Origin of the sequence: Pseudomonas sp. MIACH, from assembly GCF_001269925.1 — a bacterium.
GTDB lineage: Bacteria > Pseudomonadota > Gammaproteobacteria > Pseudomonadales > Pseudomonadaceae > Aquipseudomonas.
This window is the reverse complement of the sequence record NZ_LHVO01000029.1, coordinates 1-55,504: the sequence shown is the minus strand read 5'-3', so window position 1 is coordinate 55,504 and position 55,504 is coordinate 1. Positions and strand designations below refer to the sequence as shown.

Annotated in this window: 58 protein-coding genes and 1 pseudogene (1 of these 59 cut by a window edge); 25 read left to right on the top strand and 34 right to left on the bottom strand. The window is 61.1% G+C overall.

Annotation, left to right across the window (positions count from 1 at the left end):
- Positions 1 to 321, top strand: partial view of a helix-turn-helix domain-containing protein gene (locus AD670_RS11970; protein ID WP_053132065.1) — the end only. It extends 552 nt beyond the left edge of the window; the window shows 321 of its 873 coding nt (coding positions 553–873); its start codon lies beyond the left edge, outside the window; the stop codon is at positions 319 to 321.
- Here AD670_RS11970 and AD670_RS11965 read toward each other — a convergent pair.
- From AD670_RS11965 to AD670_RS11935, 7 genes are all read right to left on the bottom strand, one after another.
- Positions 318 to 2,819 carry a LuxR C-terminal-related transcriptional regulator gene (locus AD670_RS11965; RefSeq protein WP_053132063.1) on the bottom strand — a complete coding sequence of 834 codons (2,502 nt, stop codon included), beginning with the start codon at positions 2,817 to 2,819 and terminating at the stop codon, positions 318 to 320. The genes AD670_RS11970 and AD670_RS11965 overlap by 4 nt on opposite strands.
- Before the next feature lie 160 nt (positions 2,820 to 2,979).
- The gene (locus tag AD670_RS11960) at positions 2,980 to 4,338 is read right to left on the bottom strand and encodes a DUF1329 domain-containing protein (protein WP_053132061.1); all 1,359 of its coding nucleotides are present in this window, start codon (positions 4,336 to 4,338) and stop codon (positions 2,980 to 2,982) included.
- 26 nt (positions 4,339 to 4,364) lie between these two features.
- On the bottom strand, positions 4,365 to 6,146 hold the full coding sequence (locus tag AD670_RS11955) for a DUF1302 domain-containing protein (RefSeq protein ID WP_053132059.1): 1,782 nt from the start codon (positions 6,144 to 6,146) through the stop codon (positions 4,365 to 4,367).
- Positions 6,147 to 6,628: 482 nt separating this feature from the next.
- Entirely contained in the window at positions 6,629 to 7,540 is a 912-nt protein-coding gene (locus AD670_RS11950; RefSeq protein ID WP_053132057.1) for an SDR family oxidoreductase, read from the bottom strand.
- Positions 7,541 to 7,777: 237 nt separating this feature from the next.
- On the bottom strand, positions 7,778 to 8,680 hold the full coding sequence (locus tag AD670_RS11945; protein ID WP_053132055.1) for an alpha/beta fold hydrolase: 903 nt from the start codon (positions 8,678 to 8,680) through the stop codon (positions 7,778 to 7,780).
- A complete protein-coding gene (locus AD670_RS11940; protein ID WP_053132052.1) occupies positions 8,680 to 9,462 on the bottom strand; it encodes a class II aldolase/adducin family protein in 783 nt (260 codons plus the stop codon). Before AD670_RS11940 ends, AD670_RS11945 begins: the two co-directional genes overlap by 1 nt.
- A gap of 173 nt (positions 9,463 to 9,635) precedes the next feature.
- Positions 9,636 to 10,091, bottom strand: coding sequence for a flavodoxin (locus AD670_RS11935; protein WP_053132049.1), 456 nt, complete (start codon positions 10,089 to 10,091; stop codon positions 9,636 to 9,638).
- A gap of 129 nt (positions 10,092 to 10,220) precedes the next feature.
- Here AD670_RS11935 and AD670_RS11930 point away from each other — a divergent pair, with 129 nt between their 5' ends.
- Both AD670_RS11930 and AD670_RS11925 read left to right on the top strand, forming a co-directional pair.
- Positions 10,221 to 10,688, top strand: a complete 468-nt coding sequence (locus AD670_RS11930; protein WP_053132047.1) for a PAS domain-containing protein — start codon at positions 10,221 to 10,223, stop codon at positions 10,686 to 10,688.
- A 57-nt stretch (positions 10,689 to 10,745) separates the two neighbouring features.
- Positions 10,746 to 11,351 (top strand): hypothetical protein, encoded by a 606-nt coding sequence (locus tag AD670_RS11925; RefSeq protein ID WP_053132044.1) that lies wholly within the window; start codon positions 10,746 to 10,748, stop codon positions 11,349 to 11,351.
- A gap of 2 nt (positions 11,352 to 11,353) precedes the next feature.
- On the opposite strand, the gene AD670_RS11920 is transcribed toward AD670_RS11925, so the two are convergent.
- Positions 11,354 to 12,313 carry a MerR family transcriptional regulator gene (locus AD670_RS11920; RefSeq protein WP_053132142.1) on the bottom strand — a complete coding sequence of 320 codons (960 nt, stop codon included), beginning with the start codon at positions 12,311 to 12,313 and terminating at the stop codon, positions 11,354 to 11,356.
- A gap of 214 nt (positions 12,314 to 12,527) precedes the next feature.
- On the opposite strand from AD670_RS11920, the gene AD670_RS11915 reads away from it, so the two are divergent.
- From AD670_RS11915 to AD670_RS11890, 6 genes are read left to right on the top strand one after another with little or no spacing between them, the layout of a single operon-like run.
- On the top strand, positions 12,528 to 13,088 hold the full coding sequence (locus tag AD670_RS11915; RefSeq protein ID WP_053132041.1) for an antibiotic biosynthesis monooxygenase: 561 nt from the start codon (positions 12,528 to 12,530) through the stop codon (positions 13,086 to 13,088).
- Positions 13,089 to 13,145: 57 nt separating this feature from the next.
- Positions 13,146 to 13,856, top strand: a complete 711-nt coding sequence (gene folM, locus AD670_RS11910; RefSeq protein WP_053132039.1) for a dihydromonapterin reductase — start codon at positions 13,146 to 13,148, stop codon at positions 13,854 to 13,856.
- Between the two features lie 21 nt (positions 13,857 to 13,877).
- Complete coding sequence (gene folE / locus AD670_RS11905) at positions 13,878 to 14,438, top strand: GTP cyclohydrolase I FolE (RefSeq protein ID WP_010566239.1); 561 nt, start codon at positions 13,878 to 13,880, stop codon at positions 14,436 to 14,438.
- A 2-nt stretch (positions 14,439 to 14,440) separates the two neighbouring features.
- Complete coding sequence (gene folX / locus AD670_RS11900; protein ID WP_003194073.1) at positions 14,441 to 14,812, top strand: dihydroneopterin triphosphate 2'-epimerase; 372 nt, start codon at positions 14,441 to 14,443, stop codon at positions 14,810 to 14,812.
- Positions 14,813 to 14,835: 23 nt separating this feature from the next.
- Positions 14,836 to 15,132, top strand: coding sequence for a DUF1244 domain-containing protein (locus tag AD670_RS11895; RefSeq protein ID WP_027607644.1), 297 nt, complete (start codon positions 14,836 to 14,838; stop codon positions 15,130 to 15,132).
- Entirely contained in the window at positions 15,125 to 15,466 is a 342-nt protein-coding gene (locus AD670_RS11890; protein ID WP_053132037.1) for a HopJ type III effector protein, read from the top strand. Before AD670_RS11895 ends, AD670_RS11890 begins: the two co-directional genes overlap by 8 nt.
- Positions 15,467 to 15,567: 101 nt before the next feature.
- Here AD670_RS11890 and trxB read toward each other — a convergent pair whose 3' ends face one another.
- Positions 15,568 to 16,530, bottom strand: coding sequence for a thioredoxin-disulfide reductase (gene trxB, locus AD670_RS11885; RefSeq protein ID WP_053132035.1), 963 nt, complete (start codon positions 16,528 to 16,530; stop codon positions 15,568 to 15,570).
- Between the two features lie 295 nt (positions 16,531 to 16,825).
- Between trxB and cysZ the strand changes: the two genes are divergently transcribed.
- Both cysZ and AD670_RS11875 read left to right on the top strand, forming a co-directional pair.
- Positions 16,826 to 17,590, top strand: coding sequence for a sulfate transporter CysZ (gene cysZ / locus AD670_RS11880; RefSeq protein WP_053132033.1), 765 nt, complete (start codon positions 16,826 to 16,828; stop codon positions 17,588 to 17,590).
- A gap of 54 nt (positions 17,591 to 17,644) precedes the next feature.
- A complete protein-coding gene (locus tag AD670_RS11875; protein WP_053132031.1) occupies positions 17,645 to 18,847 on the top strand; it encodes a glycosyltransferase family 1 protein in 1,203 nt (400 codons plus the stop codon).
- On the opposite strand, the gene AD670_RS11870 is transcribed toward AD670_RS11875, so the two are convergent.
- The 7 genes from AD670_RS11870 to rplU all read right to left on the bottom strand — a co-directional run bounded on the left by AD670_RS11870 (position 18,816) and on the right by rplU (position 24,421).
- Positions 18,816 to 19,919 (bottom strand): NADH:flavin oxidoreductase, encoded by a 1,104-nt coding sequence (locus AD670_RS11870; protein ID WP_053132029.1) that lies wholly within the window; start codon positions 19,917 to 19,919, stop codon positions 18,816 to 18,818. The genes AD670_RS11875 and AD670_RS11870 overlap by 32 nt on opposite strands.
- A 184-nt stretch (positions 19,920 to 20,103) precedes the next feature.
- Complete coding sequence (locus AD670_RS11865) at positions 20,104 to 20,586, bottom strand: glutathione peroxidase (RefSeq protein ID WP_053132026.1); 483 nt, start codon at positions 20,584 to 20,586, stop codon at positions 20,104 to 20,106.
- 101 nt (positions 20,587 to 20,687) lie between these two features.
- Entirely contained in the window at positions 20,688 to 21,152 is a 465-nt protein-coding gene (locus AD670_RS11860; RefSeq protein ID WP_015885841.1) for a CreA family protein, read from the bottom strand.
- Positions 21,153 to 21,168: 16 nt separating this feature from the next.
- Positions 21,169 to 22,287: a glutamate 5-kinase gene (gene proB, locus AD670_RS11855; protein ID WP_053132023.1), complete on the bottom strand. Its 1,119-nt coding sequence runs from the start codon at positions 22,285 to 22,287 to the stop codon at positions 21,169 to 21,171.
- Between the two features lie 109 nt (positions 22,288 to 22,396).
- A complete protein-coding gene (cgtA, locus tag AD670_RS11850) occupies positions 22,397 to 23,620 on the bottom strand; it encodes an Obg family GTPase CgtA (protein ID WP_015885843.1) in 1,224 nt (407 codons plus the stop codon).
- A gap of 194 nt (positions 23,621 to 23,814) precedes the next feature.
- Complete coding sequence (gene rpmA / locus AD670_RS11845; protein WP_003176049.1) at positions 23,815 to 24,072, bottom strand: 50S ribosomal protein L27; 258 nt, start codon at positions 24,070 to 24,072, stop codon at positions 23,815 to 23,817.
- Between the two features lie 34 nt (positions 24,073 to 24,106).
- Complete coding sequence (rplU, locus tag AD670_RS11840) at positions 24,107 to 24,421, bottom strand: 50S ribosomal protein L21 (RefSeq protein ID WP_003176051.1); 315 nt, start codon at positions 24,419 to 24,421, stop codon at positions 24,107 to 24,109.
- Positions 24,422 to 24,660: 239 nt separating this feature from the next.
- On the opposite strand from rplU, the gene AD670_RS11835 reads away from it, so the two are divergent.
- The 3 genes from AD670_RS11835 to AD670_RS11825 all read left to right on the top strand — a co-directional run bounded on the left by AD670_RS11835 (position 24,661) and on the right by AD670_RS11825 (position 26,503).
- Positions 24,661 to 25,629 (top strand): polyprenyl synthetase family protein, encoded by a 969-nt coding sequence (locus tag AD670_RS11835; RefSeq protein ID WP_053132020.1) that lies wholly within the window; start codon positions 24,661 to 24,663, stop codon positions 25,627 to 25,629.
- A gap of 115 nt (positions 25,630 to 25,744) precedes the next feature.
- Positions 25,745 to 26,086, top strand: a complete 342-nt coding sequence (locus AD670_RS11830) for a zinc ribbon domain-containing protein YjdM (RefSeq protein WP_003230858.1) — start codon at positions 25,745 to 25,747, stop codon at positions 26,084 to 26,086.
- Positions 26,087 to 26,245: 159 nt separating this feature from the next.
- Entirely contained in the window at positions 26,246 to 26,503 is a 258-nt protein-coding gene (locus AD670_RS11825; protein WP_003194088.1) for a hypothetical protein, read from the top strand.
- A gap of 135 nt (positions 26,504 to 26,638) precedes the next feature.
- Here the strand turns inward: AD670_RS11825 and AD670_RS11820 are convergent, their stop codons facing one another.
- Positions 26,639 to 27,256: an FKBP-type peptidyl-prolyl cis-trans isomerase gene (locus AD670_RS11820; RefSeq protein WP_003176055.1), complete on the bottom strand. Its 618-nt coding sequence runs from the start codon at positions 27,254 to 27,256 to the stop codon at positions 26,639 to 26,641.
- Positions 27,257 to 27,518: 262 nt separating this feature from the next.
- Between AD670_RS11820 and AD670_RS32245 the strand changes: the two are divergent.
- Together AD670_RS32245 and AD670_RS32240 are read left to right on the top strand one after the other, a co-directional pair.
- Positions 27,519 to 28,583: pseudogene (locus AD670_RS32245) on the top strand (methyl-accepting chemotaxis protein); the annotation flags it as partial.
- Entirely contained in the window at positions 28,575 to 29,438 is an 864-nt protein-coding gene (locus tag AD670_RS32240) for a methyl-accepting chemotaxis protein (protein WP_370879637.1), read from the top strand. The pseudogene AD670_RS32245 and the gene AD670_RS32240, both read left to right, overlap by 9 nt.
- A gap of 637 nt (positions 29,439 to 30,075) precedes the next feature.
- Here AD670_RS32240 and AD670_RS11810 read toward each other — a convergent pair.
- From AD670_RS11810 to AD670_RS11795, 4 genes are read right to left on the bottom strand one after another with little or no spacing between them, the layout of a single operon-like run.
- Positions 30,076 to 30,444: a glyoxalase superfamily protein gene (locus tag AD670_RS11810; RefSeq protein WP_053132013.1), complete on the bottom strand. Its 369-nt coding sequence runs from the start codon at positions 30,442 to 30,444 to the stop codon at positions 30,076 to 30,078.
- Between the two features lie 29 nt (positions 30,445 to 30,473).
- Positions 30,474 to 31,937, bottom strand: a complete 1,464-nt coding sequence (locus tag AD670_RS11805; RefSeq protein ID WP_053132010.1) for an amidohydrolase family protein — start codon at positions 31,935 to 31,937, stop codon at positions 30,474 to 30,476.
- 1 nt (position 31,938) lies between these two features.
- Positions 31,939 to 32,799: a MurR/RpiR family transcriptional regulator gene (locus tag AD670_RS11800; protein WP_053132007.1), complete on the bottom strand. Its 861-nt coding sequence runs from the start codon at positions 32,797 to 32,799 to the stop codon at positions 31,939 to 31,941.
- A gap of 12 nt (positions 32,800 to 32,811) precedes the next feature.
- Entirely contained in the window at positions 32,812 to 34,161 is a 1,350-nt protein-coding gene (locus AD670_RS11795) for a gluconate:H+ symporter (protein WP_256243895.1), read from the bottom strand.
- A 248-nt stretch (positions 34,162 to 34,409) separates the two neighbouring features.
- Between AD670_RS11795 and AD670_RS11790 the strand changes: the two genes are divergently transcribed.
- A complete protein-coding gene (locus tag AD670_RS11790; RefSeq protein WP_053132140.1) occupies positions 34,410 to 34,790 on the top strand; it encodes a lysozyme inhibitor LprI family protein in 381 nt (126 codons plus the stop codon).
- 3 nt (positions 34,791 to 34,793) lie between these two features.
- Here the strand turns inward: AD670_RS11790 and AD670_RS11785 are convergent, their stop codons facing one another.
- The 5 genes from AD670_RS11785 to AD670_RS11765 form a co-directional block, all read right to left on the bottom strand.
- Entirely contained in the window at positions 34,794 to 36,239 is a 1,446-nt protein-coding gene (locus AD670_RS11785) for a SulP family inorganic anion transporter (protein WP_053132001.1), read from the bottom strand.
- 106 nt (positions 36,240 to 36,345) lie between these two features.
- Positions 36,346 to 37,239 (bottom strand): NAD-dependent epimerase/dehydratase family protein, encoded by an 894-nt coding sequence (locus AD670_RS11780; protein ID WP_053131998.1) that lies wholly within the window; start codon positions 37,237 to 37,239, stop codon positions 36,346 to 36,348.
- Between the two features lie 103 nt (positions 37,240 to 37,342).
- The gene (locus AD670_RS11775) at positions 37,343 to 38,239 is read right to left on the bottom strand and encodes a LysR family transcriptional regulator (protein ID WP_053131994.1); all 897 of its coding nucleotides are present in this window, start codon (positions 38,237 to 38,239) and stop codon (positions 37,343 to 37,345) included.
- A gap of 30 nt (positions 38,240 to 38,269) precedes the next feature.
- Positions 38,270 to 38,860: an NAD(P)H-dependent oxidoreductase gene (locus tag AD670_RS11770; protein WP_053131991.1), complete on the bottom strand. Its 591-nt coding sequence runs from the start codon at positions 38,858 to 38,860 to the stop codon at positions 38,270 to 38,272.
- 119 nt (positions 38,861 to 38,979) lie between these two features.
- Entirely contained in the window at positions 38,980 to 39,744 is a 765-nt protein-coding gene (locus tag AD670_RS11765; RefSeq protein WP_053131988.1) for a sulfite exporter TauE/SafE family protein, read from the bottom strand.
- A 120-nt stretch (positions 39,745 to 39,864) separates the two neighbouring features.
- On the opposite strand from AD670_RS11765, the gene AD670_RS11760 reads away from it, so the two are divergent.
- Positions 39,865 to 40,761 (top strand): LysR substrate-binding domain-containing protein, encoded by an 897-nt coding sequence (locus AD670_RS11760; RefSeq protein ID WP_053131984.1) that lies wholly within the window; start codon positions 39,865 to 39,867, stop codon positions 40,759 to 40,761.
- Here AD670_RS11760 and AD670_RS11755 read toward each other — a convergent pair.
- Complete coding sequence (locus AD670_RS11755) at positions 40,707 to 42,113, bottom strand: amino acid permease (protein WP_053131981.1); 1,407 nt, start codon at positions 42,111 to 42,113, stop codon at positions 40,707 to 40,709. The two genes, AD670_RS11760 and AD670_RS11755, sit on opposite strands and share 55 nt — an antisense overlap.
- A 43-nt stretch (positions 42,114 to 42,156) precedes the next feature.
- On the bottom strand, positions 42,157 to 43,407 hold the full coding sequence (gene kynU / locus AD670_RS11750; RefSeq protein WP_053131978.1) for a kynureninase: 1,251 nt from the start codon (positions 43,405 to 43,407) through the stop codon (positions 42,157 to 42,159).
- A 144-nt stretch (positions 43,408 to 43,551) separates the two neighbouring features.
- Between kynU and AD670_RS11745 the strand changes: the two genes are divergently transcribed.
- A complete protein-coding gene (locus tag AD670_RS11745; protein WP_003176072.1) occupies positions 43,552 to 44,025 on the top strand; it encodes an Lrp/AsnC family transcriptional regulator in 474 nt (157 codons plus the stop codon).
- A gap of 77 nt (positions 44,026 to 44,102) precedes the next feature.
- On the opposite strand, the gene catA is transcribed toward AD670_RS11745, so the two are convergent.
- Genes catA through AD670_RS11730 form a run of 3 tightly spaced genes read right to left on the bottom strand, consistent with a single transcriptional unit; the run spans position 44,103 to position 46,503 of the window.
- Positions 44,103 to 45,032, bottom strand: coding sequence for a catechol 1,2-dioxygenase (gene catA, locus AD670_RS11740; protein WP_053131975.1), 930 nt, complete (start codon positions 45,030 to 45,032; stop codon positions 44,103 to 44,105).
- Between the two features lie 41 nt (positions 45,033 to 45,073).
- A complete protein-coding gene (gene catC / locus AD670_RS11735; protein WP_053131972.1) occupies positions 45,074 to 45,364 on the bottom strand; it encodes a muconolactone Delta-isomerase in 291 nt (96 codons plus the stop codon).
- 11 nt (positions 45,365 to 45,375) lie between these two features.
- Complete coding sequence (locus AD670_RS11730) at positions 45,376 to 46,503, bottom strand: muconate cycloisomerase family protein (protein ID WP_053131969.1); 1,128 nt, start codon at positions 46,501 to 46,503, stop codon at positions 45,376 to 45,378.
- A 114-nt stretch (positions 46,504 to 46,617) separates the two neighbouring features.
- Between AD670_RS11730 and AD670_RS11725 the strand changes: the two genes are divergently transcribed.
- A complete protein-coding gene (locus tag AD670_RS11725; protein WP_053131966.1) occupies positions 46,618 to 47,493 on the top strand; it encodes a LysR family transcriptional regulator in 876 nt (291 codons plus the stop codon).
- A gap of 30 nt (positions 47,494 to 47,523) precedes the next feature.
- Here AD670_RS11725 and AD670_RS11720 read toward each other — a convergent pair whose 3' ends face one another.
- Positions 47,524 to 48,516, bottom strand: coding sequence for a helix-turn-helix domain-containing protein (locus tag AD670_RS11720; RefSeq protein WP_053131962.1), 993 nt, complete (start codon positions 48,514 to 48,516; stop codon positions 47,524 to 47,526).
- 312 nt (positions 48,517 to 48,828) lie between these two features.
- Between AD670_RS11720 and antA the strand changes: the two genes are divergently transcribed.
- The 4 genes from antA to AD670_RS11700 all read left to right on the top strand — a co-directional run bounded on the left by antA (position 48,829) and on the right by AD670_RS11700 (position 53,260).
- Entirely contained in the window at positions 48,829 to 50,220 is a 1,392-nt protein-coding gene (gene antA / locus AD670_RS11715; protein WP_053131960.1) for an anthranilate 1,2-dioxygenase large subunit, read from the top strand.
- Complete coding sequence (gene antB / locus AD670_RS11710; RefSeq protein WP_053131958.1) at positions 50,220 to 50,711, top strand: anthranilate 1,2-dioxygenase small subunit; 492 nt, start codon at positions 50,220 to 50,222, stop codon at positions 50,709 to 50,711. Before antA ends, antB begins: the two co-directional genes overlap by 1 nt.
- Before the next feature lie 62 nt (positions 50,712 to 50,773).
- Positions 50,774 to 51,781, top strand: coding sequence for an anthranilate 1,2-dioxygenase electron transfer component AntC (antC, locus tag AD670_RS11705; RefSeq protein ID WP_053131956.1), 1,008 nt, complete (start codon positions 50,774 to 50,776; stop codon positions 51,779 to 51,781).
- Positions 51,782 to 51,853: 72 nt separating this feature from the next.
- Positions 51,854 to 53,260, top strand: coding sequence for an amino acid permease (locus AD670_RS11700; RefSeq protein ID WP_053131954.1), 1,407 nt, complete (start codon positions 51,854 to 51,856; stop codon positions 53,258 to 53,260).
- 43 nt (positions 53,261 to 53,303) lie between these two features.
- On the opposite strand, the gene kynA is transcribed toward AD670_RS11700, so the two are convergent.
- Both kynA and kynB read right to left on the bottom strand, forming a co-directional pair.
- Positions 53,304 to 54,161 (bottom strand): tryptophan 2,3-dioxygenase, encoded by an 858-nt coding sequence (kynA, locus tag AD670_RS11695; RefSeq protein WP_053131950.1) that lies wholly within the window; start codon positions 54,159 to 54,161, stop codon positions 53,304 to 53,306.
- Complete coding sequence (gene kynB, locus AD670_RS11690) at positions 54,158 to 54,808, bottom strand: arylformamidase (protein WP_053131947.1); 651 nt, start codon at positions 54,806 to 54,808, stop codon at positions 54,158 to 54,160. The genes kynA and kynB overlap by 4 nt, the downstream gene beginning before the upstream one ends.
- Positions 54,809 to 55,094: 286 nt before the next feature.
- On the opposite strand from kynB, the gene AD670_RS11685 reads away from it, so the two are divergent.
- Positions 55,095 to 55,439 (top strand): cupin domain-containing protein, encoded by a 345-nt coding sequence (locus AD670_RS11685; RefSeq protein ID WP_003230905.1) that lies wholly within the window; start codon positions 55,095 to 55,097, stop codon positions 55,437 to 55,439.
- The last annotated feature ends 65 nt before the right edge of the window (positions 55,440 to 55,504 follow it).

Here is a 55,504-nt window from a genome sequence, read left to right as displayed (position 1 = left end):
GCCGCCTACCAACGACGGTTACTGGTGGACTACATCGACCAGCACTTGGAAGACCCCATCAGCCTTGGGCAACTGGCTGGGTTGTGCGCGCTGTCCGAATACCATTTCGCACGGATGTTTCGCCAGAGCTTCGGCCTGCCGCCCCATCAGTACCTGCTGGCGCGCCGGCTGACCCGCGCGCAAAACCTGCTGCGTGGCGGCGTCCTGCCGTTGGGTGAGATTGCCTTGCTGTGCGGTTTTTCCAGCGCCAGCCACTTCACCCATCGCTTCCGCCAGGCCATGGGCGCCACGCCCGGCGAATACCGTCAGGCCTTTATCTAAACCATCAAACCCAAGGTCTTGGCCTTGGCCACCGCCTGGGTGCGCCGCTCTACGCCGAGCTTGCTGTGAATGCGCCGCGCGTGGGTCTTGACGGTGTGCAGGGAGATAAACAGGCGATCGGCGATCTCCAGGTTGGAGCTGCCGAGGGCGATCAGTTGCAGCACTTCCAGTTCGCGCTGGCTCAAGGGGTTTTCCACCGTGCCGGGGGTTGATGCCTGAGGCTCCAGGCCCAGCTCACTCAGGAGTCCCGGCGCGCGCAGGCGCAGTTCGCGAATCGCCTGTTGCACCTGGCAACGCCCGGCCAGTTCCAGACCGGCTTGCAGCGAGCGGCGCGCCAACGCTGGATCACCCAACTGCCAGGCGACTTCGCCCAGTACCAGATGCAGTTCGGTTTCCAGGCAGAGCATGCCGCGCTGGTGGGTGGTTTCCAGCAGCGCAGTGAGCCGCGCCACGGGTTGCTCGGCGCAGCCCAGTTTCACCTCCGCCAACACCAACAGGTATTCAAGACGCGGGATCAGTTCCAGGGTCGCCGGCGGCGCCTGCTTGCCCTGGGGCCCACGAAAATGGCGCAGCACGCGACGCACTGCCTCCACGGTCAATTCGGCGCGCCCCTGCTGCAACCAGAAATGCCCGCTGACCAATAGCAGCACCGCACGGTACACCGTGTCCGGGACCTGGCGTTGCTGCATCAGCCGCTCGGCTTCGCGCAGTTGGAAAAACGCCTGGGCGTAATCGCCACGGTTGGCGGCCAGCAGGGCCAGGCCGAGAAAGCCGTAGAGCACGCGCTTGTCCTGGCTGTGCAGGCACATCTTCAGCCCGGTTTCGAAACATTCAGCCGCCACGTTGTCTTGACCCTGGCGCAACGCCAGATGCCCGCGCCGCAAGGCGATGCGCCCCACCAGCGGTCCGGCCTTGAGCCGCTGTCCAAGCAATATGGCCTGCACATTTTCCAGCAGACTCTGGGCCCGATACGGCGCGCCGCGCTGTTCCAGTAATTGCGCGTGATCCAGTTCAAGCAAGGCCTCCAGCAGCAACGAACCCTGGGCGCGCGCCAGACACAGCGCTTCGCGGTTCAGGCCTTGGGCCACGTCCAGTTCGCCGCGCAACAAGGCTTGCTGGGTCAGCCCAGACAGGCACATCAGCCGCGAGGTCCAGGCGCTGTCGGGCAACGCGTGCAGGGCCTCAAGAAAATGCAGGCGTGCGCCTTCGGCATCGCCGCCCAGGTGCAGCAACCAGCCCCATTGCGCCTGCCAGCGCGCCAATAAATACCGCTGTTGCGCCGCCGTCGGTTGCGGGGCAAACCGCGCAAGCTGATCGATGCACGCGGCCGCCTGTTCGAAGCGCCCGGCAAACAGCAACGCCGCCGTCACCAGCCCCACCAGTTGCGCCGAGCCGAGCATCAACTCATCGCCGTGCTGCTCATGCAGGCGCAATAGCAAAACGGCGTTCTGCTGTCGGAACAGATCCTCGAAGCTGAAGTGCTGCAACAGGCTCACCGCCATTTCATATTCTTCGGCCAGCAGTGCCTGTTCGAAGGCAGCCTGCCAGTCCTGTTCGGCGCAGAACCATTGGCAGGTGCGTCGATGCCAGGAGCGTTTGGCCGGCCAGGGTTCGTCCTGCATCAGGTGCGCCAGGGGCGGAAAAACCTGCAGCCAGTCGGTGTCTTCCCACGGTTGGATAAAAGCGCCGAGCACCTGCAAATCCCTCAGGTACTGAGCCCCCTCCCCCGCGCCGAACAAGTGCTCGCACAGGCCGGCGTTGAAGCGCGGCAGATGAGCCAGTACGCGCCAGGCCTCCGCCAGTTCCGGCGACAGTGTGCTGAACAGCTCGTGTTGCAAGTAGTCGAGCAAGGTCTTGTCGGGGTGCCCATCGCCCAGCAAGGCGATGCGCACGCCGGCACACCAGCCGGCGCTGAACTGCAGCACGCTGTCGACCGAATGCCCCGGCCCATGGCTGAGCAGTTGCTGGATTTCCGCAGGGTTGAAGGCCAGTTCGGCGCCACATTCAAGCAACTCATCGTCGAGCAGCAGCCGCGGCCAGTTGCAGGCCGGACGACGTCGCGCCCCCAGCCACCAGGTCAGGGCCGGGCTGCTGGCCGTGAGCAGGCGGTCGAGCAAGGCATCGGTGTCGGGTGCCGGCGAGCGGCAAAAATCATCGAGGAACAGCCACGCCGAGGCCTGCCAGCGGCTGAGGTCGAGCAACAAGGTGGTTTCGTCGGTAAACGTCAGGCCCAGGTTTTGCGCCAGCCGCAGGCACAGGTCGAGGGGGCTGAGGGCCGCGCCATTGAGCGGCAACCAGTACACCTGGCAACCGGCAGGCGCCTGCAACGCACACTCGGCGAGCAACGCGCTCTTGCCGCTGCCACCGGGCGCGCAGAGTAATTTGACCCTGGCCTGGGCCGCCAGCAATGGCTCGGCCAGGCGTGGGCGCAGCAGATGGTGAGCGGACAGCCGGGGCATGAATCCAGGACGGTCCAGGCAGCGTGTCATGGCAGTCATTGCTGCATCCTGCTTTTTTATTGTTATGCAACCTGATGCGTACACTAGTCCTATGGCGGGGGGTTGTTGAAGAAGTATTCAGCGGGGTGATTGAAGGCCATGCACAGAAGTGGGAGGGGGCAAGCCCCCTCCCACATTTTGACCCCGCTTCGATCCGGGATCAGCGTACGCCTTCAGCCCTCAAGGCTGCTGGGGTGTAGTCCGCTGCCTTGGCCGCGAAGCCGAACACGAAGCTGCTCTTCTCCTCGTTCTTCATGCCCAGTGCGATGTAGCGTCCGGCGATGATGTCGTACAGGGTCTCGACGGTGTAGGCCGGCACCTGGTGATCGTAGTAGAACTGCGCATGGCCTTCGGCGACGCGCCACAGTTGGCCACGGCCGTCGTAGTGATCCACCAGCGCGACTTGCCAGCTGTCTTCGTCGATGTACATGTGGCGCTTGGCGTAGATGTGCCGCTCGCTTGGCTTGACCGTGCCGACCACTTCCCACACGCGGTGCAGTTCGTAACGGGTCAGGTCCTGGTTGATGTGACCGGCCTTGATGATGTCGTCGTATTTGAGCGACGGCGAATCGAGCTTGTAGCTGTTGTAGGGGATGTACATCTCTTTCTTACCCACCAGCTTCCAGTCGTAGCGGTCGGGGGCGCCGGAGAACATGTCGAAGTTGTCGGTGGTGCGCAGGCCGTCGGACGCGGTGCCCGGGCCGTCATAAGACACTTGCGGCGCGCGGCGTACGCGGCGCTGGCCGGCGTTGTAGATCCAGGCCAGGCGCGGCTCCTTCACTTGGTCGAGGGTCTCGTGCACCAGCAGCACGTTGCCCGCCAGGCGCGCCGGGGCGGTGACCGATTGCTTGAAATAGCTCAACACGTTGGCCGCCTTGGCCTGGTCGATATCGGGAATCGCCTGGGGCACTGCCACTTCTTCCTCGAAGCGGATCGGCGTGTAGCTGCCATTGGTCTGCGGGGTGGCCTGGGTGATGATGCGGCGCAGGTTGCCGCCATGGTAACGGGTGATGTGGTTCCACAGCACTTCCACGCCATTCTTGGGAATCGGGAACGCGTAGTAACGGTTACCGGTGAAGTTTTCCAGGCCGTTACCGTCGTTGATCGCTTTGACGTTCAGCGCGCTGCGCTTGATCGACTCGTAGATATCCGGTGGCAGGTTGACCGTACGGTGGCTCGGGTAGACCGGGATCTTGTAGGTCTCGGGGTAGCGCTTGAACATCGCCACCTGGCCGTCGGAGAGTTTGTCTTTGTACTTGTCGACGGTGGCCGCGGTGATCACGAACAGCGGTTTTTCACTGGCGAACGGGTCGGCAAGGAAGCCCTTGCTGTCCACCGCGCCGGCGTTTTTCGGGATGCCACCGGTCCAGGCCGGGATCGAGCCATCGGCGTTGCCGGCCTTTTCGGCGCCGACCGGAGTCAGGGTCGTGCCCAGCTTGGCCGCCTCTTCCGGCGACACCGCCGCCATCACGTGGGAGGCCAACAGGCTGAGGGCCAACACTGCAATTGTCTTACGCATAGGTTCTTGTCCTTCTTTAAGCCAAATCAGAAGTTCACGCCGAAGCTGAGGGCGAGGAAGTCGCGGTCGGTCAGGGTGTTGTAGTCGCCGCCAAAGAAGTCGGTGTAGCTGAGGCTGGCGGTGTAGGTGCTGCGGTAGTCCGCATCCACGCCGACGCTGAGGGCCTTGGCGCCTTTGTTGAAGATCCCGTTGGGGCCGTAGCCGGCGACGTCATGGGACCAGGACAGGTTGGGCTTGAGGTTCACCCCGAAAATTGCGTTGTTGTAGTCAAGGATCGCCCGCGCGCGGTAGCCCCAGGAGGTGGAGGTAACGAAGCCGTCGGTGTCACCCTGGAAACCGTAGGCGCCATACACAGAGTCACGGCCATAACGCAGCTTGGATTTGTCTTCCAGGCCAGCCACGTGCACCACGGCTGCTTCGCCCACCAGCGTCAGGCGTTCGGCGCCGAGGACTTGGTCGAAGAACTGGGTCATGGTGCTTTGGATCTGGGTGATTTCCTTGCGGCGATAACCTTTGTTGTCGCTGCCGAAATTGCTGCGGATGGGCGAGGCCAATTGGCCGGCGATTGGGTTGAGCAAGGCCAATGTCAGGTCGGTGGTATTCAACTGCACCGGGGCATTGGGCCGGTAGCTGATTTCCCCGGTCCACGCCGTGCCGGTGGGCAAGGTAGTGGAGAAACTCGCGCCGAACAGGCGGATGTCTTCCGGGTAGTCGAGGTAGTACTGGCCACGGCCGAGCATGGTGCTCTGGGCGAGGGCCGAACCAAAGCCCGCCGGGGCCGCCGCCGCAATACCACCGATAGTCGCCAGATTGGTGTTGGCGGTAATAGTGCCTACGGTCGGCGTGCGGCTGTGGTAGTTCATGAAGTACAGGCCGTACTCCGTGTCATCACCCAGCCAGCGCAAGGCAGCGCCAAATTGGCCGGAATCCCGCGCATCACGATCACCGGCGCGTTGCACCACCACGCCTTCGCGGGTCACTACAAAGCCTTGGCCGCGTGCCGCTGCGATCGGTTGCAACGGCGCGATTGCCGGGTTACCCACTGTGTAGTTACCGGTGCAACCATCCGCCGCCACGTCACCGCCAAAGAACGTGCCGCAGTTGTCCAACACCGTCTGGTCCCACTCCAACTGGTAGAAGCCTTCCACGGTCAGTTGGTTGGTCAGGCTCTGGGAGGCAAACAGCATATTCACCGGGATCAGCCCTTCCTTGATCTCGGCGCCAGGACGCCGGAACGCCGACACGTCGATGGGGTTGATGCTGTTGATGGAGTTGCCGATGAAGGTACTTTCGCCCCAACTGACCACCTGCTTACCGGCGCGCACGGTGCCCGGCAGGTCGCCCAGGGAGTAGTTGTGATAGACGAACGCATCGAGGATCTGCGCGCCGCTGGATTTGGCGCCTTCCTTGCGGTTGTGGTCGCTGATCTGCTTGAACTCGCGGTCTTCATCCTTGAGTTCGAAGTCGTACCAATACTTGCCGCGCACGAACACACCGGTATCGCCGTACTTGAGTTCAAGGTCGTGCAGGCCCTTGAAGATTTTCGAGAAGGTCTCGCCCTTCTTGAAATTCAGCCGCCCGTCATCCCCCGTGGAAGCCTGCCCCGTGCCGCCATTGACGGTGCCCACGAGTTTTTTATCGGCATCACGCATACCCCAGCTGGAGCCGACCGACAGCGAAGAGTCGAATTGCCCTTCGATCTCGCCAATGTTGAAGGAAACAGCCTGTGCCTGGGCACAGCAACCCAACGCAACCGCAGCAGCCAGCGCCTGTGGCGTGAAGATGGCGCGCATTATTGTTTTTGTCATGCGTCTTCCCCGGTGAGTGACAGAAGGCCCCACCCTACTGCCGCGCAGGAGGAGCGATAAGCGCACCAAGGAGGGATTCGTGTTGTCGCTCGAAAGGATTACAGGCCGCTCTGGCCTGGGTCTGGGCGGGAGCATGGACCGGGTGGATGGTGGGTTATCAGGGGCATGGATGGTGCACGTCGAGACTGTTGCAGTTTTGACAACAGTCCTTGTCCTGAAGCGCTCTTACTCATCCAGTTACAAACGACTATTCTTGCCGGGCTTTCAGGGCAAACCGCCCGCTTCCCCAAACGGAAGAAAAGCCAGATTCAAATGGATTGATGTCTTTTTTCAGTCTGTTACCGGTGTTCACTGACGTTGATTTGTCGCTCCTTGATCCAACGTCTTACTTCAGCCGCTGCGTTTGCAGCGGCTTTTTTTTGCCTGAAAAAAAACGGGGCGCCATCAGCGCCCCGTAGGATTCAATCTTTTTCAAGCAACGATCACAGGCTGTATTTCTGCAGATTGGCCATCATCTCCTTCAACGCTTCGATGTTGTCCTTGGGATGGGCCGCGCCTTCGAAGTCGCAGATCTGCGCCCAATGTGCCGCCACATCGTCGGGCGAGAATCCGGCTTCAGGATCAAAGCCCACGCCCAGGCTGCGTTCCCAGCGGGTCTTGCCGATCCAGCCGCCACCCACTTCAAACAGGCCCGACGTTTCCTGGCACGCTTCGCTGCCCAGGTACACCACCAGCGGGCTGACCAATTCCGGCTTGAGGCGCTCGAACACTTGTGGCGGGATCAGGCCCTCGGTCATGCGCGTGGCGCCGGTAGGGGCGATGGCATTGACCAGGATGTTGTTCTTGCGTCCTTCCAGGGCCAGGGTGCGGGTGAGGCCGTACAGCCCGAGCTTGGCCATGCCGTAGTTGGACTGGCCGAAGTTGCCGTAGATGCCCGAGGTGGACGCGGTGAAGATCACACGGCCGTAACCCTGCTCACGCAAGTGCGGCCAGGCGGCGCGGGTGACTTTGTAGGCGCCTTCGACATGCACCCGGTAAACCAGGTCCCAGTCGGTGTCGTCCATTTTGTGGAAGGTTTTGTCGCGCAGGATCCCGGCGTTGTTGACCACCACGTCGATGCGCCCGAACACGTCGAGGGCGTTCTGGACGATCTTGTCACCGTCGGTGACAGAGTCATGGTTGGCTTCGGCGATACCGCCCGCCTCACGAATCTGCGCCACGACCCGATCGGCAGCGGACGCATTGGCGCCCTCGCCCTGGGTTGAACCACCGAGATCGTTGACCAGCACCTTGGCCCCGTGCCTGGCGAACAGCAGCGCATGGGCCCGGCCCAATCCGCCGCCAGCACCGGTGACGATCACGACCTTATCCTGGAACTGCACTGACTCACTCATACCGAACTCCGCTGGCGACAATGGGAATGGGTCGAGTGTCCGGCAAGGCGCCTGTGGTCACAATAAATACGGCTGAGGCTGAATGGTGCTCGATAAGGCTGGGGGATGATGACTCGTCTCTTTGTAGGAGCGAGCTTGCTCGCGAACAATCCCAGAGCGCCGCGTGATGTCAGGATTCCCACGTTATCGTTGACGATTTTCGCGAGCAAGCTCGCTCCTGCAGAAAAGGATTTGGGATCAGGAATAGGCCACTTGCGAGGCCGGCTGCCCGACCCGCTCCCGAAACGCCTGGTAGTGCTTGAGCACCTGTACCGGCGCCTCGATCTGTGGGTAGTGGCCGATATTTGCCAGCAACACCGTGTCGGCGTCGGGTACCAGTTGCTGGTAGCGCTCGACCATGTGCGCGCCGGAGATCGGGTCAACTTCGCCGTCGATCACCCGCAACGGCACTTCGCCGCGCTGCATTGCATCGACCCAGCGATCACGCAAGCGTCGGCGCTGGGGCACGTAGGCGATCAGTTTGTGCAGGATGCGTGTGCCGTCGTTGCAGTTGATCAGGCTCCAGAAATCATCCAGGGCACTTTCACTGGGACGGGTGTTGGGGCCGAAGATCTGGCTGAAGCTGTCGGCAAGGGCATTGCGCCCGAAAGCGCGGCCGATCATCCAGCCCAGCGGGCTGAGCAGGAGTTTTTGCACCAGCGCCGGGCGATGGGTTTCGGGAAATAATCCGCCGTTGAGGAACACGCAACTGGCCATCCGGAAGCGGCCTTCGTAGTGCCGGGCCAACAGTTCCTGGGCGACGCTGTCACCGTAGTCATGGGCCAGCACATGCACCGGCTGCTCCACGCGCAGATGCTCCAGCAGCGCCTGTTGCAGATCCGCCTGTTCAAGCAGGCAATAACCATGGTCCAGCGGCTTGGCCGAATCGCCGAAGCCGAGCATGTCGCAAGCAATGACCTGGTTGTGCTGGGCCAGCGGTTGCCACAGGTAATGCCAATCCCAACTGGCGGTGGGGAAACCATGGATCAACAACAAGGGTTCGCCCTGCCCCGCCACCCAGTAACGGATGGTGCGGCCACGAAATTCGAAACTCTGGCCGCGCTTGCGCCAGGCTCTTAGTGGGATCTCGGCGAGTGGCATCAGCGTCTATACCCAGTGTCTTGACGGTCCAATTTGCGCAGCAGCGCCGGCCAGGCCAGCGCGCCGCCCATACCCTGGGCACTCTTTGTGACAGCCGCCACCATCGCCCGTGCCCCGGCGAGAATCTGCGGTTCGATGGTGATCAATTCAGCCCCGCCGTTTTGCGCCAGCACCTGGATATCGCAGGCGCGCTGGAAGGTGAACATCATCAGGAAGGTGTCGGCGATGGTGCTGCCACAGGTCAGCAGACCGTGGTTGTGCAGCATCAGGAAATTGTTGTCGCCCAGGTCGGCCTGCAAGCGCGCCTTCTCTTCGTGGTTCAGCGCCACCCCTTCATAAGCGTGATAGGCGAGGCTCGACAGCACGAAGATCGATTGCTGGCTGATCGGCAGCACCCCCTGCTTCTGCGCAGCTACCGCCACACCGGAGGCGGTGTGGGTATGCAGCACGCAGGTGACATCGTGGCGAACTTCATGGATGGCACTGTGGATGGTGTAGCCCGCCGGGTTGATCTCGTAGGGGCTGTCCATCAACTTGTTGCCGGCCTGATCGACCTTGACCAGGCTTGACGCGGTGATCTCGTCGAACATCTGCCCATACGGGTTGATCAGGAAGTCATCCGTGCCGGGGACCTTGGCCGAGATGTGGGTGAAGATCAGGTCGTCCCAACCATGCAGCGCCACAAGGCGATAGCAGGCCGCCAGGTCGACACGGGTCTGCCACTCGGCAGCACTGACCTGATCTTTGACGTTCTGTGGCGGTTCAACGGGGGCTAGGCTCACGGCAATGACCTCCTTGGCGCACTTGTTATTATTTTTCTCAGTGATTGGCCAGTCTAGTCAGACACCCTGACGGAAGTAGTTGCCTTCGCAGCCAGCTTGATGACCGAGCGAGTCAGGTTTGAGAATAGTACAAGTCGCGTCAGAGAAGCGCCGCCAATAAAGGCGGCATGCGCTCAGGCGCGCAGCGCCGTGATCAAGTCAGCCAGCCACGGCTCGGCGTCAGATTCCGGGGTGACGCTTTCGCTGGCGTCCAGGCGCAGCATCGGCAGCACTTCGCGCACGCCCAGCTCGCCGAACAGCTCGCGCATTTGTTCGCCGCCGCCACAGAAGGTGTCACCGTAGCTGGCGTCGCCCAGGCCGATCACTGCGCCAGGCAGGCCGCGCCAGGCTGCGGGCAACTGGTCGCGGATGGTTGAATACAACGGCTGCAGGTTGTCGGGCAATTCACCCATGCCGGTGGTCGAGGTCACGGCCAGGAAGGCCTCGGGGGCAAAGGCCTGAACATCCGCCAGGGTGGCGCGTGGGTTGTGCCAGGCGTCGAAACCGGCCGCATTGAGGATGCCAACGGCGTGGCGGGCGACTTCTTCAGCCGTGCCGTAGACCGAGCCGGAAAGGATGGCGACTTTCATCAATCTGATCCTGTAGTTGAGCGAAAGCCTGGGATATTAGCAGCTGGCGCAAATATTTCGCTGCGCAGGGTGCAACATTCAGCACCTGTCATAAACTGCCAACGCCCACCACACGCTATGGACCGCTCAATGATTAACGCCCAACTGATGCAAATGGTGATCAACGCTTCCAACGAAGGCATCGTGGTTGCCGAACAGGAAGGCGAGGACAAGCCACTGATCTACGTGAACCCCGCATTCGAACGGATGACCGGCTACACCCTGGATGAAATCCTCTACCAGGATTGTCGCTTCCTGCAATCGGGTGACCGCGACCAGCCGGCCCTGATGACCATCCGAGCAACCCTGGAGAATGGCGGTTCGTGCCGTGAAATCCTGCGCAATTATCGCAAGGACGGTAGCCATTTCTGGAACGAGCTGTCGCTTTCAACGGTGTACAACCAGGCCGATAAGCAAACCTATTTCATCGGTGTGCAAAAGGACGTCACCGTCCAGATGAAGGCCCAGCAGCGTGTCGCCCAGCTGGAAAACGAGCTGGCCCAGGTCAAGGCCGAGCTGGCGGCGCTCAAAATGAAAAGCGGATCTAACAAAATTTAGATAATGCAGCCATTAGAGGGGATAATGGCGTTTTAACACCCCGATCGAGAAAGAGCGATGCAACGCGACGCGCTTCTGACCCAGGACGAGCTGGATTTCATTCAGAACATGCAGCACAACCCGCAACTCAACCTGCGGGATGCTTCGTCGAACCTGACCGTCAATGGCGGTGCTCAGCTTCGCGACCTGCTCACCCGCCTGGCCGCCCACGACCATGTCACCATCCAGGCACAGGTCGACAACCAGCAACTGACCTTCCCCCTGCAGTTGGTGGAAGATGAGTTCAATGCGGTGCATCTGCGTCTGGGGGTGCCGAGCATTTTCGAAGATGGACCGATGGTACGCCCGTGGCGCCTGGCGCTTGAAGCACCGGTGGCCCTGGAGAATGTCAGGGGCACTGCGGGTGCCCTCTGGGTGCATGAAGTGTCGTTCAAGGGCGTGCTGGTGGAGATTCGAGGCCGGATCAAGCCGCCAAAAACCTTTTCCCTGTGGTTCAGCCCTTCCGGTTATGAGCGCATTGCGCTGCGCGGCGCATTCGAGCGGGAAACGGCGCGGGGTTTGTTTGCCTATCGCATCAGCCAGAGTGATGCAGATGAAACCGAGCGCCTGCGCCAATTCATCCTGCACCAGCACCGTCTGCTACACCCGCAGATGCACGCCTGACATCAGGTATCCAGGTTGCCGCTGAGAAACTGCTGCAAGCGGCGTTGCATCTGGCGCCCTTCGCTGCCCAGGCAACCGATGGAGGAACCTGCCAACGCACTCTGCGCCAGGTCCGACGCAGCACCGGCGAGAAACATTGGGCAATCCAGCGTCATCGCCAAGCGATTGAGGCGCGCAGCCAGACCCAGGTTATGAGCGTGATTGGAGAAGATGACCAGCGCCCGGGGGCGAGTCTTTTCACACACCAGCGTCAACTCATCGAGCGGTTGGCCCATGCCCAGCACCTGCACCGCCAGGTCATCCCGACTGATCAACAGCGCTGCCACCAGTAACTCCAATTTGCGGCACTCGCCGGGCATGGCTGCCAGCAATACCCGAGGCGCCGCTGACAGCGTCGCTGCCTGCAGGCGTTGAAAGGCATGGGTACGCAGGAAGGTGTCGAAAAACAGCCACTCGCTGGCTTGACCGAAACGCCCCTGATGGCGCAGCAGCTCATTCCAGAGCGGCATCAGGATGTCTTGGAATGCCACATTGAGGGGGTAGGTCGCGAAAATCTGCCCGTACAGGCTTTCCAGTTGGCGGTCGTCAAAGGCGTTGACGGCCTGCAACAGCCGCGCCCGCCATTGCGGGACCTCGCCTTCCACCCCCATGTCCCGCTCAGCGCGAATCGCTTCGGCCTGCTGAGCATCGTGCGCGAGGATCTTGCCCACTTTGCTCACAGCTACGCCGCGCTCGATCCAGTCGAGAATACGATTGACGGTCTCGATATCGGCCTGGGAATAGAGGCGATGCCCACTTTCGGTGCGGGTTGGCTGGATCAATCCGTAACGCCGCTCCCAGGCACGCAGTGTGACCGGATTGACGCCTGTCAATCTCGATACTTCACGAATTGGCAACAGCTCAGCACAATCCGTTGAATCCAGATGTGAAACGATATCAACGGGAGCAGTAATCACGGGCATTCGAGACCAAAAAAACAGCGGCAGTTGGGCGTTCATTTAACGTCTTTAGACCTGTCCTTTTCAAGGCCCGTGCGTTTCAGACCAATGTCGCTGGTGTATTTCAGCAAAACAGGAATAATCCTTGCCTGTTTTTTACACGTCGCTGCAGCACCCCGCAGCTTCGTCTGTGTGCCACCTACCCGGTTCAGCGCACCCGTACATTTGGAGATACACAATGTCTACCTCTCCCGTCACCTTGATGGTTGCACGTCGCGTCGCCAAAGGGCGCTACGAAGAACTGATGGCCTGGCTGCGCGAAGGCGAGCAATTGGCCACCGACTTCCCCGGTTACCTGGGCTCCGGGGTGCTGGCACCACCGCCCAATGATGATGAATTCCAGATCATTTTCCGCTTCGCCGATGAACAAACCCTGCATGCCTGGGAGTTTTCCGCCTCACGCAGCGCGTGGTTGAGCCGTGGCAGCGATCTGTTTGCCGATCCGTCCGAGCACCGTGTACGGGGCATCGATGGCTGGTTTGGTGCAGCGGGCGCCCGTCCGCCGCGCTGGAAGCAGGCAGTGGCGATCTGGTTGGCATTTTTCCCGGTGTCGCTGCTGTTCAACTTCGTCCTCGGGCCGCTGCTCAGTGAACTCAACCTGGGGCCACGGGTGCTGGTCAGCACAATGGCACTCACGCCCTTGATGGTGTACTGGTTCATTCCGCTGTCGACCCACCTGCTGGCGAACTGGCTGCATCCAACGCCAGCCCCGCGCAAGGCCACCGAAGCGGCGGCGTGAGTACAGGGGCGGCCCGTCGCTGGTATGATTTGCGCCTGCCAGCGACGCGAGCCTCCCATGACTGCAACGAACGCCCCGATCCTGATCACCGGCGCCGGCCAGCGTGTCGGCCTGCATTGCGCCGAGCGCCTGCTGGACGAAGGCCAGTCGGTGATTTTCAGCTACCGCAACGAACGTCCCGGCGTGCAGGCCCTGCGCGAGCGTGGCGCGGTCGGCGTGTTTGCCGACTTCTCCACCGAAGCCGGGATTCTCGCGTTCATCGCTGAACTGAACACCCACACCCAAAGCCTGCGGGCGATCATCCACAACGCCTCGGCCTGGATCGCAGAAACCCCGGGCGACGAAAGCCGCGCTTTCAGCGACATGTTCAGCGTGCACATGCTTGCGCCGTACCTGATCAACCTGCATTGTTCGACCTTGCTGCAGCGCTCAACACCGGCCGACATCGTGCATATCAGCGATGACGTGGTGCGCAAGGGCAGCCGCCAGCACATCGCCTACTGCGCCACCAAGGCCGGGCTGGACAGCCTGACGCTGTCGTTTGCCGCGCAGTTCGCGCCGTTGATCAAGGTCAATGGCATTGCCCCGGCGATGGTGATGTTCAACGAAGGCGACGACGCGGTCTACCGCGCCAAAGTCCTGGCCAAGTCGGCCCTGGGCATCGAGCCAGGGCCCGAGGTGATCTACCAGAGCGTGCGTTACCTGCTGGACAACCCGTATGTCACCGGTACCACCCTGACCGTCAACGGCGGGCGGCATATCAAGTAAGCCGTTTGTGAGGAATGTTGCATGACCTTATCCCTGCCCCACCATTACCGCGAGATCCTCAAGGGCCTGGGCGAAGACCCGGAACGCGAAGGCTTGCTCGATACCCCCAAGCGCGCCGCCAAGGCCATGCAGTACCTGTGTCATGGCTATGAGCAGAACCTCGAAGAAATCGTCAACGGCGCACTGTTCGCCTCCGACAATGACGAGATGGTGATCCTCAAGGACATCGAGTTGTATTCGCTGTGCGAACATCACCTGCTGCCCTTTATCGGCAGGGCCCACGTGGCCTATATTCCGACCGGCAAGGTGCTGGGCCTGTCGAAGCTGGCGCGCATTGTCGACATGTTCGCCCGGCGCCTGCAGATCCAGGAAAACCTCACCCGGCAAATCGCCGACGCCATTCAGGAAGTGACCCAGGCCGCCGGTGTGGCTGTGGTGATCGAAGCCAAGCACATGTGCATGATGATGCGCGGCGTGGAAAAACAGAATTCAACCATGAACACCTCGGTGATGCTCGGCGCGTTCCGCGAGTCGAACACCACGCGCATGGAGTTCCTGCAACTGATTGGACGGAGCAAGTAGCAATGCCACAACTTCAACCAGGCATGGCGCGTATCCGGGTCAAGGACCTGTGCCTGCGCACCTTTATCGGCATCAACGAGGACGAAATCCTCAACAAGCAGGATGTGCTGATCAACCTGACCATCCTGTATGCCGCCCAGGAAGCCGTGCGCGACAACGACATCGACCACGCGCTGAACTACCGCACCATCACCAAGGCCATCATCGCCCACGTGGAAGGCAACCGCTTTGCCCTGCTGGAGCGCCTGACCCAGGAACTGCTGGACCTGGTGATGAGCAACGAATCGGTGCTGTATGCCGAAGTCGAAGTGGATAAGCCCCATGCGCTGCGCTTTGCCGAGTCGGTGTCGATTACCCTGGCGGCCAGCCGCTAACCCCTGAATTGTCAGTGAGCCCTATGAACGATCAACAACGCCTCGAACTTGAAGCCGCCGCCTTCCGCCGGCTGGTGGCGCACCTGGACAGCCGCAAGGATGTGCAGAATATTGACCTGATGAACCTCGCCGGCTTCTGCCGCAACTGCCTGTCCAAGTGGTACAAGGCCGAGGCCGACGAGCGCCAGATCGAGCTGAGCCTCGATGACGCCCGTGAAGTGGTGTACGGCATGCCGTACGCCGAGTGGAAAGCCCAATACCAGCAAGAAGCCAGCGCCGAGCAACAGGCGGCGTTTGCCAAAGGAAAAACCCATGACTGATTTGAACACCCTGCGCGCCAGCCTCAACAGTGGCGAACACGTTTTTGCGGACACCCTGGCGTTTGTCGCTGCCGGTTACGATTACCAGCCGCAGGCCTTCACCAATGGCGAGGTGGAAAACGCTGCCGGTCAGAACGAAGGCTCGTGCAAGACCCTGGGTTTGGCGCTGCTGGAAGGCTTGAGCAACCAGGAAGCGCTGCTGGCGTTTGGTGAGCATTACCGCTCGGTGGTGGCGACGCCTGAGGGCAGCGACCATGGCAATATCCGGGCGTTGATTGCCCATGGGTTGGCCGGTGTGAAATTCGCCGCCCAGCCACTGACCCGCAAATCCTGAGTCAGACGCGGATCAACATGTGGGAGGGCTTGCCCTCTCCCATGTTTAAATTGCACTCACAAAAAAACCGGCCTCGCAGCCGGTTTTTTTATTTCAACAATTTAGAAGGAAGCGTCCTTCAAACCGTCGAGGTAACGCTCGGCGTCCAGGGCCGCCATGCAACCGGCACCGGCCGAAGTGATGGCCTGGCGGTACACGTGGTCGGCTACGTCGCCGGCAGCGAAGATGCCTTCGATGTTGGTCGCGGTAGCGTTGCCTTCACGGCCGCCTTGTACCACCAGGTAACCGTCTTTGGCTTCCAGCACGCCTTCGAACAACGACGTGTTCGGCGTGTGGCCGATGGCGATGAACACGCCGTCGACTTTCAGCTCGTCGAAGGTGCCGTCATTGTTTTTCAGGCGAGCACCGGTCACGCCCATGTTGTCGCCCAGGACTTCGTCCAGGGTGGCGTTGAGCTTGAGGATGATCTTGCCTTCGGCGACACGGGCGTGCAGCTTGTCGATCAGGATCTTCTCGGCGCGGAACGTCTCGCGGCGGTGAACCAGGGTCACGGTGCTGGCGATGTTGGCCAGGTACAGCGCCTCTTCCACGGCTGTGTTGCCGCCACCGACCACGGCGACCGGCTTGTTGCGGTAGAAGAAACCGTCACAGGTGGCGCAAGCGGAAACGCCTTTGCCCATGAACGCTTCTTCCGATGGCAGGCCCAGGTAGCGAGCACTGGCGCCGGTAGCGATGATCAGTGCGTCACAGGTGTAGACGCCGCTGTCGCCGGTCAGGCTGTAAGGCTTTTTCGAGAAGTCGACCTTGTTGATGTGATCAAACACGATCTCGGTTTCAAAGCGCTCGGCGTGTTCTTTCATACGCTCCATCAGCACCGGGCCGGTCAGGCCGTGGACATCGCCCGGCCAGTTGTCGACTTCAGTGGTGGTGGTCAACTGACCGCCCGCCTGCATGCCGGTAATCAGCAGCGGCTTGAGGTTGGCCCGGGCAGCGTAGACAGCAGCGCTGTAACCGGCAGGGCCGGAACCGAGAATAATCACTCGCGAATGACGGGTATCAGACATGACTCACTCCTATCGACCGCCCGGACTACAAGACGGCTGGAATAAAAAAGGGTCCACGAAGCACTTGGGGAAGGCTTTAATTCGCAGGCCCTGAAAAATAATGGGTGCAGCGTATCGAGGGGGGCAAGATTAAGGAAATACGCAATAACAATCCAGCTCATAGGCGGTCTCTATACAGTCGAGCCGATTAATCGACGCCTTTGTTACCGTTGATGTCGTCACAGCGGCCACGCTTTCGCCTTGAAGGCAAAGCCGGTAAGGTCGGCGCGTTCGTCATCCCTGCTCGGAGTTCTCCATGCCCGCCCCTGTTCTTTCCGGCCCACAATACCTGCGTGAAGGCCTCAAACTGGTGCTGAGCCCCGGCCTGCGCCTGTTTGTACTGCTGCCGCTGACGATCAACCTGGTGCTGTTCGTCGGCTTGATTTATTTTGCCGGCCATCAGTTCAGTCTGTGGGTCGACCACTTGATGCCGACGCTGCCCAGCTGGCTGAGCTTTCTGAACTACCTGCTATGGCCATTGTTTGTGGTGCTGGTGGTGCTGATGGTGTTTTTCACCTTCACCATGCTGGCCAATATCATCGCGGCACCGTTCAACGGCTTTCTCTCAGAGAAAGTCGAAGTGGTGGTACGTGGCACCGATGACTTCCCGGCATTCAGCTGGGGCGAGCTGATTGAAATGGTCCCGCGTACCCTGGCCCGGGAAATGCGCAAGCTGGGCTACTTCCTGCCACGGGCCATCGGCCTGTTTATCCTGTCGTTCATTCCGGTGGTCAACCTGATCGCCGCGCCACTGTGGTTGCTGTTCGGCGTGTGGATGATGGCGATCCAATACATAGACTACCCGGCCGACAACCACAAGCTGGGCTGGAACGAGATGCTCGCCTGGCTGCGCCAGAAACGCTGGCAGAGCATGAGTTTCGGCGGCATCGTCTACCTGGTGCTGCTGGTGCCGGTGGTCAACCTGCTGATGATGCCGGCCGCAGTGGCTGGGGCGACGTTGTTCTGGGTGCGTGAACAGGGCGCCGAGGCGATGGCGACGTCGAAAGTGGTCAAGTCATAAATCCATCATCTGCATGACACAATGACGACATGGCCCACGGCGACACTGTGGGTCATGACGACAGCTTCGCTCCACATCACCCTCATTACTGAAACCTTCCCGCCAGAGATCAACGGGGTGGCCAATACCCTTGGTCGTCTGTGCGAAGGTTTACGCGCGCGCGGCCATCAGGTCGAGCTGGTACGCCCGCGCCAGGGCGCCGACGAGAGCCGGCCCAGCGATGACGGTTTGCTGCTCTGCCGTGGCTGGCCGCTGCCGGGTTACCCCGGCCTGCAATGGGGCCAGTCGTCGATGCACAAGTTGCTGCGCCGTTGGACCCGCCAGCGCCCGGACGTGCTGTATATCGCCACTGAAGGGCCGCTGGGGCTGTCGGCGCTGCGGGCGGCGCGGCGTTTGGGCATCAGCGTGGTCAGCGGTTTTCACACCAATTTCCAGCAGTACTCCAACCAGTACGGCTTGAGCCTGTTGAGCCGCATGGTCACGCACTACCTGCGTTGGTTTCATAACCGCTCGAGCTTGACCCTGGTGCCCAGCGCCAGCCAGCGCCTGGAACTGGAGCGCAGGCATTTCGAGCGCCTGGGGATGCTGGCGCGCGGAGTGGATAGCCAACTGTTCCACCCGGCCAAGCGCGACAATGCCCTGCGCGAAAGCTGGGGCCTGGAAAACGACGATATTGCCGTACTGCACGTGGGGCGCCTGGCCCAGGAGAAAAACCTCGGGCTGCTCAAACGGTGCTTTGATGGGCTGCAGACTACTTATCCACAGCGTCGGTTGAAGTTGATCATCGTCGGGGATGGTCCGCAGCGCCCGATACTGGAGCGCGACCTGCCCGAGGCGGTGTTCTGCGGCACCCAACGCGGTGAAGAACTGGCCAGGCATTACGCCTCAGGGGACTTGTTCCTGTTCCCCAGCCTGACCGAAACCTTCGGCAATGTGGTGCTGGAGGCAATGGCCTCGGGCCTGGGCGTGGTGGCGTACGACCAGGCCGCCGCCACCCAGCATATTCGCCATGGCTACAACGGCGTGCTGGCGATGCCGGGAGATGAAAACGCATTTTGCGATGCTGCTACCTGGCTGCTGGAAGAGCGCGAGACCTTGCGCAGGGCCCGACTGAATGCTCGCCAGCATGCCAGTCGCCAGGGCTGGCCGGCGATTATCGAGCAATTCGAGCGCCAGTTACGCGGGGTGTGCGAGGACGGACAACCGGTGCCCGTCCTGGCGCCGCTTACACCAGGGTCGTCAACGCCTCACGACTGAACGGCAGAATGTCGCCTTCACGGCCTTCACGTACCTTCACCGCCCAGTCCGGGTCCACCAGCAACGCACGGCCCACCGCCACCAGGTCGAACTCGTCGTTGTTCAGGCGCTCCAGCAGCTTTTCCAGACTGGCCGGCTGCGCGACCTTGTCGGTATTGACCATGAACTGCAGGAACTCGCCATCCAGGCCGACGCTGCCCACGGTAATGGTCGGTTTACCGGTGAGCTGACGGGTCCAGCCCGCCAGGTTGAGGTCGGAACCTTCGAATTCCGGCTCCCAGAAACGACGGGTGGAGCAGTGGAAAATATCCACACCCGCGTCAGACAGCGGCTTGAGAAATTCACCCAATGCTTCAGGGGTGTGTACCAGGCGCGCAGTGTAATCCTGCTGTTTCCACTGGGAGAAACGGAAGATGATCGGAAAGTCCGGGCCGACAGCGGCGCGGGTAGCCTGGATCAGTTCAATGGCGAAGCGTGAGCGATTGGCCAGGCTGCCACCGTATTCGTCAGTGCGCTGGTTGCTGCCTTCCCAGAAGAACTGGTCCACCAGATAACCGTGGGCGCCGTGGATTTCGACGCCGTCCATGCCGATGCCCTGGGCATCCTTGGCAGCCTGGGCGAACGCGGCGATTACGTCCTTGATGTCTTGCTGGGTCATACCATGGACGACCACATTGCCGTCCTTGAGTTTTTCCATCGGGCCGTAGGCCGGCACGCTGGCGTCCGGCTCGGTGCCGATACGGCGTACGCTGCCCACATGCCACAGCTGCGGGACGATCTTGCCGCCTTCTGCGTGCACCGCGTCGACTACCTTCTTCCAGCCAGCCAGCGCTGCTTCGCCATAAAAATGCGGGACGTTCGGGTAGCCGTTGGAGGCCGGGTGACCGACCACGGTGCCTTCGGTGATGATCAGGCCCACACCGGCAGCGGCCCGACGGCGGTAGTACTCGATGACTTTGGAATTAGGCACTCCACCTGGGGAAAACGAACGGGTCATCGGCGCCATGACCACGCGGGTCGACAGCTGCAGTGCACCGAGTTGGAACGGTTTGAACAAGGCTTGCACAGGCATGGGAGCACTCCACGAAAGACGGGGTTTATGATGCAGATAATATGAGGAGTGCAGAGTGCTGAATAGCACTATTGATTTGGGTGATTAAGGGGTAAAAGCCGGAGAGGCCGGTTGTCGCTGGTAACCCGTGGCAAGCGGGCTTGTTGTGGTGAGCGGGCTTGCCACAGCAGCAAGCCCCGCCCCTTCAAGACAGGGCTTTTTCGATCGCCTGTACGACCGTCGGATCTTCCGGTGCGGTACGTGGCGAGAAACGCGCGAGGACCCGGCCGTCCTTGCCCAGCAGGAATTTCTCGAAATTCCAGGTGATATCCCCAGGAAACTCGGCGCCCTCGCCCGCCAGCAAGCGGTACAGCTGATGACGATCGGGCCCGTTCACGTCGAGCTTGCTGCCCAACGGGAAGGTGACACCGTAGTTCAGGCTGCAGAACTCACGGATTTCTTCTTCGGAGCCCGGTTCCTGGCCAGCAAACTGATTGCAAGGCAGGCCAAGTACGGTGAATCCCTGGTCCTTGTACTGCTGATACAGGTTTTCCAACGCCGCGTATTGCGGGGTCAAGCCACATTTGGAGGCTACGTTGACCACCAGCACTACTTGCCCCTTGAAGGGCGCCAGCGGCAGCTCTTGTCCGTCCAAAGCTTTGAGTTTCAGATCGTGGAAAGCACTCATGACGAACTCCAGATTTCCCATGTTCTTAGCAAAGCGGCACTTCGAGATTACAACCCGCAAGCCTGCAATCATAGACGCCGATTACAAAACTCGCCTGCGGATTACTGAGCGGTCGGCCACGGCAAAATCGGAATCGCGGTGACGGCGTTCTGCGGGCTGCCTTCGATCAAACGGTCGCTGTAGACCAGGTACACCAGGGTATTGCGCTTCTTGTCGAGGAAGCGCACCACCTGCATGGTCTTGAACACCAGCGAGGTGCGCTCCTTGAAGACCTCGTCGCCGTCCTTGAGTTCGCCCTTGAAGCGGATCGGGCCGACCTGACGGCACGCAATCGAGGCTTCGGCGCGGTCTTCGGCCAGGCCCAGGCCGCCTTTCACGCCGCCGGTCTTGGCGCGCGACAAATAGCAGGTCACGCCGTCGACCTTGGGGTCATCAAACGCTTCGACCACAATCCGGTCGTTGGGGCCGACGAACTTGAACACCGTCGACACCTGGCCAATTTCTTCGGCCGAGGCCAGCAGTGGCATGGCCAGCAGCAAGCCGAGCAATCCCTTCATCACGCGCATCGTGTATTCCCTTTGTTTAGACCAGGATCAGGTTATCGCGGTGCACCAGTTCCGGTTCCGCCATATACCCTAGTAGTCCGACAATCGCTTCAGAAGATTGTCCGATAATTTTCTGCGCTTCCAGTGCACTGTAGTTAGCCAGGCCGCGGGCGATCTCACGACCATCCGGCGCCACGCATACCACCATCTCGCCACGGCGGAAGCTGCCCTGCACCAACTTGACGCCCACCGGCAGCAGGCTCTTGTTGCCTTGGGACAACGCCGACACCGCGCCATCGTCGAGCACCAGGGTGCCACGGGTTTGCAGGTGCCCGGCCAGCCACTGCTTGCGCGCCGCCAACATGCCGCGTTCCGGCGACAGCAGCGTGCCGATGCGCTCACCCGCCTTGAGGCGATCCAGCACGCGCTCAAGGCGCCCTCCGACGATGATGGTGTGGGCGCCGGAACGCGCGGCCAAACGCGCGGCGCGCAGCTTGGTCTGCATGCCGCCACGGCCCAGGGCCCCGCCCACGCTGCCGGCCACGGCGTCGAGCGCCGGGTCATCGGCGCGCGCTTCGTAGATCAGTTGGGCATCGGGGTTGTTGCGTGGGTCGGCGTCGAACATGCCGTCACGGTCGGTGAGGATCACCAGCAGGTCAGCCTCCACCAGGTTGGCCACCAGCGCGGCCAGGGTGTCGTTGTCGCCGAAACGGATCTCGTCGGTGACCACGGTGTCGTTCTCGTTGATCACCGGAATGACCTTGAGCTCCACCAACGCACGCAGGGTGCTGCGGGCGTTGAGGTAGCGCTTGCGGTCGGACAGGTCGTCGTGGGTCAGCAGGATCTGCGCCGTGTGGCGGCCATGTTCGGCAAAGCTGGATTCCCAGGCTTGCACCAGGCCCATCTGGCCGATGGCGGCGGCGGCTTGCAGTTCGTGCATCGCGCTGGGTCGCGCGGTCCAACCGAGGCGGCTCATCCCGGCGGCAACGGCCCCGGACGACACCAACACCAACTCGACACCTGCTTCATGCAAGGCCACCATCTGCTCGACCCAGACGCTCATTGCTGCGCGATCCAGGCCTTTGCCATCTGCCGTCAGCAGCGCACTTCCGATCTTTACGACCCAGCGCTGCGCACCTGTCACTTTGCTCCGCATCATCTTCAACCTTAGATTGAGGGCCGCGCGACCCAGCGCAGCCCATAATGTTATACCCGGATACCAAAACGCCGCTCCAGGGAGCGGCGTTCAAGTTTATCGCAACGGGTCAGTCGCGCACGTAAATGATTTCAGGACCGTCTTCATCATCCACGTCTTCTTCGTCCCAATCATCGTCGCCGATGTCATGGACCGACTTCACGCCGCTGCGGCGCAGGGCACGCTGGTCGTCCAGGGCTTGCAGCTGGGCACGGGCCTCGTCTTCGATCTGCTGGTCGAGTTCGGCGAGTTCGGCCTTGAACACCGGGTCGGCCGCCAGGCGGTCGGCGCGGTCTTCCAAGTAGCGCATGATGTCGCGGGTCAGGCGCTCGGTGCCTTCTTTGGCGATGGCCGAGATCACGTAGACGGGACCGGTCCATTCCAGGCGGTCGACGATTTCCTTGACGCGCTCCTCGTGCTCTTCTTCGAGGATCTGGTCGCACTTGTTCAGCACCAACCAGCGATCACGCTCGGCCAGGGCCGGGCTGAACTTGGTCAGTTCGCTGACGATCACTTCGGCGGCGTCCGGTGCACTGGTGTCATCCAGTGGCGCCATGTCGACGAGGTGCAGCAGCAAACGGGTGCGGGACAAATGCTTGAGGAAGCGAATCCCCAAGCCTGCGCCGTCGGAAGCGCCTTCGATCAGGCCGGGAATGTCGGCGATCACGAAGCTTTTCCAGCGGTCGACGCTGACCACGCCCAGGTTTGGCACCAGGGTGGTGAACGGGTAATCAGCAACTTTCGGCTTGGCGGCCGATACCGAGCGGATGAAGGTACTTTTTCCGGCGTTCGGCAGGCCCAGCAGGCCTACGTCAGCCAGTACTTTCATTTCCAGCTTCAGGTCGCGCTGCTCGCCCGGCTTGCCCGGCGTGGTCTGGCGCGGTGCACGGTTGGTACTGGACTTGAATCGGGTGTTACCCAGACCGTGCCAGCCGCCCTGCACAACCATCAGCTTCTGGCCGGCCTTGGTCAGGTCGCCAATCACTTCCTGGGTCGCGGAGTCGATGATCGTGGTGCCAACCGGTACGCGCAGTACCAGGTCTTCGCCTTTTTTACCGGTGCAGTCGGTGCTGCCGCCGTTGGAGCCACGCTCGGCATCGAAGTGCCGGGTGTAACGGTAGTCGACCAGGGTGTTGAGGTTTTCGTCGGCCATCATGTAGATGGAACCGCCGTCACCGCCGTCACCGCCGTTGGGACCACCGTTTTCGATGAATTTTTCGCGACGGAAACTCATGCAACCGTTACCGCCGTCGCCTGCTTTTACTCGGATGGAAACTTCATCAACGAACTTCATAACAAAACGCCTCTCGCCGCACGGACGAGCTTAAAAAACCAAGACATAAGACTCTTGCAAAAATGAGCGCAGCGACCTCAAGCAACGACCGCAAATTCAGCTGCTTTCGCCCATCACAAACAGCTTTGCAAGAGACTCACCCCACAAACGAAAAAGCCCCGTCGCAAGACAGGGCTTTTCCAGCGATCTCGCAATTAAGCTGCGACAACGCTCACGTAACGGCGGTTGAACGCGCCCTTTACTTCAAACTTGATCACGCCTTCGATTTTAGCGAAGAGGGTGTGATCTTTACCCATGCCAACACCGTAACCGGCGTGGAATTGGGTGCCGCGCTGACGCACGATGATGTTGCCCGGAATGATTTTCTGGCCGCCATACATCTTAACGCCAAGGCGTTTGGCTTCTGAGTCGCGACCGTTACGGGTACTACCACCAGCTTTTTTGTGTGCCATGAGTCAATTCTCCTAGTGAGGAATTAGGCTGAAATTAAGCCTGAATACCGGTGATTTTGATCTCGGTGTACCACTGGCGGTGGCCCATACGCTTCATGTGGTGCTTACGACGACGGAACTTGATGATGCGGACTTTATCGTGACGACCTTGGGAGATCACTTCAGCCACAACGGTAGCGCCAGCAACAACTGGAGCGCCGATGTTCACGTCATCGCCATTGGCGACCAACAGAACGCGATCAAAAGTAACGGATTCGCCGGTAGCGATTTCCAGTTTTTCGATCTTCAGGTATTCACCTGGGGCGACCTTGTATTGCTTGCCACCAGTAACAATTACTGCGTACGACATGGTATTTCTCCGATAATCCTGCTCACCCAGCGCTTTATAAGAAGAGGTATTGGCTGGCATGGCTGCATGGGATGGACGTCCCGAATGCAATTGCGTAAGGCAGGTGCTGCCCAGGAAGTTCAGGGTGCGCGATTGTACGCAAGGTAAATGGGTGTTGCAAGTGGCCGTCTATCGCGCCTTGACACCCGGGGGTCAGGGTCCTAGCATGCCGCGCAACCCTTCTGGAGCGACTGTCGCTGATGCAACCCCAAGCTTTCTACCGCGCGGTCGCGGACGATTTTAGCGCCGTCGACGGCATCATCAAGCAGCAGCTGACGTCTAAAGTGCCGCTGGTCTCCAAAATTGGCGACTACATTACGTCGGCGGGCGGTAAACGCCTGCGTCCTTTATTAGTGTTGCTGTGTGGCAAGGCCCTGGGCCGCGAAGGCGATGACCTGCGCCTGCTGGCCGCCACTATCGAATTCCTGCACACCGCGACCCTGCTGCATGACGACGTGGTCGACATGTCCGGCATGCGCCGTGGCCGCGAGACCGCCAATGCGATGTGGGGTAATGCCCCGAGCGTGCTGGTGGGTGACTTCTTGTACTCGCGCTCGTTCGAAATGATGGTCGAGCTGGGCTCGATGCCGGTGATGAAGATTCTTTCCCAAGCCACGCGCATCATCGCTGAAGGCGAAGTGTTGCAGCTGTCTAAGGTCCGCGACGCCAGCACCACCGAAGAAACCTATATGGAAGTGATTCGCGGCAAAACCGCGATGCTCTTCGAAGCCTCTACCCACAGCGCCGCCGCGCTGTGTGGCGCGACCGCCGAACAGGCCGAAGCCCTGCGGACCTTCGGTGACCACCTGGGCGTGGCATTCCAGCTGGTAGACGACCTGCTCGACTACCGTGGCGACGCCGAGACCCTGGGCAAGAACGTCGGTGACGACCTGGCCGAGGGCAAACCGACCTTGCCGCTGATCTACACCATGCGCGAAGGCACACCGGAGCAGGCTGCCCTGGTGCGCAAGGCGATCCAGAAAGGCGGGATCGAAGACCTGGAAAGCATCCGTGAGGCTGTGGAGGCCTCGGGCTCCCTGGACTACACCGCTCAACTGGCGCGTGACTACGTGGCCCGTGCAATCAAGTGCCTGGAAGCCCTTCCAGCCAGCGAATACCGGGATGCCCTGGTTGAGCTGAGTGAGTTTGCGGTCGCGCGTACTCACTAAAATACTTGCAGGCGCGGACTAATGTGGGATTACCCATCCAAGACCGCGCCCTGCCTTGGTCCAATTCCCTATATAATGTGCGACTTTTAGCCATCCTGACCTTTAAGGAGCTTTAGTGAGCACGTTGCCACCCTGCCCAAAATGCAATTCCGAATACACCTACGAAGACGGCGCCCAGCTGATCTGCCCGGAATGCGCCCATGAGTGGTCCGCCAATGGCGAGGCCGAAGTGGCCGGCGATGAAACCGTGAAGAAAGACTCTGTGGGCAACGTCCTGCAGGACGGCGACACCATCACCGTGATCAAAGACCTCAAGGTCAAGGGTACGTCCCTGGTCGTGAAGGTCGGCACCAAGGTCAAGAACATCCGCCTGTGCGACGGCGACCACGATATCGATTGCAAGATCGACGGTATTGGCCCGATGAAACTCAAGTCCGAGTTCGTGCGCAAAGTCTGAACCTGCTGTATCCATCCCGCGCCCGCGCGGGATGGCGTTTTGCCCTCCCCGTTGACCCCTCTCAATATCCACACAGAAAAACCAGGAAACTGCCAATAGGCACTTGCTATTCTACGAATAAGAATTATTCTCATTGAAACCCATCAAGGAGATTTAACCATGACTTATTTGATAGATGCCTGGCTCGACCGCCCACACCCTTACCTGCGCATCCTCCATCGGGAAACCGGCGAAGTCTGTGCGGTGCTGGAAGAAGAAGCGTTGAACGAGCTGCAGGACCAGGGTGACCTGGACGTCAATGGCCTGAGTTCCAGTGAACCCGGTGTACTGAAGGAAGTGGTGCGCAATCTGTTTCTGTTCTGCTACGCCCGAGCATTGCGCCCGGCGACGGAACTCAATGGCAAATTTCATCCATGAGAAAACCAGCAAAACACTGTAGGAGCGAGTTTGCTCGCGAAGACCGCATAAACAACGCGCTCATCCAGGATGCCCGCGCCATCGTTGACGTTTTTCGCGAGCAAGCTCGCTCCTACAGGTAATCAAAAGCAGGTCTTACAGAACGTCGAGCAGCTCGACGTCAAACACCAGCACGCTGTGCGGCGGAATGCTGCCAACGCCTTGAGCGCCGTAAGCCAGTTCGCTCGGCACGTACAGGCGCCATTTGCTGCCGGCATTCATCAGTTGCAGGGCTTCGGTCCAGCCGGCGATCACGCCGCCAACCGGGAATTCTGCTGGCTGGCCACGCTCGTAGGAGCTGTCGAATACAGTGCCGTCGATCAGGGTGCCGTGGTAGTGGGTGCGGACCTGGTCTTCACGGGTCGGCTTGGCGCCGTCACCCGCAGTCAGCACTTCAAACTGCAGGCCGGAAGCCAGGGTGGTGATGCCATCACGCTTGGCGTTTTCAGCCAGGAACGCCAGGCCAGCACCAGCAGCCGCTTCAGCCTTGGCAGCCGCTTCGGCTTGCATGATTTCGCGAATGACCTTGAAGCTGGCAGCCATTTGCTCTTGATCAACACGGCTTGGTTTGCCGGCGAACGCGTCGGTCAGGCCAGCCAGGATCGCGTCCAGGCTCACACCCGGCGGTGGGTTGTCGCGCAGTTGGTCGCCCAACTGACGGCCGATACCGTAGCTGACGCGGGTTTCGTCGGTGGACAGATTAACTTCGGACATGAAGAGGCTCCGCTGTAGGGCAGCACTGAAAACATCGGTTTCCCGCACCGCCCAGAACTAAAAGGGCCAGCAGACTAGCACACAAGACCTGCCCGTGATGAGCCCTCCACGCTGGCGCGGCACTGGGATCGCGACCCTTCGTCGCACGCGCAATAAAAGCACTTCAGATTCGTCCCTCGTCGCCGATACAGCGCTACACACTTTGGCTGGCTCAAATAACAACACCGTCCAGCAGACAGACATCACCTTTGCGGAGCATTAGATGAACAGCTGGTTCGGTAACATCAGCGTCAACCTCAAACTGGGCCTGGGCTTCGGCCTGGTGCTTGTCCTCACCTCGATCCTGGCCCTCACCGGCTGGACCAGCCTGGGCAGTCTGATCGACCGCAGCAACTGGATGAGCGACATCACCCAGCTCAACGCCTCACTGACCAAGCTGCGCATCGTGCGCCTGCAGTACATGCTCGCCAACGGTGATGAAGCCGTGGCGCAGAACGTGCAGACCAGCCTGGATGCCTTCACTGCCCAGCAACAGAAACTGCTGGACAGCTTCAAGAGCCCGGAAAACGTCAAGCTGCTCAACGAGCAGAAAGCCATCATCACGGCTTATCAGCAATCCCTGAACAAAATGCGCGAGGCTTACCGTAACGGTAATGCCTCTCGCCAGGTGATGGGCGACAAGGCCGACAGTGCCAACGCCCAAATCGAAGCGCTGGAAGCCAGCGTGAAGCAAATGCCCGACAGCTCGGAGCACCTTGCCCAGTTCCAGGCCGTGGCCGACGCCAAGATGCAGTTCCAGTTGGCCCGCTACGAAGTGCGCGGCTACACCGGCAACGTCAACCCGGACACCGAAGCCCGCGCTGCCGCACAAATCGAAAAAGCCGTCAGTGGCTTGAAAGACCTCAGCGCCGCCTTCGGCGCCAGCCAGCAAAGCGCATTGACTGCACTGGAAACCGCCCTTGGCGCCTATCGCAGCGCTGTACAGAACTACAAGGCCGCCAACGCCAACATCGTGGCTGCCCGTGCCGAAATGACCACCCAAGGCGCGGATATCGTCACGATCAGTGACAAGCTGTACGACATCCAGCTGGACCGTCGCGACGCCGAAAGCGCCCAGGCTCGCAGCCTGCAGCTGATCAGCACGTTGCTGGCACTGCTGGTCGGCATCATCGCGGCACTGGTGATCACCCGCCAGATCACGCGTCCACTGCAGGAAACCCTGGCTGTGGTTGAACGCATTGCCTCCGGCGACCTGAGCCACAATATCCAGGTCACCCGTCGCGATGAGCTGGGCGTATTGCAACAAGGCATTCAGCGCATGGGCACGACCCTGCGTGAATTGATCAGCGGTATTCGCGACGGCGTGACCCAGATCGCCAGCGCTGCCGAAGAGTTGTCGGCCGTCACCGAGCAGACCAGCGCCGGTGTGAACAGCCAGAAGATCGAGACCGACCAGGTCGCCACGGCGATGCACGAAATGACCGCCACCGTGCAGGAAGTTGCACGCAACGCCGAGCAAGCCTCTCTGGCCGCCGCCGACGCTGACGGCCAAGCCCGCGCTGGCGACAAAGTGGTAGCCGAGGCCATCGCCCAGATCGAACGCCTGGCCGCCGAAGTGGCGCGTTCCACCGACGCCATGGCGCACCTGCAACAAGAGAGCAACAAGATCGGCAGCGTGATGGACGTGATCAAGGCGGTGGCCGAACAGACCAACTTGCTGGCCCTCAACGCGGCGATTGAAGCGGCGCGTGCCGGTGAAGCCGGTCGCGGCTTTGCCGTGGTCGCCGACGAAGTGCGTGGCCTGGCCCAGCGCACGCAAAAGTCCACCGAGGAAATCGAAGGCCTGGTCGCCGGTTTGCAGAACGGTACCCAGCAAGTTGCCAACGTGATGAACAACAGCCGCAGCCTCACCGACAGCAGTGTCGAACTGACGCGCAAGGCCGGTGTGTCACTGGAAAACATCACCCGCACGGTGTCGAACATCCAGTCGATGAACCAGCAGATCGCCGCCGCCGCCGAACAACAAAGCGCCGTGGCCGAAGAAATCAGCCGCAGCATCGTGAATGTGCGTGATGTGTCCGAGCAGACCGCCACCGCGAGCGATGAGACGGCAAAATCGAGCGTGGAACTGGCGCGTTTGGGCAGCCAGTTGCAGCAGATGGTCAGTCACTTCCGGGTTTAAGAAACCAAAAAGCCGCTTCGGTATTAACCGAAGCGGCTCCACTTCTCAGACCTTACAGGTCATCGAAGCTGTCCCGCAGGAATGTCCACACGTGATAAACACGTACGGCATTCACTACGAGGTTCCACGTACGTCGTGCAAACTTAGACATACTCGGCCCTCCGTGAGTTGGGCCTTACCTCCAGCACACTTACCGGAACACGTGAGCCTTTGGATGCGGGTCAACGCTTCCTGTGAGGCAGCCGGGCTTTGGTTCCTCCCGCATGAATCCGGCACGGATTACTAGCCCGTGGCGTTCGGTCCATAATTCCGCGCGCATACCCAGCCACCTACAAAACGACATACTTGGAACGGGGGTGATACTAATCAACATCCAGATCAAAGGTGTGACAGGCGACGATAAACCTGCTGGAAAGATCAACTGATATGTTGCAATTTTTTGCCACCAACTCTAAATAGAAATAAAGTCGACAGATAAAAAGTGACGCCCCTCGTCAAGCCTTGCGCGAGACGATAACCGGCATTAGTATCCCTCGGGCGGGTCAGCGTTTCCTGTAAGAATGCAACCCCAGCCACTAACTGGGATTGCAAAAAAACCGCCTACCAAGGCGGTTTTTTATTGCCTGCGATTTGCCTCTCAGCCCTCGCCGTCCTCAACAAACACCACGCGATTCCCAAACGGATCCTTGATGCTCATCTCCCGCGACCCCCAAGGCGTTTCCTCAACCCCAGGCTTGGCGTAACGGTAATCCTTGCCCACCAGCTGCTGCTGGTACGCATCCACCCCCTGCGCCTGGATCCGCACCGCCGCGCCCGGCGAAGCATCGCCATGGTGCTCGGACAAATGCAGCACGCACTCCCCCAGCGACACCTGCAGGTACAGCGGGAAATTCGCCTCGAAACGATGCTGCCAGTCGACCTTGAAGCCCAGGAAGTCGACGTAGAATTCCAGCGCCTTGGTCTCATCGAAAATCCGCAGGATGGGGGTGACTTTTCCTAAGTGCATGGCAATAGCTCCGTGTATGAAAGCGCCCACTATAGAGTCGAAAACCCACCACGCAAATCCCCACTGCGCGCCAGGAATCGCCCCGGTCGCTGACCGTTCGCCTGGCCCTCGCTGTAACTCAATACGCCGTTGACCCACACGCCATCAATGCCTTGCGCTGCCCGCTGTGGCTCATTGAAATCCGCTACATCCCGCACCCGCAACGGGTCGAACAACACCAGGTCGGCCCAATGCCCTTCACGAATTTCACCACGCTTGGATAACCCAAAACGCGCCGCCGACAAGCCGGTCATCTTGTGCACGGCGGTATGCAACGGGAACAACCCGACGTCCCGGCTGAAATGCCCCAGCACCCGTGGAAACGCACCCCACAAGCGTGGGTGTGGAAACGGATCTTCGGGCAACCCATCAGACCCCACCATCGACAATGGATGCGCGAGGATGCGTCGCACATCCGCTTCATCCATCCCGTAGTACACCGCCCCCGCAGGCTGTAGACGACGAGCGGCGTCCATCAACGAGACGTCCCATTCGCCGGCAATGTCCTGCAAGTCGCGCCCCCCCACTTCCGGATGCGGCGTCGACCAGGTAATCGTGATGCGAAATGCGTCGGTCACCTGCTTGAGGTCCAGGGTCGAAGAACTGGCCGCATAGGGATAACAATCACACCCTACCGGATGGGTTTTCGCCGCCGACTCCAACGCTGCCAACAGCTGCGGACTACGCCCCCAGTTCCCCGCTCCCGCACATTTGAGGTGGGAAATAATCACCGGTACCTGTACGTGCCGGCCGATCAGAAAAGCCTCGTCCATCGCCTCCAGCACCGGTTCGAATTCGCTGCGCAAATGGGTGGTGTACACCGCACCGAAGGCCGTGAGTTCTTCACTCAGTTGCAGCACCTCATCGGTCTCGGCATTGAACGCGCTGGCGTAGGCCAGGCCTGTGGATAAACCGAGGGCGCCGGCCTCAAGACTCTCGTGCAACTGCACACGCATGGCGGCGATTTCAGCCGGTGTGGCAGTGCGATGCAGGTCGTCCATGTGGTTACTGCGCAGCGCCGTGTGGCCGATCAATGCCGCGACGTTCACCGCTGGATGAGCGCTTTCAACGGCGCTGCGGTAATCGCTGAAACGGGGATAAACAAACGCCGCCGCGCTGCCCAGCAAGTTCATCGGGTCCGGCGGATCGCTGCGCAAACTCACCGGTGAGGCGCTGATGCCACAGTTGCCGACAATCACCGTGGTCACACCCTGGCTGAGCTTGGGCAGCATCTGCGGCTGGCGGATGACCACCGTGTCGTCGTGGGTGTGGACATCGATAAAGCCCGGCGCCAGCACCCGGCCTGTCGCGTCGATTTCATGCTCGGCACACGCCGTCGACAAGTCGCCGATCGTCTCGATGCGCCCGTCACGCAACCCCACATCGGCGACATAACCCGGGGTGTTGCTGCCATCGATGATCAGCGCCTGGCGAATCAGCGTGTCGTACTTCATATCAATCTCCAAGCGGCAGGCTGTCAGGGCCGCCGCGATAATCGTCGAGGGCCAGTTTGATCCGGCGCAGGCGTTCCTGATTGTCGTCAGGCAGGGCCAGGGCCAACTCGGTGGCGAGCAGGTCAATGGCCAGCAGCATGCCGTAGCGCGCCGCCGTGGGTTTGTAGATAAAACTGGTTTCCGCCGGTTGCAGCGGCAGCAGCACATCCGCCAACTGCGCCAGGGGCGAGTCGGCCAGGGTGATGGCGACGATGCGCGCGTCGTAGTTGCGCGCCAGCGCCACCACATCAAGCAACTCGGGGGTGAGGCCAGTGAGCGAGCAGACGATCAACGCGTGTTCCGGCCCCAGGGTTGCAGCCGTGACGCGCATCATCACCGGGTCGTGGCTGGCGGCAATCGGATAGCCCAGGCGTACCAGGCGCACCTGCAATTCATCGCTGCACAAGCTCGACGGCCCGCCCATGCCGAACGCGTGGATCATCCGCGCCTTGCCCAGCAGGTTGACCGCATCGACAAAGCTGGCCTGGTTGAAACCCGACAAGTGCTGGCGCAACGTCGCTTCGATATCGCCGAGAATCTGCCGATGAAATGCCGACTGTTCAGGCAACCCCGCGGGGTCCAGGAAGCGGCTGCCGACGCCGCTGGCCTGGGCCAATTGCAGGCGCAGATCGCGTAAGTCCCGGCAACCGACACTGCGGGCAAACCGCGATAAGGTCGCGGTACTGACCTCGGCCCGTTGGGACAGCTCTTCCAGGCTGGCCGAGGCGGCAAAGCCCACATCCTCCAGCATCAGCTTCGCGATACGCCCTTCGCCGGCGCTGAAGGAATCCTGGCGGGCGCGGATCTGGTAGAGGATGTCCATGGGGGCTCCGGGTTACAAAATGCAGGACAGACCGTAAGTCAGACCGAAGGCAACCACAGAGATCAGGGTCTCCAATACGGTCCAGGTCTTGAAGGTCTGGATCACCGTCATATTGAAGTATTCCTTGATCAGCCAGAAGCCGCCGTCGTTGACGTGGGAAAAGATCACCGAACCCGCGCCAGTCGCCAGCACCAGCAATTCCGGGTGTGGATAACCCAGGCCCAGGGCGACAGGCGCCACAACCCCGGATGCCGTGGTCATGGCGACCGTGGCAGAGCCCGTCGCAATCCGCATCAACGCCGCGAACAGCCAGCCCATCACCAGCGGCGACAAGTGGAAGGCATGGGCCAGGCCGAGAATTTCATTGGTAACGCCAGCGTCCACCAATATCCGGTTCAAACCGCCACCCGCACCCACCAGTAAGGTGATGCTCGCAGTGGGCGCCAGGCATTCATTGGTGAACCGGAGGATCGACTCGCGGTTGAAGCCCTGCGCCAGGCCCAAGGTCCAGAAACTCACCAGGGTCGCCACCAGCAGCGCGATCACCGAGTTGCCGATAAACAGCAGGAACTGGTTGAAGCCGGTGCCCGGGGTGGAGATCACGTTGGCCCAGCCACCGATCATCATCAGCACCACCGGCAACAGGATAGTGCCCATGGTCAGGGCAAAACTCGGCAAACGCTCGCGAGGTTCACGCTCGATAAACTGACGTTCCAGCGGGTTTTCCGCCGGCAGGTGAATGCGCGGCACGATGAATTTGGCGTACAGCGGGCCGGCGATGATCGCCGTCGGGATACCGATGAGGATCGCATAGAGCACGGTCTGCCCCACCGACGCGTTATACGCCAGCACGGCCATCATCGCCGCCGGGTGTGGCGGCACCAACGCATGCACCACCGACAGGCCGGCGACCATCGGCAGGCCGACCATCAGGATCGATACCCCCACACGCCGCGCCACGGTAAAGGCGATCGGCACCAGCAACACAAAACCGACCTCGAAGAACAACGGCAGCCCCACCAGGAATGCGATGCACACCATGGCCCAATGGGCATTCCGTTCGCCGAAACGGTTGATCAGCGTGCGCGCGACCTGCTCGGCGCCACCGGACTCGGCCATCATCTTGCCGAGCATGGTGCCCAGCGCCACGACCAGGGCGATATGCCCCAGGGTTTTGCCGACGCCCGCCTCGTAGGAACCCATGATGGTGTCTGCCGGCATCCCGGCCATCAGCGCCAGGCCGATGGACACCAGGGTGATGACGATAAACGGGTTGAGTCGGTAACGTGCGATCAGCACGATCAAAGCAATGATGGCGATGGCAGCGTATGCCAACAGCCCGAAGCCCGGTGATGCGGCCATGCGGTACTCCTCGGAAAGGGTCACGTCGAATTGGTTGTGAAACTCATAAATCATTACCGAGGAGTATTTTCAAACTGCATGAAAGTAATTTTCGCCCACAGATAAGCGCTGTCGCGTCGGGGCATGCCCAAGGGCCGCGCATGAAAATTCGGGGGGTGTTCTTACATGAAGATCAGAGAAGGCTGGAAACTCAACGAATACCCTTGAGTCATAGAATGCACATCCACTGCTGCCAGGAAATCGAGCCCATGATTCGCACCACACTCGCCGCCGGCGCCCTGCTTCTCGCCGTGTGCGGCACTGCCGCCGCTGCTGACAACGCGGCGCTGAAAAAATGCATGGACGGCGCCAATACCACCGCCGACATGGTCAGCTGCAACGTCAAGGAGACCAAGGTGCAAGACACGCGCCTGAACAAAGCCTACAAGACCGCCCTCGCCGCCCAGGAAGGCACACGCAAACAGCAACTGCAGGACCTGCAGCGCCTGTGGATCAAATACCGTGACGCCAATTGCGCCTTCGCCGGCTCCGCCACCGGCGGCACCATCGACCAGGTCAACGGTTCCGGCTGCGTGCTGGACATGACCCAGACCCGCGCCCAGGAATTGGAAGACCTGGTCGGGCCGTAAAAATCAGTCGTGGTGAACCTTGGCGCGCTTGAGCAACTTCTTGCAGCGCTCAGACAAATGCAGCACGCGCAGATGCTTGCCGGCCTTGCTGTAGCGCTCGCGCAGGGTCATCAGCGCGGCAATCGCCGAGTAGTCGACAAAGCTCAGGTGACGGCAATCCAGCGTCACGTGGGCCGGGTCGTTGGCCGGGTCGAACTGGTTCAGGAAAGGCGTAGTCGAGGCAAAAAACAATGTCCCGTGCACGCGATAGAGCTTGCTGCCGTCCGCTTCCAGATGCGCATCGGCATACAGCTCACGGGCCTGTTGCCAGGCAAAGTTCAACGCCGCGATCACGATACCGCACAGCACGGCAGTGGCCAGATCGGTGAACACCGTGATCACCGTCACCGCGATAATCACCAGCACATCATTGAGCGGCACCTTGTTGATCACCCGCAAGGACGCCCAGGCGAAGGTCTGCTGCGACACCACAAACATCACCCCGACCAGCGCCGCCAGCGGAATCCGCTCGATCAGCGGTGACAGAAACAAAATAAACAGCAGGATCATCACCCCGGCGAACACCCCGGAGAAACGCCCGCGCCCGCCGGAGCTGAGGTTAATCACGGTTTGCCCGATCATCGCGCAACCGCCCATGCCGCCGAACAGGCCCGAGAGCATATTCGCCGCGCCCAGGGCCACGCTCTCGCGGTCAGGGTAGCCACGGGTCTCGGTGATTTCGTCGGTGAGGTTCAGGGTCAGCAGGGTTTCCAGCAGGCCGACCATGGCCATCAGGAACGCATAAGGGGCGATGATGCCGAGGGTTTCCAGGGTCCAGGGGATCTGCGGCAGCGCGAAGGTCGGCAGGCCCCCGGCGATGTGGGCCATGTCGCCAAGGGTGCGCGTCGGCAGGCCGAGCAGGTACACGGCCAGGCCAACGCCAAGGATCGCCACCAACGCGGGCGGCACCGCACGGGTGATGCGCGGTAGCAGGTAGACGATGGCCATGGTCACCAGCACCAGGCCGGTCATCACGTACAACGGCGTACCGCTGAGCCAGCGTTCACCGTTCTTGAAATGTTCCAACTGGGCCAGGGCAATGATGATCGCCAGGCCGTTGACGAACCCCAGCATCACCGGGTGCGGCACCATGCGCACCAGCTTGCCCAGGCGCAACACGCCGAACGCGACCATGATCAGCCCGCCCAGCAGCACCGTGGCCAGCAGGTATTCCACGCCGTGCTGCACCACCAGCGCGACGATCACCACCGCCATCGAGCCTGCCGCACCGGACACCATGCCCGGCCGGCCGCCGAACAGGGCCGTGAGGGTACAGATGATAAAGGCGCCGTAGAGCCCCATCAGCGGGTTGAGGTGGGCCACCAGGGCAAAGGCGATGCATTCGGGCAGCAACGCAAAGGACGTGGTGAGGCCGGCCAGGGCATCGGCGCGCAGACGGGTGAGGTTCATGAGGTACCAGGGCATTGCGGGGGATAAGGCGGGGAATGGTACGGAATTGAGCTCGGTGGGGCCAGTCTGAAAGATCGAGTGGCCCCAATTGGGTTTCAAGCGAACATCACACCATCTCGTCGCGAATCCACTCCACCACCGACGTACGCTTCGGCGCCCAGCCCAGCAACTCGCGGGCATGCTTGCCGCGCACGCGGCTGTTGGAGCCCAGGCCATAGTTGGCCATTTCATAGCCCCACTCGGCTTCAGCCTCGGCCAATGGCCAATCCTGTGGCTGGCCCAGGTTCAGGGCCTGGGCGATCGCCGTGGTCATGTCGATAAACGAGGCCTCGCCGCTCTCCACAAAGTAGAAAGTGCCCGGCACGTTCCTGGTCAATGCCAGCAGGTACAGCGCCACCACGTCTTCAATGTGCACGTTGGACCAGATGTTCTGCCCAGTGCCGACATGGCGCACCACGCCGCTCTTGCGTGCCTGTTTGAGCAGGCGCGGCAGTTGCACGCTGTCGCGCTTCACACCCAGGCTGTGGCCGTAGATCAGGGTGTTGCAGATCACCGCCGAATTCACCCCGTCTTTGGCCGCTGCCAGGATCAGGTTGTCGATGGCCACGCGCGCAGCCTTGTCGACGGTCGGCTCCGGCAGGCTGTCTTCGAAGTAGATGACATCGCTGGCTCTACCGCCCGAGGCATCCCCTACGATGCTCGAACCGCTGGTGTGCAGGAATGGCTTGTTCGAGCCTTTCAGCGCGGCCAGCAGGGTTTCCACCGCGACACGATGGTCGCTGCTCGCGGCATTGATCACCGCATCGGCTTTCTGCGCTTGCTCGGTCAACACAGCAGCATCGTCGAGGCTGCCGATCACCGGGTCGATGCCCAGGGCGGTCATTTCAGCCGCTTGCTCGGCGCTGCGTACCAGGCCGGTAACCGTGTGCCCGGCCTTGACCAGGCCAGTGGCGATGGAGCCGCCGATAAAACCGGCTGCGCCGGTAATGAATACGTTCATGGAGAGTGCTCCTGACGGGGTAAGTGATGGGTCCATTGTTACGGACTCATCCCTGATGAATAAGCCCGCACCGCCCAATTCACTCTTGCGTGACAGTCACGAATCAGCAGGCATACCGCGCCAGCTTGGCCTGGATAAAGTCCAGGAAGCACTGGATGCGCAGCGCCAATTGCGAGTTGCGGTAGAACACCGCGTGGATCGGTTGGCGATACCCGCTGTTGAACGCCTCCAGCACCGGCACCAGGCGCCCGGCATTGATGTCTTCGACGGTCATGAAGTTCGACAGGCAGCAAATCCCCTGCCCTTCCAACGCCAACTGGCGCAGGGTTTCACCACTGGACGCGGCCACGCTGGGCTGGATCAGCCAGCGGTCACCTTCCACATGGCGCAGCGGCCAGTGGTTGAGGGTTTCGGTTTGGGTGAAACCCAGCAGGGTGTGATCGGCCAACTCGGCGACCGTCGTCGGCGTACCGTACTGCTTGAGGTAGTCGGGGCTGGCGAGGATATGCAGCGGGGTGCAGCCGAGGGACCGCGCATGCAGGGTGGAGTCGGCCAGGGCGCCGATGCGAATGGCGATATCGGTGCTCTGTTCCAGCAAGTCGATGATCAGGTCATCGCTGTTCAACTCCAGCTGAATCTCCGGGTACAAACGACGGAATTCGGCAATGTACGGCACGATCCCATGCAACATGAACGGCACCGCCGCATTGATGCGCAGGCGCCCGGCGGGTTTTTTCTGGCGTGACGACAGGCGCTCTTCCAGCTCGTCCATCTGCGCCAGGATCAACTTGGCCTGCTCGAAGAAGTACTTGCCCTCTTCGGTCAGGTCCATGCGCCGCGTGGTGCGGTTGATCAGCGTAGTGTCGAGCTTGGCCTCCAGGCGCGACAAGGTGCGACTGACCGCCGACGGCGTCTGCCCAACCTGCTCCGCCGCCGCGGAAATCGAGCCGCACTCAATCACGCTGACGAAGATCTGTAGCTCATCGGATCGGGCTTTCACGGGCGGTCCTCGTTATCGGTGTGCAGCAGCTTACACCGAGAGGTTGAACACCTGCGCCAGATGCTGCTCGTAGCGCGCCACATCGGCTTCGATGGCCGGGCGTTTCATCACGTCCACACAGAGGAAGGTCGGCAGGCTGGTCATGCCGAGGAACTCATTGGCTTTGTGGAACGGGAAGTACACCGCGTCCACGCCCTTGGCTTCGAAGAAGTCAGTGGGGTCGTCGAAGGCTTGCTGCGGGGCATTCCAGGTCAGCGACAGCATGTATTGCTTGCCGTGGACCAGGCCGCCGCTGCCGTATTTCTGCGAGGCGTCGGAACGGGTGCGGCCATCGCTGGCGTACAGGCTGCCGTGGCCTTCGGTGAAGACTTCGTCGATGTACTTCTTGACGATCCATGGCGCGCCCATCCACCAGCCTGGCATCTGGTAGATGATCACGTCGGCCCAGAGGAATTTGGCGACCTCTTCGGCCACGTCATAGCCTTCATCGATATGGGTGACTTTGACGTCAATGCCGCCTCGGTCCAACACGGCCAAGGCAGTGTCATGCAGGGTGGTGTTGTAGCGGCCATCGGAGTGGGCGAACTTTTTGCCGCCGTTGAGCAGGAGTACTTTTTTCATGGGAAGGCATCCAGAAGGTTGAAAATGTCTGGACGCAGACTATCGACCTCAGCCCTTGGGAATAAGCAGCCTGTGGGCAAAATACCTTTGACTTAAATGCACGAATACTTAAACGATTGTTAACCACTGATCAGCAGATGCCCGCCCAACAGAGCCATGCCGATAAAAAATACGCGCTTGAACAACAGCGCACTGATGCGCTGGCGCACCACCTGGCCCAGCCACATGCCCAGCAGCGCCGGTACCAGCGCCAGTAACGACGCACTGATTCCGCCGCCGCCCAAGGTACCGCGCCAGGCCAGACCGGCGGCCAGCGCCAGGGTCGAGACCGTAAACGACAGCCCCAGCGCCTGCACCAGTTGATCGCGGTTCAGTCCCAACGCCTGCAGGTACGGCACGGCAGGAATCACAAACACACCGGTGGCCGAAGTAATGATACCGGTGACCAGCCCACACACCGGGCCCAGCCAGCGCTCGGTTTGGGCCTTGACCTCGAACGTGGGCAGGAACAGTCCGCTCAGGGCATACACCAGCAACGCCGCGCCCAACGCGCGCACCACCCATTGGCCGCCGTCCATCCCCAGCCACACGGTGCCCAGCCCGGTACCGAGGAAAATCAGCAGCAACATCGGCCACAGCCGCCGCAGCAACACACTCAGATGGCCGCCGAATGCCAATTGCCACAGGTTGGTAACGGTCGAGGGGATGATCAACAACGCCGCAGCCTGCGCCGGCAGCATAGCCAGACCGAGCATGCCCATGGCGATGGTGGGCAGGCCCAGGCCGATGATGCCCTTGACGGTGCCGGCGAGCAGGAAGGTGCCAATCACCAGCAAGGTAAGGGCCAGGCCGAGGTTTTGGTAAAACGCGAGGAAGGTATTCATGGGCCGAGTGTGCGACTTTTCGATGCGCTCGGAAATTCGCCATATACTGAGGCAGCCTCTTGTTTTGCATGAGGCTGAGGACATCACCGAGAACAAGTCCAGACACCCCGAGCACCAGCCATGCACTTTGACCTGATCGACCTGCGCCTCTACCTGCACATCCTCGACACCGGCAATATCACCGCCGGCGCGGCCCGCAGTCATTTATCCCTGGCGGCCGCCAGCGCGCGCATCCGGGCGATGGAGGCGTCGCTGGGCATCGAGTTTCTCGACCGTGGGCGTCGAGGCGTCACCCCCACACCGGCGGGAAAGGCCTTGGCCCGTCACGCTCGCCTATTGTTGCAACAAGCCGATCACCTGCAACAGGACCTCGCGGAATACGCCAACGGCGTCAAAGGCCAGGTGCGCCTGCTGTGCAACACCACCGCACTCAGCGAATACCTGCCGGAACTGCTCGCGGACTTTCTGCGCGAACACCCCAACCTCGATATCGACCTGCAGGAATTGCCCAGCCTGCGCATCACCCAGGCCTTGCGCCAGGGCACGGCGGAGCTGGGGATCATCTCCGACGCCGTGGACACCCACGGTTTGCAGACCGTGCCGTTTCGCGACGACCCATTGGTGCTGATCATGCCGCGCGACCATCCACTGGCAGGGGGCAAGGTGAGTTTTGTCGACAGCCTGCACTATGATTTCGTGGGCTTAGGCACCGCCAGCGCACTCTCGGTGTACCTGGAAGAACAGGCGCTGCACGCAGGCTTTCGTGTGCAGACGCGCATCCGCGCCGAGGGTTTTGATGGGCTGATGCGCATGGTCGCCCGCGGCGCCGGCCTGGGCATCGTGCCCCAGGCGGCGTTGGCGCGCTGGCAATCGCCAGCCCCCTTCACCGCCCAACCGTTGCAGGAAGCCTGGGCTCGCCGAACGCTGCTGCTATGCGCGCGCTCGTTCGAACACTTGCCGGGTTACGCCAGAGCCTTGTTCGACGCCTTGGCCTTGCCCTTGCGGAAAAACCCGTAATACACCGCCGACAGGATCAGCAGGAACGGCACGCCAAACACCAGGGTCATCTTGAACGCCTCGGTGAAGTACGTGGTGATCATCACCGCCCCCATCAGCACCAGGCCCAGCAAGGTGCTGTAGGGAAACAGGCGCAACTGGAACGACAGTTTCGCGCCGCCATGACGCTTGCGATAGCGCCGGAAAAACAGGTGCGTGAGGAAGATCATGAACCAGGTGAAGATCGCGCCAAACATCGAGATCGCCATCATCAGGGTGAACGAGCTTTGCGGGTACAGCACGTTCAACAGCGTCGCCAGGGCAATGCCCGAGCTGGACAACAGCAAGGCATTCAGCGGAATGCCGCTCTTGCTCAGTGCACCCATGGACTTGGGCGCAAAGCCGGCGCGGGACAGGCTGAACATCATGCGCGTGGTGATGTAGAGCTGGCTGTTCATCGCCGACAACGCCGCGATCAGGATCACGAAATTCATCACCCCGGTGGCGCCGGGAATGCCGATGGTCTGCATCACCGTGACGAACGGGCTCTGGGTCTGACCGGCCTGGTTCCACGGCACGATGGCGAGCATCAGCGCCAGGGTCAGCAGGTAAAACACCACCAACCGCACGATGGTCGCGCGAAAGGCTTTCTTCACGGCCTGCTCCGGGTCTGCCGCTTCACCGGCGGCCACGGCGATCATCTCGACGCTCAAGTAGCTGAAGATCGACACGATCACGGCGATCCACATGCCGCTCAACCCATGAGGGAAAAAGCCGTCGTGGGCCGTGTAGTTCTGCACGCCATAGTCCGGGTTGCCGGAGCCGAACACCACGTACACCGCCAGGATGATGAAGCCGAAGATGGCGCTGATCTTGATCGTCGAAAACCAGTACTCGAAGTTGCCGAACGTCTTCACGCTGATGGCATTGAGCAGGATCAGCACGCTGGAAAACGACACGATCCACACCCATTCCGGCACGTTGGCGAACCAGTACTTCATGTACATCGCCACCGCCGTGACTTCGGCGCCCACCGCCAGCACAATCGCCGCCCAGTAGGCATAACGCACCAGGAACCCGGCCAGCGGGCTGATGTAGAACTCGGCATAGGCGCCGAAAGAGCCGGAGGTGGAGTGGGCCACCGTCATCTCGGCCAGGCAGCCCATCAGCAACAAGGTGATCAACGCGCCGATCGCGTAGCTCACCAGCACGCTGGGCCCGGCATAGCCAATGGCATAGGCGCTGCCCATGAACAACCCGGTGCCAATGGCGCCACCGATGGCGATCATGCTCATCTGGCCGGAAGTGAGCTGGCGCCTCAGGCCCAGTTCGCGGTGGGTGATCTCGGCAAAGCCGTTGTCTGGCGTGGTCACGTGGTGTGCCCCTTTATTATTGTGGTTGTTGTCCAGCGTTTATTCAGGTGACGCTGCGGCGGACCTTGAATTGCGGTTGGTCCCAGGTGTTGTTATCGAGAATCTCACCGAGGATTTCCACCGCATCCCACACCTCGGTAAAACTCGTGTACAGCGGCGTAAACCCAAAGCGCATGATGCGCGGCTCGCGGTAATCACCGATCACGCCACGTGCGATCAGGGCCTGGATCACCGCATATCCCTCAGGGTGTTCGAAACTCACATGGCTGCCACGCCGGGCGTGTTCACGCGGCGTGATCAACACGAGGTTATGGGCGGCGCAGCGGCTTTCGACCCGCTCGATAAACAGGTCGGTCAATGCCAGGGACTTGCTGCGCAGGCTGGCCATGTCGGTCTGTTCGAAAATCTCCAGGCCGCATTCCACCATCGCCAGCGACGTGATCGGCTGGGTGCCGCACAGGTAGCGGGCGATGCCGGCGCTCGGCGCGTAGCTGGATTCCATCGCGAACTGCCGGGTATGCCCGAACCAGCCCGACAGCGGCTGATGCACCAGGTCCACCAGGGTCGGGCTGACCCACACAAATGCCTGGGAGCCCGGGCCGCCATTGAGGTATTTGTAGGTGCAGCCAATCGCATAATCGGCACCGGCGCCGTGCAGGTCGATCGGCACCGCGCCGGCCGAGTGCGCCAGGTCCCAGATGCTCAGCGCGCCGCATTCGTGGCTCAAGGCGGTGAGCGCCTGCATGTCGTACATGTAGCCGGTCTTGTAGTTGACGTGGGTGAGCATCACCACCGCCACGTCCGCGTCGATGGCCTCGGGCAGTTCATCCGGGCGGTTGACCAGGCGCAGGGAATAGCCCTGTTGCAGCAACTCGGCGAGGCCCTGGGCGATGTACAAATCGGTGGGGAAGTTGCTCGCTTCGCTGACGATCACCTTGCGCGCAGGTTCACGTTGGCGCTGCACGCTCAAGGCGGCGCTGAGCACCTTGAACAGGTTGATCGAAGTGGTATCGGTGATCACCACCTCACCGTCGCGCGCACCGATCAGCGGCGCCAGGCGGTTGCCCAGGCGCTGGGACAAGTCGGCCCAGCCGGCACTGTTCCAACTGCGGATCAAGCCATTGCCCCACTCTTGCGCGATGACCGCCTGCGCGCGCTCCAGCGCCGCCACCGGACGCGCACCGAGGGAGTTGCCGTCCAGGTAGATAACGTCCTGCGGCAAGGCGAACTGGTGACGCAGGGGCGCCAGCGGGTCCTGGGTGTCGAGGGCTTGGCAGTGGCTGCGAGAGGTCATGGGCGGTCCTGGTTTTTGTAAGTGGAGATGCAGCAAATAATGAACGAAGATTTAGAGAATTTTCGTGCAAAGTGGTGGGCAACAGGCTAATTAAGCAGTAGGAAATTCGAATTTAACCCCTAAACACGCGGATTTATTCAAACCATGATTCTTGACGCCACCGACCTGCGCCTCCTGCATTTCCTGCAACAGGATGGCCGTATCAGCAACCAGGAACTGGCGGAAAAAGTCGCACTGTCGCCCTCCGCCTGCCTGCGCCGTTTGCGTCTGCTGGAGAGTGAAGGAATCATCAGCGGCTACCGCGCAGTGCTGAATGCCGAACAATTGGGGATCGAGCTGGAGGCCATCGTCCACCTGTCATTGCGCCAGGATGTGGAGGATTGGCATGAGACGTTTATCAAGAAGGTGCAAGGCTGGCCGGAGGTGGCCAGCGCGTACGTGATCACCGGCGCCAGCAACTATGTGCTGCGCGTGCAGGCGCGCAACCTCAAGCACTTTTCGGACTTTATCGTGAACCACCTGAACCGCACGGCGGGGGTGATGGATATCCGCTCGGAGATTGTGTTGCAGAAGATCAAGGATCGGGATGAGGTGCTTGATCTGGTCGTTCGCAAATAGTCAGCCACGACACCGATCAAATGTGGGAGGGGCGGTGCGACGACTCGACTTGCCCCCTCCCACATTGTTGACCGCATTTAGTCTTCGAGGGCGCGAACCCGCTGCATGCGTTTTTGCTCTACCGGCGCTGCGGCGGTTTGCAACTCAAAGTCAAAATCAATCTGCGCAAACCGCCCTTCCACGCCAAACTCCCGCGCCAGTTGCGGATCTTCGCTGAAGCGAATCTCGGCAATCAATTCGTCCCGCGTTGCGTAGGCAAAATCATCATGCAGGTACGGGTCATCCGACAGGTTGATCTGCGTGGTCAGGTGCCGATACCCCGGCGCCGAGATGAAGAAGTGGATATGCGCCGGCCGCTGTCCGTGGCGCCCCAGTTGATCGAGCAACTGCTGGGTCGGCCCGGTCGGCGGGCAGCCGTAGCCCGACGGCACGATGCTGCGAAAGCGGTAGTTGCCCTGGGCGTCGGTCTCGATGCGGCGGCGCAGGTTGAATTCGGATTGCGTCGGGTCGAACCACGAATAGGTGCCACCGGTATTGGCCTGCCACACATCGACAATCGCCCCGGCCAACGGCTTGCCCTCGGTGTCGCGCACTTGCCCGCGCATAAACAGCGGCACCGCCTCGTCCTTGCCATCGTCCAGCCGTGCCTCGTACTTCGACAGCGGCGCGCCGGCCACATACAGCGGGCCTTCGATGGTGCGCGGGGTACCACCGGATTTGCCGGCTTCCTCGTCGGCGGCGTCCATCAGCATATCCAGGTAATGCTCCAGGCCGAGCCCGGCGGCGAGCAGTCCGGCCTCCTGATTCTTGCCCAATTCATTGAGGTAGTTGACCGCCTTCCAGAACTCTTCCGGGGTCACTTCCAGGTCTTCGATGATGTTTACCGTATCGCGCAGGATCCGGTAAATCAGCGCCTTGGTGCGCGGGTTACCGCCGTCAGTGAGGTTGCCGCTGGCTTCTTCGAGAAACTGTTGGGCATGGGCAGTCTGGGACAGTCGGATGGACATGGTGCATTCCTCATCTTGTAGTTATTAGGGTGAAGACCGGCCTAGCGGTCGTCCTCATGGATCGACGAAGGGTGCCGGCACAAGGCGTTCACTTCGATGGCCATGTAGGGATAAAGCGGCAGTTGCATCAGCAGGTCATGCAGCTCTTGCACACTGTCGACATCGAACACGCTGTAGTTGGCGTAGAGCCCGGCGATGCGCCACAAGTGGCGCCACTTTCCTTGCTCTTGTAAACGTCGAGCCAGGGCTTTTTCGTCGGCCTTGAGGTGGGCGGCGCGTTCCGGGTTCATGTCGACGGGCAGGTTCACGGTCATTTTTACGTGGAACAACATGGCGGTGCCTCTTAGTGTTTGTCACGACGGAAGAACGCCAGGCGCTCTTCATCGATGGCCAGGCCCAGGCCCGGTAAGTGGGAGACATGCAGCTGGAAGTCGCGGTACAGCGGCGGCTCGGTGAGGATGTCTTCGGTCAGCAGCAACGGGCCGAACAACTCGGTGCCCCACGCCAACGTGTTCAGCGTGAGGAAGGCATGCGCCGACGCGAGGGTGCCGATCCCGCCTTCAAGCATGGTGCCGCCGTACAGGCCGATACCGGCGGCTTCGGCAATCGCGGCGGTGCGCAATACCGCGCGGGGGCCGCCGTTCTTGGCGATCTTCAGGGCGAACACCGAGGCCGCGCCTTCACGGGCCAGGTTGAAGGCATCTTCCACACACTCGATGGATTCGTCGGCCATGATCGGCACCGGGCTCGACAGGTTGAGCCGGGCCATGCCGCCACGGTTATTGCGCGAGATCGGCTGTTCGATCAGGTCGACGCCATTGTCGCCGAGCACCTTGCACGCACGCAGGGCCACGGCTTCGTCCCAGGCCTGGTTGACGTCGACGCGCACGCTGGCACGCTCGCCCAAGGCCTTTTTGATCGCGATGACATGGGCCAGGTCATGGCCGACTTCACCGGCACCGATCTTCAATTTGAAGATGCGGTGCCGGCGCAGGTCGAGCATCTTTTCGGCCTCGGCAATGTCCTGGGCGGTATTGCCGCTGGCGAGGGTCCAGGCCACCGGCAGCGCATCGCGCACACGCCCACCGAGCAGTTCGCTGACGGGCAGGTTCAGGCGCTTGCCGAGGGCGTCGAGCAAGGCGCTTTCGATACCGGATTTGGCAAAGGTGTTGCCGCGAATGCTGCGCTCCAGGCGCAACATGGCCGCGTTGATATTGCTGGCGTCCTGGCCGATCAGCAGTGGTGCGAAGTGACGGTCAATGTTGACCTTGATGCTGTCGGGACTCTCGTTACCGTAGCTCAGGCCGCCGATGGTGGTGGACTCACCGATGCCTTCGATGCCGTCTGCGCAGCGCACGCGGATGATCACCAGGGTCTGGTTCTGCATGGTGTGCATCGCCAGCTTGTGCGGGCGAAGGGTGGGAAGGTCGACGATAATGGTCTCGATCGACTCGATGGCGCAAATCGGCATGGCAATACCCGTTGGGTTCTTTATAGATTTACGTCGATTCTGTGCCGCATTTTTCCTGGCTTCCAATATAGAATTAGTCTCAAGCAATACCCTCAAGGTATGACAGGAGCCGTTATGGAACTGCGTCATCTGCGCTACTTCCAGGTGTTGGGGCAGACCCTCAACTTCACCCGCGCGGCCGAACGCCTGCACATCGCCCAGCCGCCGTTGAGCCGGCAGATCCAGCAATTGGAAGAGGAATTGGGTGTGATTCTGCTGGAGCGTGGCCGACCGCTGCGGCTGACCGAGGCCGGGCGGTTTTTCTATGAGCACGCCAATGTGTTGCTCGAACAATTGGCCAAAGTCTGCGACAACACGCGACGCATCGGCCAGGGCGAGAAGACCTGGCTGGGCATTGGCTTTGCACCGTCGACCTTGTATGGCGTGCTGCCGGAATTGATTCGGCGGCTGCGCACCCATGACGCGTTGGAGCTGGAGTTGGGGTTGTCGGAGATGACCACCTTGCAGCAGGTCGAGGCGCTCAAGGCCGGGCGTATCGACGTGGGCTTCGGGCGCATTCGCATTGACGACCCGGCCATCGTCCAGCGCGTGCTGGTGGAGGATCGGTTGGTCGCCGTGCTGCCCGCCGGCCACCCCTTGCTGGCCGCCCCCGCGACCCTCGCCCAACTGGCCGCCGAGCCGTTTGTGCTCTACCCCGGCAACCCGCGCCCCAGCTATGCCGACCATGTGATCGCGCTGTTCGACGCCCACGGCCTGAGCCTCAAGGTGGCGCAGTGGACCAACGAATTGCAGACCGCCATCGGCCTGGTCGGTGCGGGCATGGGCGTGACGCTGGTGCCGGCGTCGGTGCAGGTGCTGCATCGCGCAGATATTGGCTACACGCCGATCGTGGAAGCGACGGCGACCTCGCCGATCATTCTCAGCCGACGGGTGAATGATCAGTCGCCAGGGCTTAGTCATTGTCTGCAGTTGGTTGAGGAACTGATCTGAAACCCTCCCACATGTTGATCTTCATCAGGTTCAAGTACTGCGCATACGCTTGCGCTGCAACGTCTGGCTGGGGGACTCATCGAACAGTTTTCGATACTCCGCCGAGAACCGCCCCAGGTGGGTAAAGCCCCAGCCCAGGGCAATCTCGGAGATGGTGCGGATTGAACCGTGCTCAAGGATTTCCTGGCGCACGGCAATGAGTCGGTGCTTTTTCAGGTAGGCCATGGGCGACAGCGCGAAGTACTTGCGAAACGCATCGAACAGCTTGAACCGTGACACGCCGGCAGCGGCTTCCAGGTCTTCGAGGTGCAGCGCCTCGCGGGCGTTGGCGTGAATGTATTCGCGCGCACGGATCAGGTAATGCGGCAGTTTCACCCCCAGTACGGCGCGCAGTTCTTCCGAGTAGTTGTTCGGTTGGGCGAGGATCAGGCCCTTGATCAGCGAGCTTTCCAGGTCACGGGTAAACGCCGCCTGCTCATACAACTCACTGCTGCCTTCCAGCTCGGCAATGAAATAGCGCGCCATGCGCCACCACGACGCCGAAGCGCCCTCCACCGCATCCATCACCGGCTCAAATTGCAGCGGCGCCTCGATCGGCCGTTGCAGCAAGCCTTCCAGCGATTCGCTCATCGCCGCCCGCGTGATCACCACTTGCAACTTGCGGCAGTCACCGGAAATCGCCAGCACCTGGTGCTCGTTGGGCGCGATGATCACGCCCTGATCGCGGTTGGAACCCAGGCACTCACCGTTCTTGCTCAACGCCTGCTCGCCCACCAGCGGCAGGCTCACGCTGTAGCTGCTGAAGTGCTCGGCGTCTTCGATATCGATGGTCACGTCGGTGCCGTATTCGATCACGCCCAGGGTGGTGGCGCGGGACTTGAACACGTTGGCACTGTGATGAAAACGCAGGCGCTCGGGCGTGCTCGTCGCCAGGCGGTGCGGCCCGCAAATGCCGGACATCCAGCTGCGGGCGCCTTCGAGGTCGAAGCGTTGAATATGGATATCGCGTGTCTGGCTACTCATCAGGTTGCACCCACGGCGGTTAGGCGGTTGCGCGCTCTGGCGGCGCGTCGTTGTGGTTCCACAGCAAGTTCTACGCCACGCCGGCCCGATTGCAACCGGGTGGATAGCAACCGTCAACTAAGTGGATAAACCGCAGGTGTTGACGCCCCTTGCTGCGCCAGACGGTCGCGCGTCGCGTCACCGTCCTGCACCACCGTGGGTATTTGCTGCCCAACTTTCCGGCCCACCTTCCCCCATTAAGCGGATAGCCCGCCACCTTGTCGCAGCCTCTTAATGGCCCACCTGTTTAGCCATTATCAAAAGGTGCCTCCCATGAGTGGTGCAAGAAGCGTCGAGCAATGGAAAAGCTTTATCGAGAGCTGCCTGGATTTTCGTCCGGCAGACGCCGTGTTCCGCATCGCCCGCGACATGTTTACCGAGCCCGAGTTGTTCGATCTGGAAATGGAGCTGATCTTCGAGAAGAACTGGATCTACGCCTGCCATGAAAGCGAACTGGCCAATCACCACGACTTCGTGACGATGCGCGCCGGGCGCCAGCCGATGATCATCACCCGCGATGGCGAGGGCCGGCTCAATGCGCTGATCAACGCTTGCCAGCATCGCGGCACCACCCTCACCCGGGTCGGCAAGGGCAACCAGTCGACCTTCACCTGCCCGTTCCACGCCTGGTGCTACAAGAGCGATGGCCGGCTGGTGAAGGTCAAGGCGCCAGGGGAATACCCCGACGGTTTTGACAAAGCCACGCGCGGTTTGAAAAAGGCGCGCATCGACAGCTACAAGGGCTTTGTCTTCATCAGCCTGGATGTGAATGGCCGTGACAGCCTGGAAGACTTCCTCGGCGACGCCAAAGTGTTCTTCGACATGATGGTCGCGCAGTCCGCCTCCGGTGAACTTGAAGTGCTGCCGGGCAAGTCTGCCTACACCTACGACGGCAACTGGAAACTGCAAAACGAAAACGGCCTGGACGGGTATCACGTCAGCACCGTGCACTACAACTACGTGGCCACGGTGCAGCATCGCCAGCAGGTGAATACCGAAAACGGCAGCGGGTCCGCCAGCACCCTGGACTACAGCAAGCTCGGCGCCGGCGACGCCAACACCGATGACGGTTGGTTCGCCTTCAACAATGGCCACAGCGTGTTGTTCAGCGACATGCCCAACCCCAGCGTGCGCTCCGGCTACGCCACCATCATGCCGCGCCTGGTGCAAGAGCACGGCCAGCAGAAGGCCGAGTGGATGATGCACCGCCTGCGCAACCTGAACATCTACCCGAGCCTGTTCTTCCTCGACCAGATCAGCTCGCAGTTGCGCATCATCCGCCCGGTGGCGTGGAACAAGACCGAGATCATCAGCCAGTGCCTGGGGGTGAAGGGTGAATCCGACGCCGACCGTGAAAACCGTATTCGCCAGTTCGAGGACTTCTTCAACGTCTCGGGCATGGGCACCCCGGACGACCTGGTGGAATTTCGCGAAGCCCAGCGTGGTTTCCAGGGCCGCCTGGAACGCTGGAGCGATATCTCACGCGGCAGCCACCGCTGGGAAACCGGGCCGACGCCGAACAGCGAGGCCATCGGCATTCAACCGGCCATGACCGGCACCGAGTTCACCCATGAAGGCCTGTACGTCAACCAGCACCGCAACTGGCAGCACTTCCTGCTCAAGGGCCTGGACCAACAAGCGCTGAAACTGCGGGAGGTGAAGTGATGAATGCGCCATTGCAGTACCGGATCGAGCAGTTTTTCTACCGTAAATCCGAGCTGTGCGACGCCCAGGACTGGGACGCCTATGTGCAGTTGTTCGACCCGCAGAGCGAATTCCACCTGCCGCAATGGGACTCGGAGCACGTCTACACCCGCGACCCCAAGCGTGAGATGTCACTGATCTACTACGCCAACCGTTCGGGCCTGGAAGACCGCGTGTTCCGCCTGCGCACCGGCAAGGCGGCGTCTGCCACACCGATGCCGCGCACCTTGCACCTGATCAACAACGTGCGCATCGCCGAGCAGGCGGATGGCACCTTGGAGGTCCGGTTGAACTGGCACACGCTGTTCTATCGGCTGGCCACGTCGGAGCAGTTCTACGGGCATGCCACCTATCGCCTCAAGCCCCATGGCGACAGCTGGCTGATCACCCGCAAGCACGCGCTGCTGCTTAACGACACGATCAATTCGGTGCTGGATTTCTATCACCTCTAAACGCGCCTTTGTGGCGAGCAGCCCTGTTGTGCGCACGTCATCAATAGGCGGAGATCCCCTACATGAATCACAAAGTGGCCTTCAGTTTTGCCGACGGCAAGACTCTGTTTTTCCCGGTGGGCGCCCATGAAATCCTGTTGGATGCGGCACTGCGCAATGGCATCAAGATCCCTCTGGATTGCCGCGAAGGCGTGTGCGGTACCTGCCAGGGCCGGTGCGAATCGGGGGATTACACCCAGGACTATGTGGACGAGGAAGCCCTCTCCAGACTCGACCTGCAACAGCGCAAGATGCTCAGTTGCCAGACCCGGGTGAAGTCCGACGCGGCGTTCTACTTCGACTTTGATTCGAGCCTGTGTAATGCGCCAGGGCCGGTGCAGGTGCGCGCCACGGTAAGCGAGGTGCAGCAGGTGTCGGCCAGTACGGCGATCTTGACTGTGCGCTTGGACGCGTCGCTGGATTTTCTACCGGGCCAATATGCGCGCATCTCGGTGCCGGGCACGCCGAGCTGGCGCTCCTACTCTTTCGCCAACCGACCGGGCAATCAGCTGCAGTTCCTGATCCGCCTGCTGCCGGATGGGGTGATGAGCAACTACCTGCGGGAACGTTGCCAAGTCGGCGATGCGTTGCTGATCGAGGCGCCGCTGGGGGCGTTCTACCTGCGTCATGTCAGCAAACCGTTGGTGCTGGTGGCCGGCGGCACCGGACTATCAGCGCTACTGGGCATGCTCGATGAACTGGCCGCCACGGGCTGCGAGCAACCGGTGCACCTGTATTACGGCGTGCGCGGGGCTGAGGATTTATGCGAAGCGCAGCGTATCCATCAATACGCCTCGAAAATCCCCGGCTTTCGCTACACCGAAGTGTTGAGCGCCCCGTCGCCCGAGTGGTCCGGCAAACGCGGCTACCTCACCGAACATTTCGACCTGGCCGAATTGCGGGACAGATCGGCGGATATGTACGTGTGCGGCCCCCCGCCGATGGTCGAATCCATCCAACAATGGCTGGCGGATCAGGCACTTGATGGCGTTCAGCTGTATTACGAAAAGTTTACGCAGAGTAATATCTGACTCCTCAGCACTTCTGAGGGGCGGATGCGGCGTGCAATCAACCCCGAGAAAAACAAGTAGAAGGGAACGTTAATGGCGGATGACATGGTTAACCCGGTAGGCCTCAAGCGTGGCCTGAAGAACCGGCATATTCAGTTGATCGCCTTGGGAGGGGCGATTGGCACGGGGCTGTTCCTCGGTTCGGCCGGGGTACTCAAGTCGGCGGGGCCGTCGATGATCCTGGGCTACGCGATCGCCGGTTTCATCGCGTTCCTGATCATGCGCCAGCTCGGCGAGATGATCGTCGAAGAACCGGTGGCCGGCTCGTTCAGCCACTTCGCGCACAAATACTGGGGCGGTTACGCGGGCTTCCTGGCCGGCTGGAACTACTGGGTACTCTACGTGCTGGTGGGCATGGCCGAGCTGACCGCCGTGGGCAAGTACATCCAGTTCTGGTGGCCGGAGATTCCGACCTGGGTCAGCGCGCTGGTGTTCTTTGTCGCAGTGAACCTGATCAACACCCTGAACGTGAAGTTCTTCGGTGAGGCCGAGTTCTGGTTTGCGATCATCAAGGTGGTGGCGATTGTCGGCATGATCATGCTCGGCTGCTACCTGCTGTTCAGCGGCACCGGCGGCCCGCAAGCCTCCATCAGCAACCTGTGGAGCCACGGTGGGTTCTTCCCGAATGGCGGCATGGGGCTGTTGATGTCCATGGCCTTCATCATGTTCTCGTTCGGCGGCCTGGAGCTGGTGGGTATTACCGCCGCCGAAGCCAGCGAACCACGCAAAGTGATCCCGAAAGCGATCAACCAGGTGGTGTACCGGATCCTGATTTTCTATGTCGGCGCATTGACCGTGCTGCTGTCGCTGTACCCATGGGATCAACTCCTGCAAACCCTCGGCGCGTCGGGCGATGCCTACAGCGGCAGCCCGTTTGTGCAGATCTTCTCGCTGATCGGCAACGACACCGCCGCCCACATCCTCAACTTTGTGGTGCTGACCGCAGCGCTGTCGGTGTACAACAGCGGCGTGTACTGCAACAGCCGCATGCTGTTCGGCCTGGCCGAGCAAGGTGATGCGCCGAAAGCGCTGATGAAGCTCAACAAGCAAGGCGTACCGCTGCGGGCCCTGGCGATCTCGGCGTTGGTGACGATGCTGTGCGTGGTGGTCAACTACGTAGCGCCGCAGAGTGCGCTGGAGTTGCTGTTCGCGCTGGTGGTTGCCTCGCTGATGATCAACTGGGCGCTGATCAGCATCACCCACATCAAGTTCCGCAAGGCCATGGGCGATCAAGGCGTGACGCCGTCGTTCAAGACCTTCTGGTTCCCGTTCAGCAACTACCTGTGCCTGGCGTTCATGCTGATGATCATCAGCGTGATGCTGGCGATCCCGGGTATTCGCGAGTCGGTGTATGCGATGCCGGTTTGGGTGGGGATTATCTACATTGCCTACCGGTTGCGAGTGAGTAAGACGAAAGCGGTCGCCGCCTCCCGCATTTGATTGCATTGCAAATGAAAAGCCCCGGTGATCCGGGGCTTTTTGTTTACAGCGTGGAGCGCACTCGCCACAGCTCGGGGAACAGCACCGTGTCGAGCATCTTGCGCAGGTACCCCACGCCTTCGGTGCCACCAGTACCCGGCTGGAAGCCGATAATCCGCTCCACTGTGGTCACATGCCGGAAGCGCCATTGGCGGAAAGAATCCTCCAGGTCGATAAACTTCTCGGCCAACTGATACAAGTCCCAATACCGGCTCGGGTCGCGATACACCTCGCGCCACGCCGCCTCCACCGACTCATCGTGAATGGTCGCCGCCGTCGGGTCGCGCTCGGCACGCTTGGGGTCAATCGCCAGGCCCGCCTTGGCCATCAGGTTCACCGCTTCGTCATACAGCGACGGCGTGGCAATCGCTACCTGCAACTCCTGCAACAACTCAGGCCGATGGGCATGGGGCCGCAGCAGCGTCGCGCTCTTGTTGCCGAGGATAAATTCGATCTCGCGGTACTGGAACGACTGGAACCCGGACGACTGCCCCAGGAACGGGCGAATCGCCTTGTATTCCGACGGCGTCATGGTCGCCAGCACGGCCCAGGCGTGCACCAGTTGGTCGAAGATCCGCGACACCCGCGCCAGCATCTTGAACGCCGGCGGCAATTCGCCCAGGCGCACGTGTTCGCGGGCGGCCTTGAGTTCGTGGAGCATCAGTTTCATCCACAGCTCGGAGGTCTGGTGCTGGATGATGAAGAGCATTTCGTTGTGGTCCGGCGACAGCGGATGCTGGGCACTGAGGACCTTGCCCAGGTCCAGGTAATCGCCGTAGCTCATGGACTCGGAAAAATTCAGTTCGGCGTTATGCCATTCTTCCGGTGGCTGGTAGTCGGCAGAGAAAGGACATTGGCTCATCGCGTGGGCTCCTTGAGCGATCGGAGAATGGCACGAACCGGGCTCGCGTCCAGGTTGGCGAAACGCAGCGGCAAGGCGATCAGTTCGTAGTCGCCCTCCGGTACGTCATCGAGCACGATGCCTTCGAGAATCGCCATGCCATGCCGCGCCACGGCGTTGTGGGCGTCCATGGTCTTGGACTGTTGCGGGTCGAGTGAAGGCGTGTCGATGCCGATCAGGCGCACCCCCAGGCTGGCCAGCCGTTCAATGGTCTGCGGGGCGAGGGCGGTGAAGTTCGAATCCCATTCGGTCAGCGGTGCTTGTGGATAAGTACGCAACAGCACGCGCTCCGGCAGGTTATCCACACGCCCGTCCAACTGATGCGGCTGCACCAGCGCACCGCTGCCCAGGCAATGCAGCACCCGGCACGGGCCCATGTACACCTCCAGCGACACCTCCCCAATCGGCGCACCGTCCGCGCTGTAATGCAGCGGCGCATCCACATGGGCGCCGGTGTGCGGCGACAAGGTAATGCGCCCGACATTCACCGGGCACTCCGGGCCGAACTGCCACACACGCTCTTCCTGGAACGGCGTATCCCCCGGCCAGGTCGGGGTCGCCGTGCTCAAGGGCGGGCTGATGTCCCACCACGTTTTTATTGGGTTCATTTAAAGGCTCTCGGCGGTTACTGGGGTGAATGATACGAGGGCCAGCTGCGAATTTTCTTGCGAATTCCTGCGCCAAGCAGGAAATATTTCGCACTTACTGCGAAGAAATGGCCTATTCACGCTCAGAAGTGTCGCCTGGCCACAGTGGCGCTGCCACATTGGCTACGCATGGCCTGAGGAGTCGTGTTCACCTGCGCTTCTGGGCATCCCGGTGTCGAGTTCAGACCACTGGCGCAACGCTCAAGGCCGTAGGGTGGATCTTTCCATTCCCTGCCTCGGAGGCATCATGTCCAAGCCCATCACCGTACTGCGCGACACCCACCCCTTGCCGGTCCTGGATGCCTGCAAATGGGAAAAGCTCGAAGGCGACCCGCACACCGTCAACCTCAACGCCTACACCAGCGAAGACGGCAGCAAGATCATGGGCACCTGGATCTGCACCCCCGGTAAGTGGTACGTGGAATACGTGAAGTGGGAATACTGCCATTTCCAGGAAGGCTACTGCGTGATCACCCCTGAGGGGATGGAGCCGATCCATCTGCGTGCGGGGGATATCTTCGTGGTGGAGCCAGGGATGAAGGGGACGTGGGAAGTGGTCGAGACGGTGCGTAAGTATTTTGTGTTTGCTTAAATCGCTTCCAAAGCGGGCAACTTTGACATTGTTGTGGCGAGCGGGCTTGCCCCGCGTTGGGCTGC

Coding starts and splice junctions, on each gene's coding strand:
- AD670_RS11765 (WP_053131988.1), bottom strand. CDS start 39,744: ATGAATACCTTCCTCGCGTTTTACCAAAACCTCGGCCTGGCCCTTACC.
- AD670_RS11800 (WP_053132007.1), bottom strand. CDS start 32,799: ATGGACATCCTCTACCAGATCCGCGCCCGCCAGGATTCCTTCAGCGCC.
- AD670_RS11925 (WP_053132044.1), top strand. CDS start 10,746: ATGCAACGCGACGCGCTTCTGACCCAGGACGAGCTGGATTTCATTCAG.
- AD670_RS11965 (WP_053132063.1), bottom strand. CDS start 2,819: ATGACTGCCATGACACGCTGCCTGGACCGTCCTGGATTCATGCCCCGG.
- AD670_RS11835 (WP_053132020.1), top strand. CDS start 24,661: ATGCAACCCCAAGCTTTCTACCGCGCGGTCGCGGACGATTTTAGCGCC.
- antB (WP_053131958.1), top strand. CDS start 50,220: ATGAATGCGCCATTGCAGTACCGGATCGAGCAGTTTTTCTACCGTAAA.
- rpmA (WP_003176049.1), bottom strand. CDS start 24,072: ATGGCACACAAAAAAGCTGGTGGTAGTACCCGTAACGGTCGCGACTCA.
- AD670_RS11865 (WP_053132026.1), bottom strand. CDS start 20,586: ATGAGTGCTTTCCACGATCTGAAACTCAAAGCTTTGGACGGACAAGAG.
- AD670_RS11870 (WP_053132029.1), bottom strand. CDS start 19,919: ATGCCTGTGCAAGCCTTGTTCAAACCGTTCCAACTCGGTGCACTGCAG.
- cysZ (WP_053132033.1), top strand. CDS start 16,826: ATGCCCGCCCCTGTTCTTTCCGGCCCACAATACCTGCGTGAAGGCCTC.
- folX (WP_003194073.1), top strand. CDS start 14,441: ATGCCACAACTTCAACCAGGCATGGCGCGTATCCGGGTCAAGGACCTG.
- kynB (WP_053131947.1), bottom strand. CDS start 54,808: ATGAACCCAATAAAAACGTGGTGGGACATCAGCCCGCCCTTGAGCACG.
- antA (WP_053131960.1), top strand. CDS start 48,829: ATGAGTGGTGCAAGAAGCGTCGAGCAATGGAAAAGCTTTATCGAGAGC.
- trxB (WP_053132035.1), bottom strand. CDS start 16,530: ATGTCTGATACCCGTCATTCGCGAGTGATTATTCTCGGTTCCGGCCCT.
- kynU (WP_053131978.1), bottom strand. CDS start 43,407: ATGACCTCTCGCAGCCACTGCCAAGCCCTCGACACCCAGGACCCGCTG.
- AD670_RS11700 (WP_053131954.1), top strand. CDS start 51,854: ATGGCGGATGACATGGTTAACCCGGTAGGCCTCAAGCGTGGCCTGAAG.
- AD670_RS11760 (WP_053131984.1), top strand. CDS start 39,865: ATGCACTTTGACCTGATCGACCTGCGCCTCTACCTGCACATCCTCGAC.
- AD670_RS11860 (WP_015885841.1), bottom strand. CDS start 21,152: ATGCGCGTGATGAAGGGATTGCTCGGCTTGCTGCTGGCCATGCCACTG.
- AD670_RS11920 (WP_053132142.1), bottom strand. CDS start 12,313: ATGCCCGTGATTACTGCTCCCGTTGATATCGTTTCACATCTGGATTCA.
- AD670_RS11945 (WP_053132055.1), bottom strand. CDS start 8,680: ATGCCACTCGCCGAGATCCCACTAAGAGCCTGGCGCAAGCGCGGCCAG.
- AD670_RS11790 (WP_053132140.1), top strand. CDS start 34,410: ATGATTCGCACCACACTCGCCGCCGGCGCCCTGCTTCTCGCCGTGTGC.
- AD670_RS11960 (WP_053132061.1), bottom strand. CDS start 4,338: ATGCGTAAGACAATTGCAGTGTTGGCCCTCAGCCTGTTGGCCTCCCAC.
- folE (WP_010566239.1), top strand. CDS start 13,878: ATGACCTTATCCCTGCCCCACCATTACCGCGAGATCCTCAAGGGCCTG.
- AD670_RS11725 (WP_053131966.1), top strand. CDS start 46,618: ATGGAACTGCGTCATCTGCGCTACTTCCAGGTGTTGGGGCAGACCCTC.
- AD670_RS11915 (WP_053132041.1), top strand. CDS start 12,528: ATGTCTACCTCTCCCGTCACCTTGATGGTTGCACGTCGCGTCGCCAAA.
- AD670_RS11810 (WP_053132013.1), bottom strand. CDS start 30,444: ATGCACTTAGGAAAAGTCACCCCCATCCTGCGGATTTTCGATGAGACC.
- AD670_RS11805 (WP_053132010.1), bottom strand. CDS start 31,937: ATGAAGTACGACACGCTGATTCGCCAGGCGCTGATCATCGATGGCAGC.
- folM (WP_053132039.1), top strand. CDS start 13,146: ATGACTGCAACGAACGCCCCGATCCTGATCACCGGCGCCGGCCAGCGT.
- AD670_RS11950 (WP_053132057.1), bottom strand. CDS start 7,540: ATGAGTGAGTCAGTGCAGTTCCAGGATAAGGTCGTGATCGTCACCGGT.
- AD670_RS11745 (WP_003176072.1), top strand. CDS start 43,552: ATGATTCTTGACGCCACCGACCTGCGCCTCCTGCATTTCCTGCAACAG.
- AD670_RS11935 (WP_053132049.1), bottom strand. CDS start 10,091: ATGAAAGTCGCCATCCTTTCCGGCTCGGTCTACGGCACGGCTGAAGAA.
- proB (WP_053132023.1), bottom strand. CDS start 22,287: ATGCGGAGCAAAGTGACAGGTGCGCAGCGCTGGGTCGTAAAGATCGGA.
- AD670_RS11825 (WP_003194088.1), top strand. CDS start 26,246: ATGACTTATTTGATAGATGCCTGGCTCGACCGCCCACACCCTTACCTG.
- AD670_RS11720 (WP_053131962.1), bottom strand. CDS start 48,516: ATGAGTAGCCAGACACGCGATATCCATATTCAACGCTTCGACCTCGAA.
- kynA (WP_053131950.1), bottom strand. CDS start 54,161: ATGAGCCAATGTCCTTTCTCTGCCGACTACCAGCCACCGGAAGAATGG.
- AD670_RS11685 (WP_003230905.1), top strand. CDS start 55,095: ATGTCCAAGCCCATCACCGTACTGCGCGACACCCACCCCTTGCCGGTC.
- AD670_RS11780 (WP_053131998.1), bottom strand. CDS start 37,239: ATGAACGTATTCATTACCGGCGCAGCCGGTTTTATCGGCGGCTCCATC.
- antC (WP_053131956.1), top strand. CDS start 50,774: ATGAATCACAAAGTGGCCTTCAGTTTTGCCGACGGCAAGACTCTGTTT.
- AD670_RS11875 (WP_053132031.1), top strand. CDS start 17,645: ATGACGACAGCTTCGCTCCACATCACCCTCATTACTGAAACCTTCCCG.
- AD670_RS11955 (WP_053132059.1), bottom strand. CDS start 6,146: ATGACAAAAACAATAATGCGCGCCATCTTCACGCCACAGGCGCTGGCT.
- AD670_RS11890 (WP_053132037.1), top strand. CDS start 15,125: ATGACTGATTTGAACACCCTGCGCGCCAGCCTCAACAGTGGCGAACAC.
- AD670_RS11820 (WP_003176055.1), bottom strand. CDS start 27,256: ATGTCCGAAGTTAATCTGTCCACCGACGAAACCCGCGTCAGCTACGGT.
- AD670_RS11795 (WP_256243895.1), bottom strand. CDS start 34,161: ATGGCCGCATCACCGGGCTTCGGGCTGTTGGCATACGCTGCCATCGCC.
- AD670_RS11930 (WP_053132047.1), top strand. CDS start 10,221: ATGATTAACGCCCAACTGATGCAAATGGTGATCAACGCTTCCAACGAA.
- catA (WP_053131975.1), bottom strand. CDS start 45,032: ATGTCCATCCGACTGTCCCAGACTGCCCATGCCCAACAGTTTCTCGAA.
- AD670_RS11895 (WP_027607644.1), top strand. CDS start 14,836: ATGAACGATCAACAACGCCTCGAACTTGAAGCCGCCGCCTTCCGCCGG.
- AD670_RS11730 (WP_053131969.1), bottom strand. CDS start 46,503: ATGCCGATTTGCGCCATCGAGTCGATCGAGACCATTATCGTCGACCTT.
- rplU (WP_003176051.1), bottom strand. CDS start 24,421: ATGTCGTACGCAGTAATTGTTACTGGTGGCAAGCAATACAAGGTCGCC.
- cgtA (WP_015885843.1), bottom strand. CDS start 23,620: ATGAAGTTCGTTGATGAAGTTTCCATCCGAGTAAAAGCAGGCGACGGC.
- catC (WP_053131972.1), bottom strand. CDS start 45,364: ATGTTGTTCCACGTAAAAATGACCGTGAACCTGCCCGTCGACATGAAC.
- AD670_RS11785 (WP_053132001.1), bottom strand. CDS start 36,239: ATGAACCTCACCCGTCTGCGCGCCGATGCCCTGGCCGGCCTCACCACG.
- AD670_RS11770 (WP_053131991.1), bottom strand. CDS start 38,860: ATGAAAAAAGTACTCCTGCTCAACGGCGGCAAAAAGTTCGCCCACTCC.
- AD670_RS32240 (WP_370879637.1), top strand. CDS start 28,575: ATGGGCACGACCCTGCGTGAATTGATCAGCGGTATTCGCGACGGCGTG.